Here is a 54,524-nt window from a genome sequence, read left to right on the forward strand (position 1 = left end):
TGGCGTCATCGACCTCGACCGGCCCGGCGCGCAGGTGCGTCGGCCGGCCCCGGGCTGCGACGCACGCCTCGTCGAGCATCGCCTCGGCGTTCGGCTTGCAGCTCGCGCACCACGGACAGGCGCACGCCAGGGCGGACCACGGTGGTGCTCACCCTCGCGTCCGCCGCCGTGCGCGCCAGCCGCGTCGGCCGGTGCCGTTGCCCAACCACACCCTGCTGGATGCCACGACGAACACCTTGGTCAGCTCCGGCCCTGGCCCGGACACAGTCATGCCCGGCGCAGCGCCGCCCGCAGCGGCGTGGCCGATCGCCGCCCGATCGCCGTCGCGCCGATCGCGGGCCGTCCCGTCACGCGACCGCCCGGCCACCGGTCCGGGGTGCGGCTGGTCATCCGGTTGGCCACTCGTTCAAGACGTGTAATCGGATCAGGGCCGCGTGGGAGAGCGGCTTCGTCAGGTCGGACACGTCGCCGTTGGTCGTGTAGTCGAGCAGGGTGACCGGGCCGGCGGTGGCCAGGGCACACAGCTGGGTCAGCTCGGTGCCGAGGTGATGGTCGAGGACGAAACGGTAGGCCGGCAGGTAGATGCGCCGGCGCGCGGTCTCGTAGTCGAGCAGGTCGGTGCCGTCGAGGCCGGCGCGATGGCCGTGGACCGGGCCGAAGCGGCGCACCGTGCGCTTCAGGCCGGTCATGCGCGTTGCGGTCAGCAGGTCGCGGTCGACGCCGGCGGTGTCGAACACCTTCAGGGCCTGCCAGATCGCCTCGAGGAGGCGCCGACCGCGCCTGGACTCAGCGGCACCGGGATGCCGCCGTGCGGATAGAACGGGCCGAAACGCACCCACGGGTGTGGGCCGCGGGAGGTCACGTCGACGACGGTGGCAGCGGAACCGGCCGTCCGGCTGCGGTGGTGCACGACCCGGATGTCCATGGCTGGCATCTTGCCCGGGGGGTACGACAGTTTTCGGTCCGCGCGTGGTGGGTACGCCGTGGACGCGACGAAGGAGGAAGATGTGCCGCAGCAGGAGATGCGCCTGCAGTTCTCGCTGGAGCTGCCGCGCGACGCCGCTTTGGTCCGCGATGCGCGGCGAACCCTCGACGGCGCCCTCGCGGGCGCCGGCGTGGCCCAGGACTGCCGTGACGACATCCGGCTCGCGCTCACCGAGGCCTGCGGCAACGTGGTCTCGCACGCGAGCCTCGCCAGCCGCTACCACATCGAGGTCACGGTCGACGACAGCGAGTGCGTGATCGAGGTCACCGACGAGGGCGGCGGCTTCGACCCGGCGCTGGCTGCGGCGGTGGCCGCCGAGGAGCCGGCCAACGAGCCGGCCCGGCTGCGCGAAAACGGTCGTGGCCTGCACGTGCTCGCCGCCGTGGTGGAGCGCCTGGACGTGGTTTCAGTGGAGGACACCGGCACACTCGTGCGATTCGGCAAGCATCTGACGTGGGACCCGTCCGGGTGAGAGTAATCAGCCGTTCGGACGTATGCTTACCCGGACGAACGTATGATGCCACGCACATGCACGCAGTGAACATCGAGAGAGAAGGCGGGACGCCGATGCAGGTCACCTCGACGGTCGACGGACCGCTCGCCGTGGTCACGGCGAGCGGGGAGCTGGACGTCGCGACCGCCCCGGAGCTGCGCGCATACCTGCACAAGCTGATCGACGACGGCGCATCGACGCTGGTGATCGACCTGAGCGACGTCGGCTTCCTCGACTCCACCACGCTGGGCGTGCTGATCAGCGCGCACAAACGCCTCGCGGAGTCCGGCGGCGTCGTCGAGCTGGTCATCCCCCACGCGCGGCTGCTGCGCATCTTCCAGATCACCGGCCTGGACCGGGTGTTCACCATCCACGAGTCACCGGCCGAGGCCGCCGTCCAGTGACGGGCGGCCGTAGGCGGCGTTGAGCACCTGCATCGCCGCGCCGGCCGCGATCACGTCGCCGCCCAGCGCCGACACGGACACGGTCACCGTGAGCCAGTCGGCGCGGGGCACCTGCACGCGCACCGCCGAGGCCACCTCCTCGACGTAGAGGTCATGGTGGCCCAGGAGGTCCGCGCCCGCCAACACCACGTGGCCGACGTCGGTGGTCTGCAACAGGTTGACCACCCCCACGCCGAGCAGCCGCGCGGCGAGCGGCACGTCCCCGCCCGCCACCGCCCGGTCGTGCAGCACCTCCAGGCAGCCATGCCGCCCGCACACGCACCGCGGGCCGTCGAACTGCAAGACCATGTGCCCGAACTCGCCGGCGTTGGTGTGCGCGCCGCGATAGGCCGCGCCGGCGAGCCAGAGGCCGGCGCCGATGCCGGACTCGACCATGATGAGGACGCCGTCGCGGAAGTCGCCGCCGCGGCGCCATGCCTCCGCCGTGACGCCCGCGGTCACGTCTTTGTCCAGGTGTACCGGCATCAGCAGGCGCTTCGCGGCGAGCTCCCGCAGCGGAACGTCATGCCAGTGCCGCAGCCGGTGCGCGTCGCGGACGATGCCGTTCGCGTGGTCGAGCGGCCCGACCATGCCGATGCCGAGGCCGAGGATCCGCGCCGGGTCGACGGGCCGGCGCCGCAGCAGCACCTCGCGCGCCGCGTCTACCCGCGACAGCAGCTGCTCGGGCGTGAAATCGTCCGGCAGCGCCACCACCTCGCCGGCCACCACCTCGCCGAGCAGGTCGGTGAGCACCAGCCGGACGCGGGCACGGGTGACGTGCACGCCGATGGCATACCGGCTCGAGGGCACGATCCGGTAGATCGTGGCCGGCTTGCCCACGCCCCGGCGGCGCACGCCGGCCGGCTCGATCAGCCCGTCGGCGACGAGCCGCGCGAGGACCTTCGACACCGCCTGCGGGGTGAGGCCGGTCGCGGCGGCGATCGACGAGCGGTCGAACTGCGGTGCGGTCCGGGCGAGGCCCACCACGAGCGCGTCGTTGTACTCGCGCAGATATCCGAGGCCGGCACCGGGCGTGTCCACGACCACATCCTATAACGCAACGCTGTTGCTAAAGTGAGCCGCATGGAGGACCTCACCGCGGTTCGCCGCTGGACCGCGCTGCTGGCCCTGTCCCTGGGCGGCTTCGGCATCGGGCTGACCGAGTTCGTGGCCATGGGGCTGTTGCCGGACATCTCCGAGGATCTACTGCCGCAGTTGTACGCCCAATCGTCCGCGAAGGCCGTCGCGCACGGTGGTTGGATGATCACCGCGTACGCGCTCGGGGTGGTCGTGGGCGCTCCCACGATCGCGGCGCTGACCGCGCGGCTGCCCCGCAAGACGCTGGTCGTGGGCCTGCTGGGGCTCTTCACCCTCGGTACCATCGCATCGGCTCTGGCTCCTGGCTTCTGGCTGGTCCTCGTCGCACGCTTCGTGGCCGCCCTGCCACACGGCGCCTACTTCGGCGCGGCCGGGCTCGTCGCGGCGTCGATCATCGGCCCCGGCAGCCAGGCCAAGGGCTTCGCCGCCGTGCTCGGCGGGCTGACCGCCGCGAACGTGTTCGGCGTGCCCCTCATCACGCGGCTGGGCCAGGCCGCGGGCTGGCGGGTCGCGTACCTCGCGATCGCCGTGATGTTCGCCGTCACGCTCGTATTCGTCGCGCTCACGGTGCCGAGGACCCCCGCCGACCCGGCCGGCTCACCGCGCGCCGAGCTGCGCGCCTTCCGCAGCCCGCAGGTGTGGCTGGTCGCGGCGACCGGCGCGATCGGCTTCGGCGGGTTCTTCGCCATCGACAGCTACATCGCGCCGGTCACCACGCACGTCGCGCACCTGTCCGAGGGCGCGGTGCCCTGGGTGCTCGTCGCGGTGGGCCTCGGCATGACCGTCGGTAACGCGCTCGGCGGCTGGGCCTCCGACCGCAACCTGCGCCGCAGCCTGCTGAGCGGGTTCATCATGTTCATCGCGAGCATGGCCGCGTTCGCCGTGCTCGCCCAGAACCGTTACACGCTGTTCGTGGGCGCCTTCCTCGTCGGCGCCGCGGGGCTGTTCCTCGGCCCGGCGATGCAGTCGCGCCTGATCGGCGTCGCGCCGGGCGCGCAGCTGATGGGCGCTGCGGTGAACCAGTCCGCGATGAACGTCGGCAACAGCCTCGGCGCCGCGCTGGGCGGCCTGGTCATCGCCGCAGGCTGGGGGTACATCGCGCCGACCTGGGTCGGGGTCGCGCTGGGCACCGCCGGACTCGCGCTGGCCGCGGCGAGCTTCGCCCTGGAGTCCCGCTCGTCGCGACGACCGGACCGCACAACGCCTGACGCGGACCTGGCCCCGGTCGGCTGACCCGCAATCACCTACCGCGGCCTCGCTGCTTCGAGGACGAACGCGTTCGGCCGGGCTCGTCATCTCGTTCGGTAACGGACGTGTCCGGTCGGGCGGAACGGGCCCAGGACGAGGCCGCGATTGGCGCCGCCGCGGATCGCGAACTGGGTCTGCACCCGCAGGGACACGCCGGCGATGCGGACCGGGCGGCGCACCTCGTACAGAGGCGAGAACGGCGGCTCGAAGTAGCAGGTGTCGCCGTAACGCGGCACGTGAAACCACAGGTGGCCGGTCCGCAGGCCGGTCTCGACCTGCGCCTGGATGGCCAGCGTCGCCGCCGGGTTCGGATCGGTGCGCCACATCTCGGTGACCGCCCGCCGCGCGTGCGGGTCCTGCCTGAAGCGCGCCAGCGTGGCCCGGTCGGTCATGCACCACACGTCGAAACGCGGACCGGCCAGCAACGAGGGCATCGCGGCCAGCTGCCCGACACGGAACCACAGCTCAAGGGCCCGCTTGAGGTTTCGCTCGATGAGCTCGTGCAGCCGCGCGTGGTGGCGCCCCACGGTGCGCAGCCCGGCGGCGTACTCCACGGCGGCCACCGCCGCCGCGGTGTCCTGGTGGAGCCGGTTGACCGCGGACTCGAACTGCGGCGGCACCCCGGTGCGTACCAGCGCGTGCAGGGCCACCTCGACGTGATCCCGGACCGGCGTGACCGCCGCCTGCAGCGCGCTCAGGTGCTCGGGCGGGCAGCTGACGACCTCCGCCCAGGGCGGCAACGGCGCGGGCAGCAGGGTGTACATGGCGATGTCGTACTCCGGGTTGGCCCGCGCCTGCCTGGCCCGCGACACCCACTCACCGACCGCCGCCAGCCACGCCGCCGCCTGGTCGAACGTCACTGGCGGCACGTATCCGGCGGTGCCCGGCCGCGCGGCGTAATCGGCGTCGAGGAAGGTCTCGCCGAGCGTCTGCAGCACGAACGCGTTCCACGCCGCCAGCAGCTGACTCGCCGCCGCGGTCGGCGCGTTCCACAGCGAGGGCAGCCGCTCGCGCAACTCGTCGGCCGCGAGGATCTCGTCATACGCGACGCGCCCGGCCGCGCGCAGCGCCTCCAGATAGGCGGCGTCCCGCTCTCCGGCCAGCCCTGCCCGCAGTCGAGTCAGTAAGCTCGGCTGCTGGGGTTCCACCACCACACGGTAGCGCCCCGGGTCCAGATCAACCGGCCCAGGCGGACCGCCCGCCGACCTCGCCAAGGTCGCCCATATCGACTCCGGCCTGCGCCAACAGCTCCGCGACCCGCCCGATCGTCAAGAAGTCGACCACGTTGTCACCGTGAATGAGCCTGTACCACCTGGACCCGCTCGGATGCCGCACGACCTCGACCCGCCACTGTCCGTCGGGCGTCTGCATGGCACCGATGACCTTCACCCAGCGAGGCTACTTCGCCCCCTGACCTGGGCAAAGGCTAGATCGGCAACTACACCCGTGTAGTTTCGGCGCCACCCGCGGCGCGCCCCAGGTTCACCTCTTCGATCACGCCGGGTGATACTGGCGGGCGTGAAACTCGCGGAGGCTCTCGCACTACGCGCCGACGCGGCGCGCCGGGTCGAACAACTCCGTGCTCGCGTCACCGCGAGCGCTCGCTACCAGGAGGGCGAGACGCCCGCCGAGGATGCGGTGGCACTGCTTGGCGAGGTCGCGGCGGTGCTGGAGGAGTTGGAGTCGCTGATCCGGCGCATCAACCGGACCAACGCGGCGACCGTGGTCGAGGGCGGCACGCTCACCGATGCCCTGGCCCGCCGCGATGTGCTGCGCCTGCGGCACGGCGTGGTGACCGCCGCCGCGAACGCCGCGGCCGGGGAGGGGCAGCGCGGACTGCGGCAGCTGCGGTCCGAGCTGAAGATGATCTCGGCACTGCCGGTGGCCGAGCTGCGCGGTGAGGCCGACGATCTGGCCCGGCAGTTGCGCGAGGTCGACACCCTCATCCAGCGCACGAACTGGGAGGCCGAGCTGCTCGACTGAGAGACGAGGGACGCGGAGCGGGTAGCCGACGTGGAGGCGTGCACGACCCGAGAGCCGGCGGGCAATCCGGCTCCCTCCTTTGGCGCGCCGCGGGCAGGCGCAGGGGTTCGACTCCTCGGCATACAACGCATGCCCAGCACGGCGCACAAGTGATGGTGCATTGAGTACGGCACACCACCGGGTGCAGATCCACGACGGCGAGGGCGGGCAAGGGGTACTCCGCGGCCCACGGGCCCACGACCATGAGCTGATCACCAGTGCGGCTGCCGTCCACCCGTGGCGGTTCGGTGGGCGCCCCGCGGCGTAGCGGGCCGTGGCCGTGTCTTTCGCGGACGGGACTGTGTGCGGAAACACCGACGTACCCTGTCAGGTTTTCCTGGCACGGTGACCCGCATGAACCCAGCACTCAACGGAATCCCCGGCGCCGCGCCCGGCTCGCTCGCCGGACGGGTCGCGCTCGTCGCCGGCGCCACGCGCGGCGCCGGACGGCAGATCGCCGTGCAGCTCGGCGCCGCCGGCGCGACCGTGTACGCCACCGGACGGACCACCCGCTCACGACGTTCGGAGATGGATCGGCCGGAGACCATCGAGGAGACCGCCGAGCTGGTCACGGCCGCGGGTGGCGTCGGCATCGCGATCGGCGCCGACCACCTCGACCCGGTGCAGGTGCGCGGCGTCGTGGAGCGCGTCGACGCCGAGCACGGGCGCCTCGACGTGCTCGTCAACGACATCTGGGGCGCCGAGGGGATGTTCAGCTGGGACAAGCCGCTGTGGGAGGACGACCTCGACGTCGGCCTGCACCTGCTGCGCCTGGCGATCGACACGCACATCATCACCAGCCACGCCGCGCTGCCGCTGCTGATTCGCAACCCCGGCGGCCTGGTGGTGGAGATGACCGACGGCACGGCGGAGTACAACGACAAGCGGTACCGCGTCTCGTTCTTCTACGACCTGGCCAAGGCGTCCGTGCTGCGCATGGCGTTCGCGTTGTCCGAGGAGCTCAAGTCGTTCGGCGGCACCGCGGTCGCGCTCACGCCCGGCTTCCTGCGCTCCGAGCTGATGCTGGAGCACTTCGGCGTCACCGAGGCGAACTGGCGCGACGGCGCGGCGAAGGACCCGCACTTCGCGATGTCGGAGACGCCGGTGTACGTCGGGCGAGCCGTCGCCGCGCTGGCCGCCGACCCGCGGGTGGCGCGCTGGAACGGCGCCTCGCTGTCCAGCGCGGGGCTGGCGAAGGAGTACGGCTTCACCGACGCCGACGGCAGCCGCCCCGACTGGTGGCGCTACGACGCCGAGGTGGTCGCGGCCGGCCGCTCCGGCGGCGCTGAGGGCTACCGTTAGTCCGGTGCGTGTCTCCCGGCTCATCTCGCTCGTGCTGCTGCTGCAGGCCGGCGGCACGCGCACGGCCGCCGAGCTGGCCGAGCGGCTGGAGGTCTCCGAGCGCACGATCTACCGCGACATCCTGGCCCTGTCCGCCGCGGGCGTGCCCGTCTACGCGGAGCAGGGCCGGGCCGGTGGGTACCGGCTGCTGGACGGCTACCGCACCCGGCTCAACGGGCTGAGCCGGGCCGAGGCCGAGGCGCTGTTCCTGTCGGGACTGCCCGGCCCGGCCCGGGACATGGGCCTCGGCGAGGCGCTCGCGGCGGCGCAGCTGAAGGTCACCGCCGCGCTGCCCGGCCCGCTGCGCGAGGCGTCGGCGCGGGCCGGGCAGCGCTTCCACTTCGACGCGCCGGGCTGGTTCCGCGACGCCGAGCCGCCACCGTGGCTGGCCGAGCTCGCCCGGGCTGTGTGGGAGGACCGCGTCGTCGCGCTGACCTACGCCGGGCGGGCCGGCGAGGTGACCCGCACCGTCGAGCCGCTCGGCCTGGTCCTCAAGAACGGGGTCTGGTATCTCGTGGGCCGCGTCGGCACCGAGGAGCGCACCTACCGCGTGGACCGGTTCCGCGCGGTGACGGCCACGGACGAGCGCTTCGGCCGCGACGGCGGCTTCGACCTGGCGTCGTTCTGGTCGCATCGGGCCGCCGAGTTCGAGCGCGCCCTGCTGGCCGAGACGGTCACGGTGCGGCTCAGCCCGGCCGGCCTGCGCCTGCTGCGCCACGCCGTCGAGGCGGTCGCCTACCGGGCCGCGGCGCAGGGCGCCGGCCCGCCGGACGCGGCCGGCTGGGTCACCGTCGAGCTGCCGGCGGAGTCGGTGCCCGTCGCCTACGCCCAGCTGCTCGCCCTGGGCCCGGAGGCGGAGATCGTGGCCCCGCCGCAGCTGCGGGACATGGTCGCCGCGGCGGCGGAGCGCACCGCCGCGCTGTACCGGCGCTGATACGACAGCGCGGCGACGGCGAGCGCCCACCCGTAGCCGCCCGCGGCGAGCGCGCCCGGGCTGACCGTGCCCCGCAGCATGAGGCTCGCGGTGCCGTACACCGTCAGTAGCCCCGCGGCCGCCCACACCCCGGGCATCGGCAGCCGTACCGCGGCGGGCCGGATCAGCGCCATCATCAGGGCCCACGCGGCGAGCGCCCCGCCGAGGACGATGGCGGTGCCGTACCACGGCAGCCCGAACCCGGACACGACGAACGGAACGATTGTCAGGCACCCCGCGTAGGCATACCAGCGCACGGTCCTCGATGCTCCCGCCACAGCCATGTGGCTCAGCCTGCCCCCGCCGGTTGTGACCAGCCTGAGGAAACCTGTGGATCACTCAGCGACGCCGGCCCGCGGGGCGGCGGTCTCAGCCGAACAGGCTGGCGGCGAGGTCGACGAGGGACGAGCCGGCCATGGCGCCGGCGACGCGCTCGCGCGGTTCGGCGTGGCGCCAGTCGATGACCGCCACCGTGGGGTCGGCGGGGTCGACGCGCACCGGGACGCGCACGCCGGGCCCCACGAAACGCACCAGCGGCAGCGGTACCACCTGTCGCACCCGGGCGTTCACCGTGCCGCCGCCGGGGACCGGGACGGCGAGGTCGATCCGGCTCGCGCCGCGCTCGTCGGGGTCGGTGGACAGGCCGGTGATCGCGGTGATGACGGCCGCGCACGGCACGCCCTCGCGTAGCACCCGCCGCAGCCGGGCCAGCCGGCGCGCGCCGACGATGAGCAGCGGCAGCCCGATGCCGGCGAGCACCGGCACGAACGCCGCGGTGACCGCGAGGGTGATCCAGTCGTCGGTGGCCGGCTCGGCGGGCAGGGACACCCACACCAGGGCGGCGGCTCCGGCCATGACGAGGGCGATCGGGGTGAGGATGGCCCCGGTGAGCCGGGCGATGCCGGCGCCGGACTGCAGCGCCGGCAGCCTGGACGGCGCGGCGTGGGGGAGGGGGTTCGCCATGCGTCGAGCATCGGCGAACCCCCGGGCCCGAGTCAGTCGTGCAGGTTCGATCCGGGCTGTGGTGCGGACACCACCAGCGTCGCGTCGCCGACGAGCCGGTCCAGGAAAGCCGACAGTTTCCGCTCCAGCCGAATGATCTGCTCCTCGACGCTGAGCGTCTCGTCGAGCCGGCCACCGGCGCCGGGGCGGCGCAGGCCCCGCACGTACAGCGGGCAGGCGAGGTCGGAGCAGAGGTACACGCCGACGGAGTCGCCGCCCCGGCCCGCCTTGCCGCCGCGGCGGCCGGTCATCAGCGACACGCCGCTGCCGGGGTGCGTGGTCAGGCACAGCGAGCACATCCCGCGGTGCTGGAAGCGGCGGCCGCGCTGCTCGGCGACGCGCAGCGAGACGGCCGCGAGCCCGCCGGCGTGCTCCGCGGCCAGGTAGGCCCGCTCCGGCGCGCCCGGGTCGCGCCAGCCCAGGAAGTCGAGGTCCACCCATGGGCGTTCGGCCAGGTCGCGCGGGACGTGGGCGCGCTGCGCCTCGCCGCGGGAGCAGTTGACGAAGGCGGCGCGGATGTCGGTTTCGCTCAGCGGTCGCATGTTCCGGACCGTACGGTTCCCTAAAGGCTTTAGGCAAGCAATTATCAATCTCCCAGATTTGGGATATCGTCTCGAATATGGGAGACGACCTGGACCCGATCGAGGCCCGGCTCGCCGGTCGCCTGGCCGAGCTGCGGCTGGAGCACGGCTGGTCGCTGGAGGAGCTCGCACGGCGCGCCGGGGTGAGCCGCTCGACGCTCTCGCGCCTGGAGCGCGGCGAGATCAGCCCGACCGCGGCGCTGCTGGGCAAGCTCTGCGCCGCCTACGGCCGGCCGATGTCGCGGCTGCTCGCCGAGGTCGAGCCGGAGCCGCCGCAGCTGGTGCTGGCCGAGCGGCAGCCGGTGTGGCGGGACCGGGAGACCGGGTTCACCCGTCGCTCGGTGTCGCCGCCGCACCCGGGCCTGCGCGGCGAGGTCGTCGAGGGCGTCCTCGAGCCGGGCGCCGACATCGCCTACGAGGAGCCGTCGGTCGCCGGACTGGAGCACCACCTGCTGGTCCTCGACGGCGCCGTCGAGATCACCGTCGGCGGCGCCGCGCACACCGTAGGGCCGGGGGACTGCCTGCGGTACCGGCTGTGGGGCCCGTCCCGGTTCGTCAACCACGGGCCGGGGCCCGTGCGCTACATCCTGCTCATCGTCCTGCCCTGAGGGAGCCACCGTTGCCCACGATCACCCGTCTGTCCCCCGGCTCGTACGCCGGGCAGGTCGACAACCTCGCCGCGGTGCTCGCCGACGCCGTCGCGCACGGTGCCTCCGTCGGCTTCCGCGCCCCCTTCGGCGCGTGCGCCGCGGCCGAGTGGTGGCGCACCCGCGAGCCGGCCGTGCGCGACGGCAGCCTCAGAGTCTGGATCGCCGAGGACGGCACGGGAGTGGTCGGCACCGTGAGCCTGGCCCTGGAGAGCAAGCCCAACGGCCGCCACCGCGGCGAGGTGCTCAAGCTCATGGTGCACAGCCTGGCCCGCGGCCGCGGCCTGGGCCGGGCCCTGCTGGACACCGCCGAGCGGGCCGCCGCCGAGGCCGGCGCGAACCTGCTGCTGCTCGACACGGCGACGGGCAGCCCGGCCGAGCGGCTGTACGAGACGTCGGGCTGGACGAGGTACGGCATCGTCCCGGACTATGCCGCCGACCCGGCCGGCACCCTGGCGGACTGCAGCTTCTTCTACAAGCGCCTCACATCGCCGGAGCATTCGGCGGCGATCGACGCGAGCAACTCGTCGCACCAGGCGGTGAACGGGGCGCGGTCGCCGCGCACCGGGTGGACGCGGTTGCCGAGCACCACCACGCCGTAGCCGCGGCCCGGCTCGAACCAGATCCGGTTGCCGACGAACCCGGACGCGCCGAAGCCGTCGGCGCCGGCGCGCGGTCCGCCGATCCCGCGGGTGGGATGCAGCCACCAGCCGGCCGCGAACCGCTCACCGGCGCCGTTGTCGGCCAGGCACGGCGGTGCGGCACCGAGCCACGGCCGGGCGGCCGCGGTGACCAGGGCCAGGGTGCCGAACGCGCCGGCGTGCCCGGCCGCGCCGCCCATCGCCGCCGCGTTCTCGTCGTGGACCTCGCCGACGATGAGCCGGCCCCGCCACGGGCAGCGCTCGGTCGCCACCGCCGGCGCGACCGGCCCGCCCATCCGCAGCCCGCTCCGGCGCGCGGCCAGGTCCGCGAGCGACCGCCCGGTCAGGTCCGCCACGAGGGCGCCCAGGATGATGTACCCCAGGTCGCTGTACACCGGCCCGGGCTCGGTGGGCGGCGTGCCCAGTGCCGCGTCCACGATCGCGGCGCCGCGCAGCTCCCGGTAGAGCGGCGCGTCGGCCGGCAGCCCCGAGCGGTGCGCGAGCAGGTCGTCGAGGGTCGCGCCGCCGGTCGGCCGCCCCGCCGCGCGCGGCCAGAACGCGCCGATCGGCCGGTCCCGCGGCACCGGCAGCGCCAGCACCTCGGGCAGCGTCACGAGCACCTTCGTCAGGCTGGCCAGGTCCCACCAGCAGTCCGCCGTGGCCGGCCGCCCGGTGGTCAGGTCCGCGACCCCGTGCACCGCCGTGGCGAGGACCCGCTCGCGGTCGAAGACGCTCACCGCCGCGGCCGGCATCGGCGCGCGCCGGGCCAGGGTGTCGACGACGGCGGCGAGCGCCATCTCAGCCCACCTCCCCGGACTTCCCGGACTCCCCGGTGCACGCCGCGTGCAGGGCGCGCGCGGCGCGGATCGCCGAGCGGATCTCCTGCAGGTAGCGGTCGGCGCCCTCGGCGCCGGGCGGCTGGGGCGTGCTCGCCAGCCGCGGATCGAACCCGACGGTGTCGATGCCGCAGCGGTACCGCAGCCCGAGCACCCGGATCGCGTCGCAGTGCTGGAACGGCACGTAGATCGGCGACGTCACCACCAGGATTCGCATTCCCGGCCGGGGCCGGGTCCGGGCCGCCCAGAACGCGTAGGTGTCGGCGGTGTTCGGCCGCGGCGCACCGCGCCTGTGCGGGGCGCTCAGCACGTCGACCGGCCGGTCGCCGAACGCCGCCCGCACGCCGGCCGCGAGCGCGTCGGCCTCCGTCTCGCAGCCGCCCAGGCCGGGCAGGGCGCGCTCCTCGGCGCCGAGCGGGCGCCGGCTGCCCAGCGCCGCGACCTCGCCGACGCGCAGCGCCGCGGCCAGCCGCGCGGCGTGCTCGGTGCGCTGCAGGCAGGCGCGGGCCAGCCCGCCCAGGACGAGCAGGTGCGCGTACTCGCGGTGCGGCGGCTCACCGGTGCCGGCCAGGCCCAGCTCCGGCGCGGCCACCAGCGCCGCGGCGGCCAGTCGCTCGGGCAGGTCGACCCGGACCCGGTCGCGCTCGGCGCCGCCGAGGCGGCCGCGGAAGTTCCAGTGATCGTCGGAGAACTCGTCGAGCCAGCCGAGCAGCGCGCCGGTGTCCGCCTCGGGCAGTTCACCGCCGAACGCGGCGACGAGCTCCCGCATCGGTGCCGACCCCGCCCACCGGTGCAGCTGGGCGGGGAGCCGGCCGGGATCGAGCCCCGGGGGACACTGCGGCAGGGGCGCCGCTACCGGGTTTCCCGGATGTCCGAGTAGATGTCGTAGCCGTGAATCCACGCCACATTGTCCGGCAGGGAGTCCAGTCGCGCGTTGCGTTCGTCGGCGGCGGGGCCGTCGGGCAGCTGGAAGCACGCCGCGTTGCCGCGCGAACCCATCTGGATCTTCCGGGTCCGGGCCTTGCGCAGGTGCTCGTATTGCCGCAGCGCGCCGGTGACGCTCATCCCGTCGGCGCCGAGACATTCGGCGAGCGCGCCCGCGTCCTCGACGGCCTGATTGCTGCCCTGCCCGGCGTGCGGCAGCATCGGGTGAGCGGCGTCGCCCAGCAGCGTCACCCGGTCGGTGCTCCACCGGCGCAGCGGCTCACGGTCGTAGAGGGCCCAGCGGCCGGTCTCCTCGACGTTGCCGAGCATCGTGGTCACCGTGTCGTTCCAGCCGGCGAACGCGGCGACCGCCTCGGCCGGCTCGCACCCGGCCGACCACGACTCGAGGGTCCACTCGGGGTCGGGCACGTAGGCGACGAAGTTGATGAGCTCGCCGCCGCGGACCGGATACGCCACCAGGTGCCGGCCGGGGCCGAGGAAGAACGTGAGGCCGAACTCGTCGCCGCCGGGCACCTTGTCGACCGGGACCACGCCGCGGAAGCAGCTCATCGCCGAGAAGACCGCCTCGTCGGGGCCGGTGACGTGGTGGCGCACCGCGGAGCGCAGCCCGTCAGCCCCCACGACGAGGTCGGCCCGCGCCAACGTGGCGTCGGCGAACTCGACCTCGACGCCGTCCGGGGACTCGTGCACGGCCACGCACCGGCGGCCCAGCCGCGGCTTCCCGTCGTATCCGGCGAGCAGCACCTGGTGGAAGTCGGCGCGGTGGATGCCGAGAAACGGGCCGCCGAAGCGCTGCTCGTACCACTCGCCCATCGGGTGCTCGAAGAAGACGTCGCCCGACTTCCAGTGGTGGAACTCGATGCGCTGGAGGTTGGACGCCGCGCCGCGAAGGGCCTGGCCGAGGCCGAGCCGGTCCAGCACCCGCATGCCGTTGCCGCCGAGGGACACCGCCGCGCCGATCTCCCGCAGCTCGCTCGCCTGGTCGTAGACGTCGACCTCGAAACCCTTGGCCTGCAGGGCGATCGCGGCGGTGAGGCCGCCGATGCCCGATCCGATCACAGCGATGCGCAACGGCGCGGACCTGGCCATCGAAGACTCCACCGGAGAACGAGGGGGGACAATATGAGTGGGACGAAAGGCAGCGGGCGACGGAAGCCTAGTCGCCAGGTACAGATTCTTTCAACGCAGTCGCGTCAGCCACCGCGATGCGTTTTGGTGACACAGCGTCGATCAATTTCCTGACGCCGCGCGGCGAACCGGGGCCCTAATGTCACTGGGCGTCAAGTGAAGACGAACGTCCGACCAGAGGGAGTACTGGTACCACATGGGCCTGTTCAAGCAGATGAAGGACCTCCGCAACATGGCCGCGCAGGCGCCCGGCATGGTCGCGCAGGCGCAGCAGACCGCCGCCGCCGCGCAGGCCTACGCCGCGCAGAGCCAGGCCGCGTACGGCATGAACGGATACAACACCGCCAATGCCTTCGGTGCGCCGGTCGCGACCGGCATGGCCTCCGATGACCCGCGCCTGGCCCCGATCGCCGGCGTCGACCTGGCGATGTACGCCCGCGTCTCCAAGGCCGCCGCGCAGGAGGGCCTCGCCGCCGAGGGTGTCGTGGCCAAGGCGCAGTCCTTCGGCATCGCCGCCGACGCGTGGCAGCAGGCCGCGACCGGCTGGCCGGCGCGCATGCGCGGCGACACCCAGCTCGCCGTGCAATACGGCAACCTGTACGGCCAGGTCTGAGCGGCATGGGCCTCTTCGGCGACCTGCGCCGCCTGCAGCGGCAGGCGAACGAGATGAGCGCGAACCACGACCCGGCCGCCCAGATGCGCGCCGGCATGGCCCAGATGCAGCAGACGATGCAGGCACAGACCGAGGACCTCGAACTGCTGCGCACCGGCGTGCCGGGCGAGGCGACGATCATCGGGCTCGCCGACACCGGCGCCCGGGTGAACCTGCAGCCGATGGTCCGCCTCAGCCTGCTCGTGGAGGCCGGTGGGCGCCCGCCGTATCCGGTCACCCGCGAGGTCCTGCTCCCGCTGAACGCCTCGGCCCAGGCCGGTGTCGGGCAGCGGGTCACGGTGCTCGTACACCCGCAGCAGCCCGAGCGGATCCTGGTGCGCTGGGGCGTGTGAACTCACGCGGTCCAGGTGACGGCGGGTCACGCGCCCGCTCGCCAAGGTTGGCGCGTAAACCCGGTCCGGAGGCCTGAGGTACCCGCAGGCACCGGACCGGACCGGACCGCCCAACCGAGGGAGATTTCCGTGACCAGTGCCACCGCCGAGCGCCAGGAAACCACCGAGCGCGAGATGGGCATCGAACACCCGCTTCTCCTCGCCGCGCTCATGTCGCGCCGCGAGGAGGGCGAGAGCATCTTCGAGAACCCGCTCCTCGTCGCCGCGCTCGCGAAGCGGCGCTCCGAGGAGGGTGAGAGCATCTTCGAGCACCCGCTGCTCATCGCCGCGCTGGCCAGGCGCCGTCGCGAGGAGGAGGGCGAGAGCATGATCGAGCACCCGCTGCTGCTCGCCATGCTCGCCCGGCGCAGTGGCCGCCGCCGCGGCGGCATTGAACACCCGCTGATGCTCGCCATGCTCATGCGCCGTCGCGAGGAGGAGGGCGAGAGCATGATCGAGCACCCGCTGATGCTCGCCATGCTCGCCCGGCGCCGGTCTGAGGAGGGCGAGGGCATCGAGCACCCGCTGCTCCTGGCCGCACTGGCCAAGCGCCGGTCCGAGGAAGGCGAAGGCATCGAGCACCCGCTGCTGCTCGCGGCGATGCTCGCCCGCCGCTGACGATCGACCGGCCGGCGGCCCGGTCCAGGGCCGCCGGCGGTCCCGACCCGGGCCCGCCCCACCGCCGACCGGCGGGGCGGGCCGCCGACCAGCGCGGAAAGGAGCACGCCATGCCGGCCGAAACACCACACGAACACGAGGGGTCGCAGCCGTTGGACGCCCTCATCGATGACCTGATTCACGACATCCTCAGCGACGCCGGCCGCGCGACCGGCATAACCGGACGCGGCCGTGCCGGTGCCGGAGGCCTCCTCGAATCCGTCATGGGACTCACGCCCCGCCTCGCGCCCGGCACGCCGCTGCTGGAGCGGGTGCTGCTCGTCGAGGCGCTCGCCGGAGCACTCTCCGACGCGCTCGCCCCGGCCCTGGCCTCCGCGCTCGCCCCGCGGATCCTGCAGATCATGGAGGGCGAGGGGAGCGAGGGGAGCGAGGGGCAGCCCAGGCCTCCCGCCACCGGCACGACCCGGCCCGCCTCCCGGAAGACCGACGCGGCGAAGTAGCCGCCCGGCCCCGGCCCCGGCCCCGCAATGCGGACGGGGCTGGGGCGGTCGCACCCGGCGACGGGACGGCCCCGGCGGGAAGGCGGCGCACGGCGTGCACCGGGCGGCATCGGCATGGTGTCCGCCGCCGGCCGCTCTGCTCGCCGGCCGCCGCCGCGACGCCTGCAGGCTCCCCGCCGGCGGCGCGCCGTCGGCGGCGTCGCGGCGAGCCCGCCGACAAGGGCGAGGCGATCGCGGCCGGCTCGATCGCCAAGCCGCGCCGGACGGTGACCGTGGTCGATTGCAGCCTCTCGACCCGGTTCAGGGCATCCAGGTCACGAGTAGTCGGGCGCCATCGCGGTGGCGTTGAGCGCCTCGACGATGGTCGCCTCCTCATAGCGGAAGTGCCCGTCGAGCTGCGCGGTGAGCCGGTCCAACTCGTCGCGCAGCAGCTGCGGGTCGCCGGTCGCGGGATCGTGGTCGCCGACCAGCCGCTGGATCTCGCCCTGCAGGCGGGCCACGACCTTGTGCTCCTCTGCGAGCTTCTCGAGCGCCGCCCGCAAGCTTGGAAACTGGCGTGCCAGCGTGGGAAAGACGGCCATGTCCTCACCGACGTGGTGCCGGTTGAGCGCGCCGCAGAAGGTCAGGCAACGCGCCCGCATCTGCTCACCCAGCTCGAGCGCGGGCAGCCGGGGCGTGACGCCGTCGCCGGCCGAGAGGGCCTCGTCAACCTGGCGGCGCAGCTCGGCGAGCTCGTTGCGGAGCCAGTCGTGCACCTCCACCAACCAGTCGCCCATGCCCTTGACCCGCTCGGCGCCCGGCTCGGGGTCGAGCCGGTGCAGCACCACGATCGGGATCCGGCGGGTCGTCCGGGCCTGGTAGTCACCGTAGCCGGGTGCCTGCTCCACCACCTTGGCCCACAGCTTCTCGTACTCGTCGCCGTCCGGGATGGCTGCCATCGCGCGGTACTTGTCCGTGCCGACCTCGACGGTCACCGCCGGGTGGTGCCGGATGTTGTGGTACCAGGCCGGATGGTTCGGGGCGCCCATGGCCGAGGCCACGACGACCGATTTCCCGTCGACCTCCAGATGGCCGAGCGGCACCGTGCGCTCCTCGCCGGTCCGTGCGCCGGTGGTGGTCAACAACGCCAGCGTGGCGTCCTGGAACATCCCGCCGACTTTGCCGCCGTTTTCGCGGAACTCCTCGATGATTCGACGCTGAAATTCGTTGACGTCGAAGTTCGCGTACGTCTCCGTCATGCAATCCCCATCCTTTGCGTAAAGATGGAGGACGATTTACCAGCCGAGGACAGGCACGATGGCACCTCGCAAGCCGTACGCAGGGCAGACGCGGACTTCACCTGCGATCAGGCGGATGTCAGAGTCTGCGATCAGGTACCGGCAAATGCCGGTCCTACTAGGGCTGGAAAGCCGCTACCTCCATGCGTAGGCCCATACGGGGCTCGACCGAAAATAACACTCCCCCGCGAGCAGTCGCAACGTGCGAAGAGCATCTGGGGCAAGATCCGCCGGGTCGAGCCGCGCGCCCGGGAGCGCGGCAGGCACCCCGACCCCCACCCCGACCCCACGGCCCGCCCCGACGGCGAGTTCTGGGATTGCTTACCCGCGCGGCGAGGGCGGGCCGCCGGTAGGCGCCGCCGTCATCCGCCGGCCTGGCGAAGGCATATGATCCGATCCGGACGGGGAACCCAGGCGGAAACAAACGTGCGGAGAGCGGACATGTCAGGCGCCGAGTGGATGAAGGCCAAGCCGGACGCGACCCACGCGCCCATCGACCTGCAGACCGACCGGCCCCATCCGGCCCGGGTCTACGACTACCTGCTCGGCGGCAAGGACAACTTCCCCGTCGACCGCGCCGCCGGTGAGGCGGGGCTGAAGGCCAACCCGAGCAGCCGTATCCCGCCCCGGGAGAACCGCAACTTCCTGCGCCGCGTGGTCGACCACCTCGCCGCGGAGTGCGGCGTGCGGCAGTTCCTCGACATCGGCACCGGCATCCCGACGTCGCCCAACGTGCACGAGGTCGCGCAGGCGGTCGCGCCGGACTCGCGGATCGTCTACGTCGACAACGACCCGATCGTGCTGGCCCACGCCCGCGCGCTGCTGACCAGCAAGCCGGAGGGGCGCACCGAATACGTCGACGCCGACCTGCGCGACGTCGATCGCATCCTCTGCGCGCCGCAGCTGCGCGAGGCCATCGACCTGGACCAGCCCGTGGCGTTGCTGCTCATCGCGATCATGCACTTCGTCGGCGACGCCGACCGGCCGTACGAGATCGTCCAGCGGCTCGTCGACGCCCTGCCCTCCGGCAGCTACCTCGCGCTGTCGCACCTCACCGGCGACTTCGACGCGACGGCGTGGGAGCGCGTCGCGGCGATCTACGCCAAGCAGGGCGTCACGATGCAGGTCCGCTCGCACGAGGAGATCTCCCGCTTCTTCACCGGCTTGGAGCTGGTCGAGCCGGGCCTGCCGATCGTGACCAAGTGGCGCCCGGACGCCGACGTCAACGCGTCGGCCACCGACACCCAGGTCGCGGTGTACGGCGGCCTGGCGCGCAAGCCTTAGCGATCGGCCGGAGCTCGGCTACGGGGCCTGCTGGAGGTCGGCCCGGATGAGGCTGTAGACGGCCATGTCGGCCCGGGTCCCCGCCCGGGTCGGCGCCAGGCTGCGCAGCACGCCCTCGAAGCGGAACCCGGCCGCCTCGGCGACCCGCCGCGAAGCGGCGTTGAGGGTGTCGGCCTGCAGGTGGATGCGCTCGAAGCGGATCTCGGTCAGCGCCCAGCGGGCCACCTCGGCGGCGCTCTCGGCGGCGTAGCCGAGGCCGCGCGCCCACGGCGCCGTCCAGTAGTGCATCTCCGCCGAACGCGCCGTCCAGTCGGCGTTGAACAGCGACACGTGCCCGACGAGCCGCCCGCCCGCGCGCGGCTGCAGCGCGAACCCGACGCCCGCGCCGTCCAGGCGCCGCTGCTCGATGCCGCTGGTACACCAGGACACCGCCGTCGGCAGGTCCGCCGCCGCGTACGGGTATCCGACCGGCGCGTTGCGCACGAACGCCTCGTCCTGCCACGCCTCGTGCACGTCGGGGGCATCGGCGGCGGTGAACGAGCGCAGCACCAGCCGCTCGCTGGTGAGTACCGCGGACGGGAAGCGTTCGACAGCCTGAACCATCCCCGAAACATAGCCCGTGGCTCCGGCTCAGGCCCCGGGTTCGCTTGCGTCGCAACAATGACATTTACGAGCGTCTCATTGTGTCACTGCGCAGAATCGCTGGCTATGAAACTCACACGGGTCCTCGTCGTCGCGGCCACGGTCGCGGCGGCGGTGGCGATCGCACCCCAGCCCGCCCTCGCCAGTCCGTCCGGCACCGGATGGTCCGGCTCCTGGAAGTACACCGGCGGCACCAGCATCCAGGTCACTCTGGACGTGCCGGGCGCGAAGCTGGTGGCGAACGGTTGGGACGCGCTCGGTGCGCGTGCCTTCGTCCTGAACGTCAGCGACACCGTGGCCGACGGCAAGTGCGCCTACGTCAAGTGGACCGCGGCCGCCACCACCGAGCACTGGGCCTGCGGCAACGGCACCACGGTGCAGGTCACCGGCCTGCCGACCTCGACCAACGCCATCACCGCCGTCCTGTGCCGCGACTCCACCGCCCACAACAACAAGACCAACTGCAACGTCATCGACGTGCCCTCGTCCTACACCGACGAGTTCATCCGCACCGAGGGCAACGGTGCGCGCTGGCATTACTACGACGCCAGCGAGCACTACGACGGCGGCGAGGACTGGGGTGCCTGGATCACCGTCGGCAACGTCGGCCTCGACTATTTCGGTTGGGACGACAAGGCGTCGGTCGGACAGCGCTCGATCCAGTCCTGGCTGACGTTCTCCGGCCCCACCTGCGGCTCCGGCACGATCCTCAACGCCACCCCGACGTCGACCTTCAGCAACTGCTCCCAGTACACCCCCATCGACAGCCTGCCGGCCACGAGGGTCACCGGTACGGCGTGGGGCACCGCCTGCGCGTGGGCCATCGGCGCCCCGAACCCGCCCAAGCACTGCGTCCGGCTCCGAGTCCCGCAACCCAGCTGACCCTGTCCGCCGCCTGCCACGTGGCCGGCTGACGGCGACCGCCCCACCCGGGCCGATGAGCCCGGGTGGGGCGGCGTGTCGCACCGGCGGGTGCCGGTCACACCGCCGGAACGGTGACCGCCAGGACGCTCCAGTTCGAGGCGGCGACGCCGGCGAAGGCGCGGCCCGGGACGCTGAGCACGGTCGGGGTGTTCACGTTCGTGCCGGTCGTACCGATCCCGGCCATGCCGAACTGGTTCTGCCCCCACACCAGCATCGAGCCGTCGGCCCGCACCGCGTACGTCGTCGGCGAGTTGTCGTTCTCGACGTCGACGATCTTCGGTTCGCCGGCCGGCCGGACCAGTTCCGTCGGCACCATCACGTTGCCCGGCACGCCCAGCGGGGTGAGCTGGTTCTGCACGTTGTCGCCCCACAGGTACACCCGGCCGTCCCCGGTCAGCGCGGTCGCCGCCGCGCTGATCGAGATGTCGACCACGTCGCTGCCCGGGCCGAGGTCGGTGACCTGGACCGGTACGTACGCAGAGGTCGGCGAGTTCAGCCTGCCGAACGGCCGGCCGAGCGTGGGCCCCTCGCCGCCGCAGGAGAGCACCGCGCCGTCGGCGCGCCGGAACAGGGCCACCCCACCGGCGACCGCGATCTGCCGGATGTCGGTGAGCCCGGCCACGGCCGTCGCGTACTGCGTGGTGCCCGCCAGTGCGCCGTCGCACTTCACCGCGCCCCAGGCGGTGACGGTGCCGTCCGCCATCAGCGCGTAGCTCGCCTCGACCCCGGACTCGACGTCCACCGCGCCGGTCAGCGGGGTGTCCGGGGCGGTCAGCACCCGCTCGGGGAAGGCCCGGACGCTGGCCGTGGAGCCGTCGCCGAGCTGCCGGTTGACGTTCGAGCCCCAGGCGACCACCGTCCCGTCGGCCAGCACCGCCGCGATCGCGCTCTCCATGTGTACCGAGACGTCGACGACACCGGTGAGGGTGCCCGTGCCGCCGATGCCCAGGACCGGCGCCGGGGTGGAGCGCGTGCTCGCCATCGTCGAGCCGTTGCCGAGGGCGGCGTTGAGGTTGTATCCCCAGGACAGCAGCCGCCCGTCGGCGAGCCGGGCGTAGCCGGCCCGGCCGCCGCTCTGCAGCTGCGCGACGCCGTCGGGCAGGACTGTCCGCTGTGGAGTGTTGTACTGGTACACAGTCGTACCGGCACCGGCCTGGCCGAAGTTGTTGATGCCCCAGCCGTATGCGATGCCGGGCCGCGCAGCGCCGTCCGCGTAGCCCGGTGCCGCGCCGAACGCCAGCGACGCACCGACCGCGGCAACGGTACCGGCGACACCGAGCGGCGTCCTGGACCTGATCATGTTCTACTCCCTGTCTGGAGACTGGATTCGCCCGGCGGGGTGTGCCGGGCCGGACAGGAAGGAGCTTGCGGGCCTGGACTTGGCGCGAACTTGGACCCGGCATAAGGTTGACCTGTGACGATGTGTCAGCTCGGCAACAGGCCGCTGACCGTGCTGACGTCCCTGGTCAGCCGGTTGCGGCTATGAGCCCGGCGACCTGGGCCACCCGTTGCGCGAGCGGGGCCGGCGGCACCTCGATCAGCTCGTAGCCGAGGTCGCCGTACACCTCGGCGTGGATGCGCTCGAAGCGCTGCGACTCGGCGAGGCTGATCCGGCGGGCCGCGGTCGGCGTCACGAACCCCATCAGACGCACGAACAGCACCCGCCGCTCGTAGGTGCGCTCGCGCTCGATCCGCGCGGCCTCCCTGGCCAGCGCCCCGGCCGGTGCAAGTCCACTGTAGACGGCCAGGGCCAGGGTGCAGACCGGCGAGCGGTCGAACACCTGCACCGCACCGCGCGCCGCGAGCTGCCGCGCCTTCTGTACCGTGACGATCCGCTCCAGGAACGCGGGCCCGTCCGCCTCCAGCTCGGGCGTCTCGGCGATGACGTCGGTGGCCGCCTCGTCGACGACGAGGTGCCCGAGCCCGCGCAGCGCGTGCGCGATGGTGGTCTTGCCGGCGCCGGGCGCGCCGGTGAGCACGAACCTGCGGACCATTGGTCTCTCCTGAGGGGTTGAGATCGGGGATACGTTGGCCCGGGCGGCGTCGGCGGGCTTCTCGGCGGGGGTGCTGACCCACGCCGGCCATGATGTGGTCTCCGTGGCCTGTCCCGAGGTGGCCGCGCTGCTGAACGAGACGCCGCGCGCCCGCTTCCCGTCGGCGCGAGTCGGCGCGGGCGCCATCCGGGTCGGGTCCACCCACGTCGCACCGACGCGGCCCGCAGTGGTTTGTACCACGCGGGGGCGCGGTTCGTGTGGAGGCCGGCTTGCGCCGGCGCCCGCAGATCCCAGGGCCGTGCCCCCGGCGTCGCGGCGCTCAACTGACCGCGGCCCCGGCCCGCGCGGCGGCGTTCGCCCGGGGCGGCGTTCGCCGGCGCGGCGTGAGCGGAGCCCGGCGCCCGCGGACCGCCGAGCCGTGCTTTCTGCTGGTCGCACCAGGCGACGCGGCACTCAGCTGGCCGCGACGCTGGCCTGAGCCGCGGCACGCGCGCCCGGGCCCGCGTCCGAGTCCCGGTCTGAGGCCGGGCGCCGCAGCCGGGGCGCCAGCAGCACGGAAACCAGGATCGAGGCCGCCGCCATGACCGCCATCGCGGTCGCCGGGGACACCAGTTGCGCCATCGCGCCGGCGAGGGTCGCGCCGACCGCCTGCATCGTGAACATGCCCGCACTGTGCAGGCCCAGGCTGTGGCCGCGCAGATCGGGCGGGGTCAGCTCGACGAGGCGGTCCTGCAGCAGGAGACTGCCACAGTACCCGGCGGAGGCCACCGCCACGAGGACGAGCGCGGCGGGCAGCGGCGGGCGCGCGAGGAACGCCAGATAGGGCACCGCGAGCAGCAACTGTGCCGGCGTGGTGAACGGGCGGCGCCAGCGCGCCGGGAGGGCGCGGCCGGCCAGGGCGTCGCCCGCCAGCATGCCGGCCGCGGCGGCCACGAAGAGGGCGCCGGCGGCCGTGGGGGAGTACGGCACGAACAGCGCCTCGCAGCCTACGATCAGGCCGTTGGGCACCCACAGTCCAATGTAGACGGCACGGCGGGCCGGTGAGGACAGCAGGACGCGGTTGCCCAGCCAGGTGGCGCGGATCGACGCCCGGCCGGTGGCGCGCGGCGGGCGGGCGGTCAGGCCCAGGCGCGCCACGAGCGCGGCGAGCAGGCTCAGGGCGGCGCCGGCCAGCAGTACCGCCGCGGGGGAGAAGGCCGCGAGCAGCGCACCGCCGGCGGCGAAGCCCGCGATCTGCACGGCGCCGATGGACATGTTCAACAGGGAACGGCCCAGCAGGTACGCGTCGGCCGGCAGGATCTCGGCCAGCAGCCCGAAGCGGACGCCGCCGCCGATCGACGCGGCCAGGCCCTGGGCCAGCACGATCGCGAGGACCGCGGCGACCGGCAGGCCGGGCAGCGCCAGGCAGGCGGTGGCGAGGCCGGTGAAGGCGGCGAGGCCGGCCAGGGCGGCGCGCGGCGGGACACGGTCGGCCGCGGACAGCAGCGTCGCGGCCCCGACGACCTGGGCGAACGACGAGCCGAACAGGCTCAGCGCGGACAGCAGCGGCGACCCGGTCGCGCCGTAGACGAGGGTCGCCAGCGCGATGCCGCTCACCGTGCCGGCCGCGACCTGGGCGGAGACGGTGGCGAACAGGGCCGGGAACTCGGGCGTGGCGAACAGCTCGCGGTACGTGCGCATGACCGGCAGTCTGCGGCTCACCGCCCGCCGCGCCGTAAGCTTTCGCGTGGAGGCGAAACATGGGTGTCTGGCGGATCGACGCCGACGTGCTGGCCGGCGGGCGGTTCGTCGTGTCGCCGATGGCCGAGACGATCGGCTGCCTCGTCGCGCTCAACGGGCTGCACCGCGTGTCGCCGAGCCAGCGGGACTGGCTGGCCGAGCACCGGGCGGCGTTTCGGGCGCGGTGGGCGGGCGACCCGTTCGCGCTGCCGTTCCTGCGCGACGCGATCCGGCCGGGCTGGATCGCCGACTTCCTGGTCAAACCGCCGCGGGGCGACGCGCCACGGTTCACCGACGAGCTCGCCCGGGTCGCCGGCACCACCGACGAGCAGGCCCGCCGCGACATCCTCGAGACGCTGGAGCGCCCGCTGGCGCCGGTCCTGCGCGCCGACGGGCTCGTCGAGCGGGCCGTCGAGCTGCTGGACTGGGTGTGGCGGCACACGATCCGCCCGGGCTGGCCGCGCCGCCGCCGGGTGTTCGAGGCCGACATCGTGGCCCGCACCGAGCGGCTGGGCAGTGGCGGCTGGGCGGCCGTGCTCGAGCGGATGCGCCCCGGCATGCGCTGGCTCGGCGACGGGCGGCTGCAGATCAGCGCGAATGACCATCCGCCCCGCGACGTGACCGGCAGCCGGCTGCTGTTCGTCCCCGTCACCGCCTACCGTGGCTGGGTCGCCTGGGAGGAGCCGGGGGACGTGCACGCGATCGTCTATCCGTGCACGGGCTGGCTCGCTCAGGACCCGGATGTCGCGGCCCCGGAAGCCCTCGCCCGCCTCATCGGCCCGGCGCGTGCCCGGATCCTGACGCTGCTCGCCGCGCCGAAGAACACCACGCAGCTGGTGGCGCTGACCGGCCAGACCCTCGGCTCGGCCGGCGGCCACCTGCGGGTCCTGCGCGACGCGGGCCTGGCCGGCCGCCGCCGCGCCGGCCGCTCGGTGCTGTACTACCGCACGGAGCTCGGCGACGCGCTCTGCCGCGGCGAGGACGGCCATGGGACGCCGCGACCGTGACATCGCCGAGGCTCACCCCGTGAACGTCGCCGCATAGCCCGATCCCGTGACGCTGACCGCGGGAAGATGGTGCGTCAACCGGCGACACGCGACGCCTCGGGATCGTCCCGCGTCACTGCACGAGCAGCACGTGCTCCACCCGGGCCAGCCGCAGCGTCCGGGCCACGCGCGGGCCGGGGGAGCGCAGCGTGAGCCGGCCGCCCGCGGACCACACCCGGCGGTGCACGTCGAGCAGCAAGCCGATCGCCGAGGCGTCGATGAACGGGCACCGAGCCAGGTCGACGACCAGATGCTCCGGGTGCTTGTCGGCCGCCTCGTTGAGCAGCACGGAGAACCGCGGTACCGAGGCGGCGTCGAGCTCCTCCGTGATCACGACCTCCACCGTGCCGGAGGCCGGGTCCGCCGTGCCGCTGTACATGTCACGTCTCCCGTCGTTGCGGCAACGTGTCCAGCGTTCGGATGCGATGTGGAGAACCTTTCCCAGAACTGTGACACTTGTGTGACTTTGCCGTCGGCGGGTCCACCCGGTGGTAGCCGGCCCCGCTCGGACGGCATGATGCGTCCTATGGCAGGCGTGCTGGTGATCGAGGACGACGACCGGATTCGGCTCTCGCTCTCGCTCGCGCTGGAGGACGAGGGATACGTCGTCCGGGGCGTGGCGAGCGCGGAGGAGGGCCTTGTGGCACAGCGCGACGATCCCGCCGACACGGTGCTCGTCGACCTGATGCTGCCGGGCGTCGACGGGTTTGAGTGCATCCGGCAGCTGCGCCGCAGCGACGACGTGCCGATCGTGGTGATCAGCGCCCGCGACGACACCCACGACATCGTCGCCGCGCTCGAGGCCGGCGCCGATGACTACCTGGTCAAGCCGGTCGCGGTGAAGGAGCTCTCGGCCCGCCTGCGCGCCCTGCGCCGCCGCGGCCGCACCGTGCAGGCGATGTCCACCATGGTCTTCGGCGACATGGAGATCCTCCCTGAGGCCGGCGAGGTGCGCATCGAGGGCACGCCCGTGGCCGTGACCCGCACCGAGTTCCGGCTGCTGTGCGAGCTGGGCGAGCACCCCGGGCAGGTGCTCAGCCGCCAGCAGCTGCTGCAGCGGGTGTGGGAGTACGAGATCGGCGACGAGCGGCTGGTGGACGTCCACGTCGGGCGGCTGCGGCAGAAGATCGAACAGGACTCCAAGCAGCCGCGGTACCTCGTGACCGTGCGCGGCATGGGGTACAAGCTGCAGAAATGACGCGGTGGCGGGCGGGGCTGCGGACCCGGGTCGTGGCCGGCTTCGCGGCCGGCGCGCTCACGCTGTCGGTGTCGATGGCGCTGGTCTCCTACGAGATCACGCGCAGTGCGCTGATCAACGGCCGGGAGCGTTCGGCCGTGCGTTCGGCGACCTTCGACTCGCGGGTCGTCTCCGCCGGGCTCAACGCCGAGCGGCCCGACATCGCCGCGATGCTGCGCACGCTGGACACCGGGGGCAACCGGCGGGTGCTCGTGCAGCACCTCGGCCACTGGTATGCGCGCAACGCCGACAGCGGGACGGCCACCGCCGTGCCGCAGAGCCTGCAGCGCCTCGTGAGCAACAGCGGCCAGGGCATCCAGCGGGTGCACATCGACGGGGTGCCGGCGGTGGTCGTGGGCATCCTGCTGACGCCCGCGACGGCGCTGTACGAGATCGACTACCTGCGCGAGCTCGACCAGACGCTGCGGACCCTCGGCTGGGTGCTGACCCTGGTCGCCGCCGCGGTGGCCGCGGCCGGGGCGGGCCTGGGCTGGTATGCCACCCGCCACGTGCTGCGCCCGCTGCGCTCGGTCGCCGACGCCGCGCAGGGCATCACCGCCGGCGACCTCAGCGCCCGGCTCGACCCGGCCACCGACCCCGACCTGGAGCGGCTCTCGACGTCGTTCAACGAGATGGTCGACCAGCTGTCCCGGCGCATCGAGCGGGACCGGCGCTTCGCCGCCGACGTCAGCCATGAGCTGCGCTCGCCGCTGCAGACCCTCGCCGCGTCCGCCAGCGTGCTGCAGCGGCGCCGGGACCAGCTCGACGAGCGCACCGCGACCGCGGCCGGGCTGGTCGTGGCGGAGCTGGGCCGCTTCCAGTCGCTCGTCGACGACCTGCTGGAGCTCTCCCGGGGCGACCTGCCGGCCCAGCTCGCGCCCGTCGACATGGGCGAGCTCGCCCGCCGCGCGGTGCAGCGCCGCGGCCTGTCGCCCGACATCGTCCGCAGTGGATGGGCCGGCGCCGACGGCGAGTGGCTGCGCTGGACCGTGGATCGCCGCCGGATCGAGCAGGTTCTGGTCAACCTCCTGGACAACGCGGTCACGCACGGCGGCGGTCCGATCGCGGTGCGCGTCGAGGCGCACGGCCCGGACGGCGTGATCGAGGTCGACGACGAGGGCCCCGGCGTCAACCCGGCCGAGCGCGAGGTCATCTTCGACCGGTTCGTCCGCGGCCGCTCGTCGGGCGCGCGGGGCAACGACGCCGGCACGGGCCTGGGCCTGTCCCTCGTGGCGCAGCACGTGGCCGCGCACGGCGGGCGGGTGCGGGTGCTGGACCGGCCCGGTGGCGGCGCGCGGTTCCGTATCGAGCTTCCGGGCGTACGGTGAGGGCCCGCCTGCTGTGCGCGGCCTTCCTCGCCGTCTGCCTCCCGCTCGGCGGGTGCGGGGTCCCCACCGACAGGGAACCGCGGCCGATCCAGCCGTCCGTGGTCGTCGGCTCGTATGAAGGCCCGATCGCCGGCCCGCCGCCCTCGGCCGGCGCCGCCGTCGAGCGGCTGTTCCTGGTGCGCGACAACCAGCTCGTCGCCGTCGACCGCCGCGTCGTCGCCGCGCCGTCGCCGCAGCGGCAGCTCGAGGACCTGATGGCCGGCCCGACGCCGCAGGAGCGCGACGAGGGCCTGGACAGCGCCCTGGTGGGCACCAGCATCATCAGCGGGGTGCAGCTGCACAACGGCACGGCGATCGTCGGGCTGGCCCGGGACAACCCGATCCGCAACGACGAGATCCTGGCGTACGGCCAGATCGTGTGCACCCTCGCGGCCCGCGCCGACGTGGTGGGGGTGCGGTTCGTGCAGGACGGGCGCCCGCTGGAGGTGCCGCGGGCCGACAGCGCCCTCACGCTGGAGATGCTGACCGAGGACGACTACGGCAGCCTGATCCACCACCGGTGACGCCGCCGGGCGGTCAATCCGGCGGCCAGGAGTGCGCGCCCTACGCTGGGGCCGGGCGGTAGCGGGCGATCGCGTACAGCGTGGCCAGCTGCGCGATGAGCGTCACGAGCAGCGCCAGGCCGAAGGCGCCGTACGTGCCGAGCCGCTCCACCAGCAGCGCGACCATCAGGCAGAACACGGCGAAGCCGACCAGGCCGCCCGGCACGCCCCGCAGCATTCGCACGGCGCCGGCCGAGCCGTCCCGGGCCAGCGCGAACGCCGCGACGACGCTGGTCGCGATCGGGAACGGCGCGAGCACCCCGGTCGCCGCCGGGCCGATCGCCGCCGAGGCCCAGGTCACGACGAGTACGAGCACTGCCGTGGCGACGGCCCGCGCCGGCAGGTCCCACCACGGGTTCGCCCGCGCGGGGGCCGGGGGTAGGGCCGCCGCGGCCGTCCGGACCGTCCCGGCGTCGTGCCGGGGCGTCGGGGTCTCGTCCCGGGGCAGGGCGCGCGCCGCCAGCCAAGCCGCCGCCAGGACCAGTGCCGCACCGGCGAGCGGCGGCACCGCGAGCCGGGCCAGGGCGGCGTCGGCGGCCAGGCACGCCGCCCACGACACGACCAGCGCGGCCGGCCACCGCAGCCGCCGCCCCGCGTGCCCGAACACGACCACGAACAGCAGTAGGGAGACCAGGCCGAGCAGCGCGGAGGCGGCCGCCCGTGCGCCGAAGGCGGGGCCGTGGTCCAGGCAGGTGATCAGCAGGATCGGGCCGGCGACGATGGGGAGTGCGACCAGCACGCCGGAGACCTGCGGACCCCAGCGGCGGCCCGCGGCGGAGGAGGCCACGACCAGCATCGGCGCGAGCAACAGCTTCAGCACGAGCGTCACTTGCCGGGAGCATACGGGGGACCCGGCGGCAGCGGAAAGGGCCGGGGCCGCGCAGACCAGGAGCCGGCCGGCCGCGCCCGCGTCCGCGTCGCTCAGCGCGGCGAGCGGATCAGCAGGTTGGCGACGACCTCGTCGGGGCCGACCGTGGCGTACACGTGCGGCACATCGGCCCGCCACACGACGTGCTCCCCGGCCCGCGCGACCAGCGGCGCCTCGCCGGGGCCGGCGCGCAGCACGCCCTGGTGCACGGTGACATGCTCGGTCACTCCCGCCGCGTGCGCGGGCGAGTGCTGCACGACGCCGGGGCGTACGCGCAGCCAGAACAGCTCGAACGTGGCGCCCGGCTCCTCGAAGACCTCCAGCAGGGTCGCGGTCACCGCCGCCCCGCGGACGTCCGCGGCCGCGCCCGGCGGCTCGCCGGGGGCAAGGACAAGAGCCGTCAGCGGTACCTCCAGGGCCCCCGCGACCGCGTAGAGCGTCTCCAGCGTGGGGTTGCGGGTGCCGTGCTCCAGCCCCGACAGCGTCGCCTTGCCTATGCCGGCGGAGCGGGCCAGGGCCGACAGCGACATCCCGCGCGCCGCGCGCAGCCGCCGCAGCCGCTCGCCCACCGCCGGATCGATCCGGCTTGTCCCGCCTGCGTCCATCCGGCTATTGTGGCGTTCCGTTTACGGAACGATCGTCGAGAGGCGCTGATGCGGTACCGCGGGATCCTGCCCCCGATCCTGGCCGGCCTGGTCAGCGCCGTCGTCGGCTACGCGAGCTCGTTCACCGTCGTGCTGGCCGGCCTGCGCGCGGTGGGCGCCACCCCCGCCCAGGCCGCCTCCGGGCTGCTCGCCCTGTGCCTCGGGATCGCGGTGACGGCGATCGGCCTCGCCCTGCGATACCGGATGCCGATCTCGATCGCCTGGTCGACCCCTGGCGCGGCCCTGCTGGTCGCGACCGGCCACGTGCCCGGGGGCTTCCCCGCCGCGGTGGGCGCGTTCCTGGTCAGCGCCGCGCTCATGGTGTTCGCCGGCCTGTCGCCCTGGCTCGCCCGGGCCATCGCCGCCATCCCGCGCCCGATCGCCGGCGCGATGCTCGCCGGCGTCATCCTCAGCCTCTGCACCGCCCCGGTGCGCGCGGTGGTGGACCTGCCGCTGCTGGCGACGCCGGTGATCCTGGCCTGGGCCGTCCTGTTCCGCTACGCCAGGCAGTGGGCCGTCCCGGGCGCCCTGCTCGCCGCCGTGATCGCGATCGCCGTGCACGGCCCGGTCGGCGGCCTGTCCGGTGCCGAGCTGCGCCCGGCGGCGGTGCTGACCCTTCCGACGCTGAACCTCTCCGTGGTGGTGAGCATCGCGGTGCCGCTGTTCCTGGTCACCATGGCGGCGCAGAACGTGCCCGGGATGGCGGTCATGGCGACGTACGGATACACGCCCCCGCTGCGCCCCGTGCTCGTGGCGACCGGTCTCGCCAGCGCGGTCGCGGCCCCGTTCGGCGGCCACGCCGTCAACCTGGCCGCGATCACCGCCGCCCTGACCGCCGGCCCCGACACCCACCCCGACCCGCGCCGCCGTTGGATCGCCACGGTCGCCCTCGGCGGCGGCCAGCTGGCCCTGGGCCTGGGCGCGTCCCTGGCGATGGCCCTGGTCCTGCTGTCCCCGCCGCTGCTGGTGATCGCGGTGGCCGGCCTGGCCCTGCTGCCGGCCCTGGGCTCGTCCCTGGCGACGGCGGTGACCGAGCCGCAGGGCCGCGAGGCCGCGGTGGTCACGTTCGTCGTGACCGCGTCGGGCATGACGATCCTGGGCATCGGCTCGGCCTTCTGGGGCCTGCTGGCGGGCGGCCTGACCGCACTGCTGCTGCACCGCCGCCGCCCGCCGATCTCGGCCCCGTCAGCTTCCTCCGTGCACCCGTCTGCCGCAGCCCCGACTTCCCCGGCCCCGGCCGCCGAGGCGGCCCGCCCGTAAACCACTCGCGCTGCGGCCGCGGCCCCGCGCCGGGCCCGGAAAGAGGGCGCCGTGCGAGCCGGCCGGGTGGCGGCTCGCACGGCGCCCCGTGCGTTCGGATCAGGCGACTCAGGCCACGTCGAACCGGTCGGCGTCCACGACCTTGGTCCAGGCGGCGACGAAGTCACGCACGAACTTCTCCTTCGCGTCGTCGCTGGCGTAGACCTCGGCCAGGGCGCGCAGCACGGAGTTGGAGCCGAACACGAGGTCGGCGCGGGTGGCCGTCCACTTCAGCTCGCCCGTGGCGTCGCGGCCCTCGAACGTCTCCTCGTCGTCGGAGGTCGGCGTCCACGTGGTGCCGAGCTCGAGCAGGTTGACGAAGAAGTCGTTGCTCAGCACGCCCGGCTGGGCGGTGAACACGCCGTGCTGCGACTGCCCGGTGTTCGCGCCGAGCACCCGCAGGCCGCCCACCAGCACCGTCGCCTCGGGGGCGCTCAGGCTCAGCAGCTGGGCCCGGGCGATGAGCAGCTGCTCCGTCGGGCGGCGGTGACCCTTGCCGAGGTAGTTGCGGAACCCGTCGTGCGTGGGCTCCAGCACGGCGAAGGACTCCACGTCGGTCTGCTCCTGCGACGCGTCGGTGCGACCCGGCGTGAAGGGGACCTCGACCTCGACGCCGGCGGCCTGCGCGGCCTGCTCGACGGCCGCGGAACCGGCCAGGACGATCAGGTCGGCGAGCGACACCTGCTTGCCGCCGGCGTTGAACTCCTGCTGGATCCGCTCCAGGGTGCCCAGCACCCGCGCCAGCTGCGCCGGGTCGTTGGCCTCCCACTCCCGCTGCGGCGCGAGGCGGATGCGCGCCCCGTTCGCCCCGCCGCGCTTGTCCGTGCCGCGGAACGTCGACGCCGACGCCCAGGCGGTCGCGACGAGCTCGGAGACCGACAGGCCGGACGCGAGGATCGTGGCCTTGAGCGCGGCGACGTCCTCGGCCCCGATCAGCTCGTGCTTGACCGGCGGGACCGGGTCCTGCCACAGCTGCGGCTCGGCCGGGACCTCCGGGCCGAGATACCGCGTGGCCGGCCCCAGGTCGCGGTGCGTGAGCTTGAACCACGCCTTGGCGAACGCGTCGGCGAACTCCTGCGGGTTCTCGTAGAAGCGGCGCGAGATCTGCTCGTAGATCGGGTCCACGCGCAGCGCGAGGTCCGTGGTGAGCATCATCGGCGCGTGGCGCTTCGCCGGGTCGTGCGCGTCGGGCACCAGGTCGGCCGCGGCCGCGTCCGTCGGGGCCCACTGCGTCGCGCCGGCCGGGCTGGTCGTCTGCTCCCACTCGAAGCTGAACAGCGTCTCGAAGAAGGTGTTGTCCCAGGCGGTCGGGGTGGGCGTCCACGCGCCCTCGAGGCCGCTGGTGATGGTGTCGCCGCCCTTGCCGGAGCCGTGGGCGTTCTTCCAGCCCAGGCCCTGCTCCTGCAGCGGGGCGCCCTCGGGCTCGGGGCCGACGTTGGTGTCGGGGGCGGCGCCGTGGGCCTTGCCGAACGTGTGCCCGCCGGCGATGAGCGCGACGGTCTCCTCGTCGTTCATCGCCATGCGGCGGAAGGTCTCCCGGATGTCCCGGGCGGCGGCCAGCGCGTCCGGGTTGCCGTTGGGCCCCTGCGGGTTGACGTAGATGAGGCCCATCTGCACGGCGGCGAGCGGCTTGGCCAGCTCGCGGTCGCCGCTGTAGCGCTCGTCACCGAGCCAGGTGTCCTCGTTGCCCCAGTTGACCTGCTCGGGCTCCCAGACGTCCGCGCGCCCGCCGGCGAAGCCGAACGTCTTGAAGCCCATCGACTCCAGGGCGACGTTGCCGGACAGGACCAGCAGGTCGGCCCAGGAGAGCTTCTGACCGTACTTCTTCTTGACCGGCCACAGCAGCCGCCGCGCCTTGTCCAGGCTCGCGTTGTCCGGCCAGCTGTTCAGGGGCGCGAAGCGCTGGTCGCCGGAGCCCGCGCCGCCGCGGCCGTCAGTGATGCGGTAGGTGCCCGCGGCGTGCCAGGCCAGCCGGACGAACAGCGGGCCGTAGTGGCCGTAGTCGGCGGGCCACCAGTCCTGCGACGTCGTCAGCAACGTGTTGATGTCGGCCTTGACGGCGGCGAGGTCGAGGGACTTGAACTCCTCGGCGTAGTCGAAGTCCGCGCCCAGGGGGTCGCCCGCGGGCGGGTTCTGGTGCAGCACGCTGACGTCCAGCTGGTTCGGCCACCAGTCCCGGTTGGACCGGGCCCGCGCCGAGCTGGCGGGAGCTTCGCCCGAGATGACGCCGTTGTTCTCACTTGCCACGTTGCTCTCCTATGGCTCGCAGTCGGATGCAGCGATCGGCCGGCCAACGGCCGGGGACGGGGCACAAGCCCCGGTGACGATGTGGGCGCACCTCACCTCGGCCTGACGGCACGGAGGGTAGTGCGCACGGGTGAGAGTCTCGCCCACTTTTCTGGAGTGAGTCAAGAATATCGCGTGTTCGTCACTCGTGTCGGCGGGAGGGCCGTTGCCATCGTCACCCCTGCCCGTCACAGCGGCAGCGTGGACGCGGGCCGCTCACGGGCGGGCGGCCAGGTGGTCGAAAAACTCCAGCCCGCGCTGCAGGGTCCGGCGGCGCGCGGCAGGTCGAAGCCGACCGGCCGGCGACCGGGGTCGGCGCCGGCCGGTCGTAGGGAGTGCATCACCGCGGGGCTCGCAAGCCCGAGGCGCCTCAGGCGATGAACTGTACCTCCGGGAAGGCCGCAGCCGGGCCTTCGAGCAGGCGCTGCCGCTGGTGGCGCAGGTGCAGGTCGAAGAACGCGAGCGGGTACGCCTGCTGGATTCGCACCGCCCGGGCCGGGTTGAGCGTGCCGATCCAGTCGACGAGTTCCTCGTCGCTCATCCCGATGATTCTCGCCAGTTGCGGGATCAGCCACTGGTGGTCGCAGTACGAAGTGTGGATCGCGCCGTCGGCCCGCACGTTGAGCCGCCATCCGTGCAGGCGCGACCAGAACTGCTCGACGCTCGGCTCGGCGGCCCGGGTGAACCGCGCGGTCATCAGCATGAAGGGCCGGTCGAGATCGGCGACCGGTGGCAACGACTGCATCGGGCCGTCGAAGCTGAGCCCGGCGCGGACGCGCCGGTCCTGGTTCATCACGAGCGCGGTCGCGGTCGCGCCCTTCGACCAGCCGAACATGCCGATGCGACGAGGGTCGAGCGCGGCGCCCAGGCCGGCCGGCAGCGGACGGTGCTCGACGTCGGGGTTGCGGCCGGCGGCGAGGTCCTCGATGCGGTCGAGGACGAATTGGATGTCGTGGGCGTGGTCCCATGGTGTGAACCGCACACCGTCGACGGGGACGGCGAGCCGGCCGTCGGGGAATTCGCTGAACCCGCCGTACGTATGATCCACCGTGACCACGACGTAGCCGTGGCTGGCGAGTTCCTGGACCACGATCGTGGCCTCGGAACGGTGACCTGCGTTGCCGTGGGAGAAGACGATCACGGGCAGCCGGCCGGGCGCCCGCAGTGCCGCGGCTCCCTCATGGCCGGCCGTGAGGGGCGCCGCCACGGCGTCGGCGTCGAACCCAGCGGACGCGAGCAGCGCGCGCATCGGGGCTGCGGCCATCCACGGCGCCACCGGGTGACGCCGGGCGTCCCGGGTGGCGGGATACCAGACGCTGACCATCAGTTCGCGCCTGCGCACCGGTCCCGCGACCGGATCCGGGCGGGATCCGTCGACGAGGTGCAGCGACACGGTGCCGACACGGTGCGGCCCGGTGGGCTGGGGCAGCGTGAGCCGTGCCGGGCCGGGTGCGGCCGGGGCCGCCCACCCGCGTCCGGCGCCGAGCGGCACGGCGACCCCGGTGGCGAGCGCGGCTGCGAGCAGGTGTCGGCGGGTCAGTGCGTTGGTCATCGGTCCTCCATGGTGTCGGTGGTCTCGACGCGGGCGATGCGCAGCTTCAGCCGCGCTGTTTTCTTCGGCGAGCGCGGTGCTGCCGGTGAGGGTGATTCAGGTCCGGCCGCGCCGGCCGGCGCACCTGTGGGTACCGAATCAATGGTCATGCCAATAGGTTTCCATAAACCTATTGGCGCCAATACCAGATTTGCCGCGGAGAAGCCGGCGGATCGCACAGCGGCTGCGCGCGGGCGACGCGGTGAAGTTCGTGAGCGTTGAGTGCTCACCGTCCGGCCCGACGGTGGAAGCATTGTAGTTCTTCGATTATTCGATACGTCGCCGTCGTGGCGTGCACGGCCGGGGCGGATGGCGTGGGCGTCGTGGAGTCCGTGCGGGTCACCGGGTTCTGACGTCACAGCGGCAGCGCGGCGAGGTCGCCGCGGGCCGTGACGCCGAGCTTCGGGTACGCCTTGTACAGGTGGTAGGCGACCGTCTTCGGGCTGAGGAACAACTGCGCCGCGATGTCCTTGTTGGACAACCCCCGCGCCGCCAGGCGCGCGATCTGCAGCTCCTGCGGCGTCAGCCGGGCCGCGGCCGGCTCGGGACGCCGCGGTGCGGGCAGGCCGGTCGCCTCCAGCTCGGCGTGGGCGCGGGCCGACCACGGGCGCGCGCCCAGGCGGTCGAAGGACTCCAGCGCGCGCCGCAGGGCCCGGCGGGCGTCGGCCTTGCGGCGGGCGCGGCGCAGCCACTCGCCGTAGAGCAGCTCCGTGCGCGCCTGCTCGAACGGGCGGGCCGGCAGCTTGAGCGCCATGCGGTACTCGTGCTCGTCACCGGTGAGCAGCGCGCGGCAGCGGTGCACGAGCGCCTGCGCCCACGGCCGGCCGGAGCGTTGCGCGAACGACTCCAGGCGCCGCACCGCGCCGGCGACCCCGGCCCCCGCCCCGGTCTCGGCGCGCACGGCGGCCTCGACGAGGTCCGGGATGCCGCGGTGCGCGACCACATGATGCGCGAAGGGGTTCTCCTGCAGCGGCAGCAGCCGCGGTAGCGCCGCCTCAGGCCGGCCCTGGCCCAGGTCGAGCAGCGAGAGCGCCCACTGCGCCCAGGTGTGCCCGGCCGGCTGGCATCCGGGCGAAGCGCCGGCGAGGGCGTCGGCGAGGGCGTCGGCGACGCCGGACCGGCACAGCTCCTCGTCGCCCTCGATGGCGGCGTGGCGCTCGTCGGCATCGTCTTCTACCGCGCCGCGAGCATCACGACCGGCTTCCAAGCGAGCCTGGTCGCGCTCATCGTCCTGGAGCTGCTGCTGGCCCTGCTGATCCAGCTACTGCCACGGCGCTGAGGGCGCATCGGCGCCCGGTGGCCGCGCCCGGGGGGTGCCGGGCGCGGTATGGGACCTCGGTCAGTCTTTGGTGGTGTCGCCTCCGCCGATGTGCTCCTTGGCCACGTCGACACCCTTCTGGATCTGCTCGGTGTATTTGTGGCCGGTGCGGTCGTCGGCGACCTCGCCGGCTTTGTCCAGTGCCTGGTCGATCTTGTCGTCGTGCTCGTTGGCGAGGTTCTTGACCTTGTCGAAGAAGCTGTTCATCGTCCAACCGTACCCGCAAGATCGGCCGCGACGGCGAAGAAGTCGCCCCCCTTGCGGCGCGTGTCGTCCGTGCCCCACGCGCGCTCCTCGTCGGTCACCCTCCGCAGCCGGGGGATGTGCTTGGCGCAGTGGATGTAGGCCTCCTCAACGAACACGTTGACCCAGCGTTCCGGGCGGCGGCCCGGCACCGTGTCGAGCGGCAGGTGCGGGAACTCCCGGCGCATGTCGGCGTCGGAGGCGATCGTCGCGTGGCCGTTGACGTGCAGGCCGATCACGTCCCGGAAGAAGTCGATGAAGATCAGGCCGACGTTGGGGTTCTCGACGATGTTGCCGACGCTGGCCAGCACGCCGTTGCCGCGGTACTCCGGCCACGCCACCCGCCCGGGCGTCAGCACGGCGACGAAGCCCGGCGGGCCCGCCCGGAACGTGTTGTCACAGTGGCCGAGCGCGTCGGCGGTGGCCACGAACATCATCTCCTGCCGCCCGACGAACTCGATCATGCGCTCGTTCAGCGACGGCAGGACCTGCTGGCGGTAGAAGCGCTCCGCCCGTTCCACCGTGCCCGCCCGCTGCTGCATGAGCCGCTCCCCGGCCGATCCTGGTGCGAATTGCCCTCCCATCGGGGCAGAGTCGCACGGCAGCGGGGGGATCGCGTCGCACACCGTGTGCGAGGAATGGACACAGCGCAACACCTCAGCCGCCGCCGCTAGGCCTGGCGTTGGTTCCTCCGAGACGCCTGCTTCGGCAGGGCGGGATCCACCGCACGGCCGAGCCGTGTCCGCCGCGCGGCGAGGGCGCCCAGCAGGTGGGTGATCTCGGCCTCCGGCACCCCGGCGCGGATGCAGGCTCGCCGCAGCGGCTTGTCCAGCGCGCCGGGACCGGGCACGACGCCCATCACGGCCGGCCCGACACCGAGCACCGCGGCGAGCACGCTCTCCCGGCGTAGCGGCACGGGCACACCGCCACCATCACCGCCGCTGGCGGACACCCTCGCACCGACGGAAACGGCGGTGGTGGACACGTCCGTGCCGACACTAACCGTGGTCCCGGCGGAAGCGGTGGCGCCGGTGGATGCGGCCGCGCCGGTGGACATGGCCGTGACGGCGGCCACGGCGGCTTGCCACTGGCGCAGCCGCCGCACGAGCAGGACGCCCGCGACCGCGAGGCCGGCGAGGATCGCGAGCGCGGCGGCCGGCGGCCCGATGTGCCCGCCGGCCAGGCGCGCGCACGCGAGCACCGCCAGTGTCGTGGCCACGGCCCCGGTCGCGGCGCGTGGCAGCGCCGCGACGGCGATCGGTGCCGCCGACGCCGGTGGTCGCACCTGGGCGAGGGAGAGCAGCAGCGGCGCGGCATGCGGCGGCCAGCCCCACGGGCGGGCGAGGACGTCGTCGAGCAGCCGGCCGTACGCCGTCCCCCGCGTCATGGCGAACCTCCGCCACCGGCCCGCGGCGATCGGCCCGGCGTCGCGGTCGCGCTCGGCCAGCAGGGTGGTGGCCACCGCGCGGTCGAGCTGGGCCCGGTACACCAGCGCTGGCTCCCACCCGGGCACCTCCGCGCAGCGGCCCAGCACGGCGCGGGCCACGGCCGGCTCGTCGGCGGCGCTGGCCACCGCGTCGAGGGCGAGTGGATCCCCGGACTCCTCGGCGGCCGCGATCGCCGCCGCCGGATCGCGCCGGGCGAGGAGGGTCAGCGGCGTCGAACCGGGCCGCCCGGCCGCCGCCATCCGCAGCAGCACCGACCGGGCGGCGGGCAACTCGTGCGCCGAGGACGCCCCGTCCCAGCCGCGTTTCCCGTCCCAGCCGTGGGCGGCGGGCGATCCGATCCCGCCGTGCGCGGCGGGCCGCTCGTCCGCCGAGACTGTTCCGGGCGTCCCGTCCCTGCCGTGCGCGCCGGGCGTCCCGTCCTGGCCGTGTCCTGGTGCGAATTCCCCTCCCATCGGGTCAGAGTCACACGGCAGAGGGGGGATCACGTCGCACACCGTGTGCGAGAAATGGACACAGCGCGACGCCGAGGGCGCCCCGGGCGCCCCGTCCCCGCCGTGCGCGGCGTCATCGGCGGGCGCGGGACCGTTGGCGTCCAGGACCGGCAGCAGGGCCAGCAGGCGGGACAGCCAGCGCGCGTCGCGGGCGGCGGGTGCGCCGCCGGCGAGGGATTCGATCTCGGTGCGGGCGGCGCGGCGCACGCCGTCGTCGTCGCACACCCCGGCGGCGACGGCGGCGCGGAACAGTAGCCGGCGGTCGGCGAGCGCGGTGAGGTCGTCGATGATCCGCCGGCGCAGTGGCCGCGTCGCGGCGGCGCAGGCGGCCACGGCGTCGGCGACCAGCCCAGCGGGCCAGGGCTGGTCGTCGCGCAGGCGGCCGGCGAGCCCCTCCCAGATCCCGTCGTCGACGGGGGCGTCGCGGCGGGGCGGGGCATCCGGGAGTACCACCGCGGGAATGTGAAAACCGGGCACCGGCTCGGCGTGCGAGAGCGTGACGATCGTCGAGGCCGGCGCGGTGCGGGCGAGCGCGGCGGGCAGCCCGGCCACGGCCGCCCGGACCGTGCCGCCGGCGTCGTCGAGGCCGGCGAGCAGGACCAGGTACCCGTGCTCGGTGGCCGTCCCGGTGACGGCCCGCAGCACCGCCCCGGCGGTCACCGGCCCGTCGGCCGCGAGGCTGGCCAGGTCGACGAGGACCGGTCGCTGCGCGACGGCCGGGTCGGCGGCGGCCCGCGCCCATGCGGCCCGCAGCAGCCACCGCAGCGGCCTCGGCCCGCCGGCGCCGGGCGCGGTGAGCAGCCACAGCCGCTCGCCGCGGCGGTCGAGCAGCGCGGCCGGGTCGACGCGCTCGCCGCCGGAGCCGAGCAGCGCCGGCGGCTCGGCCGGATGGCCGCGGTCGCCGTGCTCATCGTGCTCATCGTGCTCATCGGGATCCGTATCGAGATGTTCGCGCGCGTACCGGCGCAGCGTGCGCTCCGCCGTGCGTCGCATCCGGCTCGGCATCGTCCTCTGCCTCCGAACGGTGAGGGACGAGGGCACCGTCATAGTGCCGCCTGCCGTCACTACGCGTAGCGGATTCGGTGTGCGATCCATCGATCGGGCGACCCGGCACGTCGCCCGTGGCGGGGGACGGGAGCGCAGCTCAGCGCCCCTCGCCCTCCAGGACGGCGATGCGGCCGGCCGCCACGTGTACCGGCGAGCCCGCGAACGAACAGCCACCGCGGCGCCCGTCCCGGTGCCGACAGGAGCGACCGGCTGCAACCGCGCCGGAACCTTCGTTCCCCGCGCGCCGACTACCCTGGTCGTCGCCGTCTCCGGGAGGATCCGTTCCGTGCTGATTCGCCGTTTTCTGGGCGCGCTGTCGGGCGCCCTCGCCGTGACCGCGACCGTCGTGCTGTGCACCGCCGGCCCCGCCTCCGCCCACGTCGGGGTCAAGGCCGACAAGGCACAGGCGGGCGCGACCGACGTGACGATCACGTTCGACGCGGAGAACGAGTCCTCGAAGGCCTCGATCGTGTCGGTTCGCGTCGCCCTGCCGGCCGGCATCGCCCCGGCCGACGTCGCATACGTCTCGGGCCCGGCGGGCTGGGCGCTGACCCCGGCCGCGGACGGGTACACGGTCGCCGGCCCGGCGCTGGCGGCGAAGCAGAGCGCGCAGTATGCGGTGAAGGTCGCCAAGCTGCCGGCCGACGCCACGACGCTGTCGTTCAAGACGCTGGTGACGTACAGCGACGGCCGTGTCGACCGGTGGATCGGCATCCCGAACAACGGCGCGCAGCCGGACAACCCGGCGCCGACGCTGACCCTCGCCCCGGCCGCCGCGGCCCCGTCCTCGGCCGCCGCGTCGTCTCCGGAGCCGGTGGCGACGGCATCGGACTCGCCGGCCCCGGCCGCCCCGGCGACCGCGGCCGGCGGGACGAGCGGCGACGGCGGCTCCGCCGCGCCATGGATCATCGGCGTGGTCGTGGTCGTGCTGCTCGCGGGTGGCGCGCTCGCCTGGCGGCTGCGCGGGCGCCGCGGCCCCGCAGAATGACCGGTGCGGGGCGTTGCGCGAGTGACGGCTTGACACCCGGCACGGCATGACATCTGTCATGGGGGCGCCGGTGACGTGATGCAGCCCGGGCGGGATCGATGGGCCACCATGCTGTTCGCATGACGAACGAAGCAGTCCAGCTGACCGGGCTCGCGAAGCAGTTCGGTTCGGTGAGCGCCGTGGACGGCCTGGACCTCACGATCCGGCGGGGTGAGGTCGTCGCGCTGCTCGGCCCGAACGGGGCGGGCAAGTCGACCACCATCGACATGCTGCTCGGCCTGCAGCGACCCGACGCCGGCGAGGTGCGCCTCTACGGCGAAGCCCCGGCGAAGGCCATCGCCCGCGGCGCGGTCGGCGCCCTCATGCAGTCCGGCGGGTTGCTGCCCGACCTGACCGCCGAGGAGACGGTACGCCTGGCCGCCGGCCTGCAGCGCAACCCGCGCCCGGTCGGCGAGGTGCTCGAGCGGGCCGGCGTCGCCGAGTTCGCCAAGCAGCGCGTGGCCGGGCTCTCCGGCGGCCAGCAGCAGCGGATCCGCTTCGCCATGGCCCTCGTGGCCGACCCGGACCTGCTGGTCCTCGACGAGCCCACGACCGGCATGGACGTGGAGACCCGGCGCGCCTTCTGGGCGTCGATGCGCGAGGAGACCGCCCGCGGGCGCACGGTCCTCTTCGCCACGCACTACCTGGAGGAGGCCGACGACTACGCCGACCGCATCGTGCTGCTGCGCTCCGGCCGGGTCATCGCCGACGGTACCTCCGCCCAGATCAAGGCCGCCGTGTCCGGCCGCACCATCCGCGCCACGATTCCCGGCGCCGACCTGGCCGGCCTCGCGGCGCTGGCCGGCGTGGAGCGGGTCGAGTCCCGCGGCGACATGGTGCTGCTGCACTGCGACGACTCCGACGCGGCCCTGCGGGCGCTGCTGGCCGCCACGCCCGCCCATGACATCGAGGTCACCAGCCGCAACCTCGAAGACGCCTTCATCGCCCTCACCGTTGCCGGGAGCATCCAGTGAACCCCACGTACATGCGGCTGGAAGCCGTCCGCCTGTTGCGCAACAAGCGCGTCGTGATCTTCTCGACGCTGATGCCAGCCCTGCTCGTGCTCATCATCGGCGGCGTGTCCGTCGGCGGCGACGCCGACGCGAAGCAGTACGTGATGGTCAGCATGGCGCTGTTCGGCGCGATGACGGCCGCGATCTCCAGCGGCGGCACCATCGCCGTCGAGCGCGGCCTCGGCTGGAACCGCACCCTGCGGCTCACGCCCCTGTCCCCGGCCGCGTACGTGCTGAACAAGGTGCTGCTGGCCCTGCTCGCCGGCGTGCTGCCGGTGGCCGTCACCTTCGCCGTCGGCGCCGCCGGCCTGCACGTGCGGCTCACCGCCGCCGAGTGGGTGCTGTGCTTCGCCGGGGCGTGGCTGTCGTCGCTGCCGTTCGCGGCGCTGGGCGTGGTCATCGGGTACCTCGCCAAGCCCGACAGCGTCCAGCAGGTCTCCGCGCTGATCAACCTGACCCTCGCCGCGTTCGGCGGGCTGTGGGTCCCGGTCAACCTGATGCCCGCCACGCTGCGGTTCATCGCGAAGCTGACCCCGTCCTACTGGACCGGCCAGGTGGCGCGCAGCCCGCTCGACCACGGCCACGTCGACGGCCAGGCGATCGCGGTGCTGGCCGGCTGGACCCTGGTGCTCGCGCTCATCGCGCTGCGCCGGTTCCGCGTCGACACCGCCCGTGCCTGAGCCTCGGTACCGTGTTCGACATGTCGCAGGGCCTGCCCGAGCGCCGCCCCCGGTTCTTCTGGAGCTGGTCGGCGGTCTGGCTGTTCTACATGGCGGGTCCGATCGCCGATGCCTGGCACCGGCCCGACCCGCTGCAGCGCGCCGCCGGTCTCGCCGCCGCGCTCGCCTTCTGCGCGGTCTACCTGCTCGGCTTCCTCTCGGTCCGCCGGCACTTCCGCCACACCGCCCAGTCGCCGGCGCGGACGCGGGCCGTGCTGCGCCTCGCCGCGATGGTCGCGCTGGCCGCGGTGCTGACGGTGATCGTCGGCGAGTCCGGCCTCACGGCGCTGGTGTACCTGTCGGTCATGGCGGTGTTCAGCCTGCCTGCCCGGGGCGCGTGGAGCTTCGTGCTGGCCTGTGCGGTGTGCGCGTTCGTGCTGCCGCGGGCGGTGCCCGGCTGGGACGGCGACATGGGCCTCACGTTCGCGGTCATGGTCGCCGCGCTGGCGGTGTGGGGCGTGACCCGCTTGGTGCAGCGCAACGCACAGCTCGCCGAGGCCCGCGAGGAGATCACCCGGCTGGCCGTCGCCGCGGAGCGCAACCGGTTCGCCCGCGACCTGCACGACCTGCTCGGCCACTCCCTCACCGTGGTGTCGGTGAAGAGCGAGCTGGCGGGCCGGCTGGTGCAGCTCGCCCCGCAGCGCGCCGAGGCCGAGCTCGCCGACATCCAGCGGCTGGTCCGCGAGGCGCTCGCCGACGTGCGCGCGGCCGTGGCCGGCTATCGCGAGATGTCCCTCGCGACCGAGCTCGCCGCCGCGCGCAGCGCGCTCGACGCGGCCGGCATCGAGGCCGACGTGCCGGTCACCGGCGAGGAGGTCGACCCGCAGCGGCAGGAGCTGTTCGCCTGGGTGGTCCGCGAGGGCGTCACCAACGTCGTGCGGCACAGCGACGCCAAGCACTGCTGGATTCGCCTCGGCCGCACCACCGTGGAGATCAGCGACGACGGGCGCGGCCCGGCCGGCGACGGCTCCACCGGCGTTCGCGCGGGTGCCGGTCATGGCCTCGACGGCCTGCGTGAGCGTCTCGACGCCGCGGGCTGCGCGCTGAGCGTCGGCCGGCGCGACGGCGGCGGGTTTCTGCTACGCGCCACCGCCACCCCCTCGGCCTCGGCGTCGTGAGTCCGCGCCCAGGCCGCCGGCCTGGCCTGATCAGCCGACCGAGCCGACCGAGCCGGACGACGAACGGCGCCTGAGCCTGCCTGGTCCGCCGATCGCCTTCCGGGTTCGTACCGGTGCAAGATCCGGCGGTGACCATCCGCCACCTCTCGATCACCGTCCTCGCCCTGTTCGCCCTCACCGGCTGCGGCTCCGGCGCCAATCCGGCGCAGGGCGCACCACGGCAGGTCGTGGCTCAATCGCCGTCCCCGTCTGCCGCGGACTCGCCCAGTCCGTCACCGTCACCGTCACCATCGCCGGAATCGACCTCGGAATCGGCCTCGGAATCGGCGTCGGCGCCGGCATCGCCACCGTCGCCGACCGCCACCGGGGCTGTTCCGACGCTCGCTCCGCCCGCCGTGCCGACGCCCAAGGCGACCACGAAGCAGGCCACCCCAGCGGCCACCAGGACCACGACGAAACCGCCCGCGCCGAAAACCACCCCGCCTGCCGGCGGCGGCGGAGGGCCGATCGTGCATCCGGGCGCGTTCTGTAAGCCGGAAGGCGCGATCGGCTTCACATCCGCGGGGACCAGGATGCGGTGCACGCTGAAGCCGGGCGAGAAGCAGCCGCGGTGGCGGGCGGCATGACCCACATCTGATATGTCCGGCGCGTCAGCGCCGGACATATCGGAAGTCCCGCGAGCGGTGCGGAGGGTCAGCAGCAGCGCGGGTTGCGGCACAGGCGCATCGAGACGACCGTCAGCCAGTTCGGACGGCGCTGGCCACGCCTGCGATCCGCGTCGACCAGCCATCATGTTCGCCGTGATCACGGAGTGAACATGCACCAGAAGCAGCACGTTCACTCCGTGATCACGGCGAACGCGTAGCGCACGAACGTCCTTGTCGCGGCGGCGTTCCCCCGCAGGGGGCTCGACGCTCCAGGTCGGCCCGGGGACCGTGCAGCCCGCTGTGCGCGGGCCGGCCGGCGGGCGGGAGGTCCCCCAGTGCCGCCGCGTGCTGTTGACGACGCCGCATGCGGGCACCTATCGGCTCAGCCGGTGCACTCCTCGGTTCGACGAGCACGAGCCAGTCGTCGATGTGATCGCGCGCTCGGCGCAGGTGGGACAGCAGTTCGACCGGCACGGCCACGCTCCACAATGTAGTCTCGCCGGAGCGTGACCGTTGCGCATACCGGACGTTGCCGACCTCGTGGCGGGGTGCGTCGCCCCGCCGAGTCCGTTAGCGTGGCCCGCTGACGTCGTACGCCGAGGATGTCGTACGCCGAGGATGGGGGAGCTGGTAGGTGCTCGGCAAGAGGTCCGGATACGCCAGGGTGGCCGCGATCGGCGCGATCCTGTTCGGGATCGTGTCCTGCGCGGGAGGCGAACCGCGCTCGTTCTCGCGGCCCGGGACCGGGGCCGCACATCAGGCGAACGCCGTGCCGTCGGCCGAGCCGTCGCCGTCACTGCCGGTGTCGCCGAGCCCGAGCGCCTCGCCGACCCCCGCCGTCTCGCCGTCGGTGACGCCCACCGCGCCGACGAGCACCTCGCAGACACCCGGGGACGGGTTCAACGTCCGCCCGCCGGGCGAGGGCCGCGGCCCAGCCGACACGATCATCCGCACCGCGGGCACCGGCGTCGCGCTGACCTTCGACGACGGCCCCGACCCGATCAACACTCCGGCGATCCTGCAGGTGCTGCGCGAGAACGGGGTCAAGGCCACGTTCTGCATGGTCGGCTTCCGGGTCCGCGACCGGCCCGACCTGGTGCGCCAGATCTACGCCGACGGGCACACGCTGTGCAACCACTCGTGGCAGCACCTGACGGACCTCGCCAAGCGTGACCCGGCGTACATCGACTGGGACCTGCGGCACACCAACGACATGATCCACGCCGCGGTCGGCGCCGACGCCCCGATCAAGTACTTCCGCGCGCCGGGCGGGAACTTCACCCCGTCGCTGGTGGCCAAGGCGGCCGAGCTCGGCATGGCCTCCATCTACTGGGACGTCGACCCGAGGGACTGGGACCACAAGCCGGACAACGGGCGCCAGGTCCACATCAACCGGGTCATCGCCCACGTGAAGTCCCAGACCCGGCAGGGCTCGATCGTCCTGTCACACGACAACGGCCAGCCCGACACGATCGTCGCGTATCGGCAGCTGATCCCCTGGATGCAGCGGTACTTCACGCTGGAGGGCCTGCCGACCTGACCCGGCAGCGCCGCGGCGGCTCAGGCCAGCCGGGCGTCGAGGGCGGCGCGGTCGGGCAGGAACCAGGCGTCGCGGCCGCGGTTGGACTCGCGGATCAGGTCGCGCAGCGCGTCGCTCGCCGCCACGTGATCGGAGACGTCGCCGATCACGGCCAGGCGCAGGCGGTAGTTGACCAGCTTCTGCAGGATCTCGCCGGCCACCCCGGTGCGCAGGACGAAGAAGTCGTCGGCGAGTCGGCCGGCCGGCACGACGAGCAGTTCCACACCGTGGGAGAGCGCCGCGCCGACGAGGTCGCCGGCGCCGAGCTGCGCGCCGTAGCGCGGGCCCTCGTCGTCCAGCACGAGCGCGTCGACCCCGTTGATCTTCTCGACCCGATCCATGGGACGCCACGCTACCGCGTCAACGCGCGCGGGAGCACGTCGTTCATCCCCTCACGCGCTCGGCGCAGCCAGGCGGTAGAGTGCTGATCATGCGGTGGTTGCGCGGCTGGCCGGTGTATCGGCAGCTGACCGGGCCGGACTCGACCGGTCGCGGTGCGGCGGTGCGCTCGCCGCGCACGGACGCGATCACCGCCCGCACCACGCAGGCCGACTCGGTCGCCGGGTCGGTGTGCCCATACTGTGCCGTCGGCTGCGCCCAGCGGGTCTTCGTCAAGGACGGCAAGGTCACCCAGATCGAGGGCGACCCCGACAGCCCGATCTCCCGCGGCCGGCTGTGCCCGAAGGGCTCGGCCAGCAAGAGCCTGGTCACCAGCCCGCTGCGGGCCACCCGGGTGAAGTACCGGCGGCCCTACGCGACCGACTGGGAGGAGCTCGACCTCGCCACGGCGATGGAGATGATCGCCGACCGCGTCGTCGCCGCCCGGGAGCAGACCTGGCAGGACACCGACGAGCAGGGCCGGCCGGTCAACCGGACGCTGGGCATCGCCAGCCTCGGCGGGGCCGCGCTGGACAACGAGGAAAACTACCTCATCAAGAAGCTGTTCACGGCGATCGGCGCGCTGCAGATCGAGAACCAGGCGCGCATTTGACACTCCGCCACCCTCCCCGGTCTGGGGAGCAGCTTCGGTCGCGGCGGCGCCACGGGCTTCCAGCAGGACCTGGCCAACGCTGACTGCATCGTGATCCAGGGCTCGAACATGGCCGAGGCCCACCCGGTCGGCTTCCAGTGGGTGCTGGAGGCCAAGGCCCACGGGGCGACGGTCATCCACGTCGACCCCAGGTTCACGCGCACCAGCGCGCTCGCGGACACGTTCGTGCCGATCCGGGCCGGGTCGGACATCGCGTTCCTCGGCGGTGTGGTCAACCACATCCTGAGCAACGAGCTGGACTTCCGGGAGTACGTCGTCGCGTACACCAACGCGGCCACGATCGTGCACGAGGACTTCCGCGACACCGAGGACCTCGATGGGCTGTTCTCCGGCTTCGACCCGCAGACCCAGGCGTACGACCCGTCGTCGTGGCGCTACCAGGGACATGCCCGGGAGGAGCACGCGCGGGAGTACGGCCCCGCCGACCGCGAGACCGCCGCGGGGATGCAGCACGAGTCGCACGGGCCGCCGATCCCGTCCGCCGTCGAGCGGGACGAGACGCTGCGGCACCCGCGGTGCGTGTACCAGATCCTGAAGCGGCACTTCTCGCGATACACCCCGGAGATGGTGGAGCAGGTGTGCGGCGTGCCGCCGGAGCAGTTCGCCCGGGTCTGCGAGGCCTGGACGCGCAACTCCGGCCGGGAGCGCACCACCGCGCTGGTCTACTCCGTGGGCTGGACGCAGCACTCGGTCGGGGTGCAGTACATCCGCACCGGCGCCATCATCCAGCTCCTGCTGGGCAACATGGGCCGCCCCGGCGGCGGGATCATGGCGATGCGCGGGCACGCCAGCATCCAGGGCTCCACCGACATCCCGACGCTGTTCAACCTGCTGCCCGGGTATCTGCCGATGCCGAGCGCAGGCCGGCACGACACGCTCGACGCGTGGGTCGACGCGATCCGCCACCCCGGGCAGAAGGGCTTCTGGGGCCACGCCCGCGCGTTCGCGGTCAGCCTGCTCAAGGCGTACTTCGGCGACGCCGCCACCGCGGAGAACGACTACTGCTACGGGCACCTGCCCCGGCTCACCGGCGACCACGGCACCTACCAGACCGTGCTGAACATGCTCGACGGTAGGGTGAAGGGATACTTCCTGCTCGGCCAGAACCCGGCCGTCGGCTCCGCGCACGGGCGCGCCCAGCGGCTGGGCATGGCGCAGCTGGACTGGCTCGTGGTGCGCGACCTCTACGAGATCGAGAGCGCCACCTTCTGGCGCGACGGCCCCGAGGTCGAGACCGGCGAGATCGTGCCGCAGGAGTGCAAGACCGAGGTGTTCCTGCTGCCCGCCGCCTCCCACGTGGAGAAGGAGGGCACGTTCACCCAGACCCAGCGGCTGCTGCAGTGGCGGCAGAAGGCCGTCGAACCGCCCGGCGACTGCCGCTCGGAGCTGTGGTTCTTCTACCACCTCGGCCGCCTCATCAAGGCCCGGCTGGCCGGCTCCACGCTGCGGCGCGACCGGCCGGTGCACGACCTGGCCTGGGAATACCCCACGCACGGCCCGTACGACGAGCCCTCGGCGGAGGCGGTCCTGCGGGAGATCAACGGCTTCGACGTGGCCACCGGGGCGCCGTTGCCGGGCTTCAACGAGCTGCGCGACGACGGCTCGACGGCCTGCGGCTGCTGGATCTACTCCGGGGTGTACGCCGGCGGGGTCAACCAGGCGGCCCGGCGCACGCCCGCGTCCGAGGCCGACCCGATCGGGCTGGAGTGGGGCTGGGCGTGGCCGATGAACCGGCGCATGCTGTACAACCGTGCCTCGGCCGACCCGGATGGCCGACCGTGGAGCGAGCGCAAGGCCTACGTCTTCTGGGACTCCGACCGGGGCGAGTGGACCGGGCCGGACGTGCCCGACTTCGAGCGGACCAAGCCGCCCACGTACCGGCCGGAGCCGGGCACGACCGGGTCGGCGGGCATCGCCGGGGACGATCCGTTCGTCATGCAGGCCGACGGCAAGGGCTGGCTGTTCGCGCCCAGCGGGCTCGTCGACGGGCCGCTGCCGGCGCACTACGAGCCGGTCGAGTCGCCGGTGACGAACCCGCTGTACCCGCAGCAGGCCAACCCGACCCGCAAACGTTTCCAGCGCTCGGAGAACCCGATCAACCCCGCGCACAGTGCGGTGTTCCCGTTCGTGTTCACCATCAGCCGGCTGACCGAGCACCACACCGCCGGCGGGATGAGCCGGACGCTGGAGTACCTCTCGGAGCTGCAGCCGGAGATGTTCGTCGAGGTCTCGCCGGCGCTGGCGGCCGAGCGCGGGCTGGAGCACCTGGGCTGGGCGCACGTGGTCACGAGCCGGTCGGCGATCGAGGCGCGGGTCATGGTCACCCCGCGGATGCGGCCGCTGCGCATCGACGGGCGGCCGGTGCACCAGATCTGGCTGCCGTACCACTGGGGCAGCTCCGGCCTGACCACCGGCGACTCGGCGAACGACCTCGTCGGCATCGTGCTGGACCCCAACGTGCTGATCCAGGAGAGCAAGGTGGGCACCTGCGACGTGCGGGCCGGCCGGCGCCCGCGGGGCGCGGCGCTGCGCGCCCTCGTCGAGGACTACAACCGGAGGGCGGGGCTGTGACCCTAGAACAGTCGCCGCGGCGGATGGGCTTCTTCACCGACACGAGCGTGTGCATCGGCTGCAAAGCGTGCGAGGTCGCGTGTAAGGAGTGGAACGCCGTGCCCGCCGACGGGCTCGACCTGCTCGGCATGTCCTTCGACAACACCGGCCAGCTCGACGCCAACTCCTGGCGGCACGTCGCCTTCATCGAGCAGACGCTCCCGTCGAGCGCGGACCCGCACGATCCGCACGCTCCCGGCGACATGCGGTGGCTGATGATGTCGGACGTGTGCAAGCACTGCACGCACGCCGCCTGCCTCGACGTGTGCCCGACAGGTTCGCTCATGCGCACCGAGTTCGACACCGTGATCGTCCAGGCCGACATCTGCAACGGCTGTGGCTACTGCGTGTCCGCCTGCCCGTACGGCGTGATCGCCCGGCGGGAGGGCGACGGGCGCGTCTGGAAGTGCACGCTGTGCTACGACCGCATCGGCGACGGGCTGCAGCCGGCCTGCGCCACGGCGTGCCCGACCGAGTCGATCCAGTACGGCCCCCTCGACGAGCTGCGTGAGCGGGCGCAGGCCCGGCTGGAGCAGTTGGACCGGCCCGAGGCGCGGCTCTACGGCCACGACCCGGACGACGGGGTCGGCGGGCAAGGCGCGTTCTTCCTGCTACTCGACGAGCCCGAGGTGTACGGACTGCCGCCCGCCCCGATCGCCAGCACCCGTAACCTGCCGCAGATGTGGAAGCGCGCCGGCCTGGCGGCTCTGACGATGGCCGCGGCCGTCGCGGTGTCGTTCCTCGGAAGGAGACCATGAACCGCCCCGCACGCGAGCACGGTGGTGAGGACGTCCAGGTGCCCCGCGCCGAGTTCCGCTCGTACTACGGCCGGCCCATCCTCAAGGCGCCGGTGTGGAAGCACGACGTCCCGGCGTACCTCTTCACCGGCGGACTGGCCGCGGGCAGCGCCCTGCTCGCCGCCGGCGCCGACCTGACCGGCCGGCCGAAGACCCGGCGGGCGGCTCGGCTGGCCGCCCTCGGCGCGCTCGGCGCGAGCACCTACTTCCTCATCAACGACCTCGGCCGGCCGGAGCGCTTCCACCACATGCTGCGGGTCGCCAAGCCGACCTCGCCGATGTCGGTGGGCACCTGGCTGCTGAGCGCGTTCGGCGGGGCCGCGAGCCTGGCCGCCACCACCGAGGCGCGGCCACGGGGCTGGACGGCGCGCGCCGGGCGGGCCGCCGGCCTCGGCGCGGCGGCGCTGGCGCCCGGGCTCGCCACCTACACGGCGGTGCTGGTCGCCGACACGGCGGCACCGTCGTGGCACGCGGCCCGGGCCGACCTGCCGTTCGCGTTCGCGGGCAGCGCCCTGGCCAGCGGGGCGGCCGTCGGGCTCATCGCGGCGCCCGTGCGCGAGGGCGGACCGGCCCGCACGCTCGCGGTCGCCGGGGTGGCGCTCGAGGTCGCCGCGACCCACCGGATCGAGACCGGGCTGGGGCTGCTGGGGGAGCCGTACCGCACGGGGAAGGCGGGCCGGCTGCTCCGCGCGGCGCGGGCGCTGAACCTGGCCGGGGCGGCGGGCGCGGTGCTGGGACGGCGCAGCCGGGTGCTGTCGGCGCTGTCCGGGGCGGCGCTGCTGGCGGGGTCGCTCGCCACCCGGTTCGGGGTGTTCGAGGCCGGCGTCGCCTCGACGAAGGATCCGAAGTACGTGGTGGAGCCGCAGCGGGGCTGACGCCCCGCCGCGGCGGGCCGTCATCAGCCCTTGGTGACCACCGAACCGACGATCTTGTCGGCGATCGTCTGCCGCTTCTGGTCCCACAGCGGGAACAGCCAGCCGACGTAGCAGATGACGCTGTCGACGATGTGGCCGAGGTCGCGCAGGAAGGCGCCGCCGAAGCCGAGCGGCTGGCCGGTCTGCTCCTTGAACAGCCGCAGGCCGAGCGCCTTCTTGCCGAGGCTGGCGCCCTGGCCGCCGAGGATCCAGCGGTTGTAGACGAGCCACGCGAACGCCAGCAGGAGGAAGACGAAGTACAGCGGGCCCGGACCGCTCGCCATGCCGTCGGAAGCGACCGACGGGCCGGCGATCACGTTGCCGAGGAGGCTGAGAATCACCGCGGGAGCGGCGTCGATCAGGTACGCGCCGACGCGCTGGATCCAGTTTGCATAGTTCATCGGGGGTATTGCTCCTCAGGGGGTTGGGGATACAAACGGCTCAGATGAATCCGAACCGGTGGAGCTGGAAGCACCAGCTCGCCGTGGCGGCGACGAGCGCGGCCACCTCGACCCTGCGGCGGGTCCGGGCCGGCCAGGGCGCCGGCAAGGCGACCAGGCCGAGATGCCGCAGGACGACCATCGGGACCGTCACGGCCGTCAGGATCGCCAGACCCAGGGCCGCCGGGTTGTCGCCGAGCGAGGCCAGGATGCGGCCGTGCGTCAGGTCCACCGCCGCGGTGGTGAGCCCGCATCCGGGGCACGGGATGCCGGTCGCCCAGCGCAGCGGGCACGGCAGGCCGAGGCCTGTTCCGGTGCTGACCGCCGGCCAGAGCGCCGCCGCGCTCGCGACGGCGACACCGAACCCGCCCAGGCGCTCCGGTATCGAGTACTGCCTGCGCACCTGAGACCCCGTAGCTCGACGTAGTAAGTGATGATCTTAGTTGGTGATCGACGTCACTTTGGATCGGCCGAATGCATGATCCTCGGGATCGTCCTCCCAGCTAGCGAACCCGCAATGTCGAGCCGGTGAACGGGACGAGCTCGCCGATGACCGGATAGCCGGGCAGTTCGCCCGCCACGAGCAGGCCGCCGGAGGTCTGCGCGTCGGCGAGCAGCAGCAGCTCATCCTCCGGCGTGGTGCCGGCGTCGAGGTGCGGGCGGACCCAGTCGAGGTTGCGCCGGGTACCGCCGCTGACGAAGCCGTCGGCGAGAGCGCGGCGGGCGCCGTCGAGGTAGGGCACGGCGGCCGCCTCGAGCACCGCGGTGACCCCGCTGGCCCGCGCGAGCTTGTGCAGGTGTCCGAGCAGCCCGAAGCCGGTCACGTCGGTGGCGCACTCGGCGTCGGCCGCCAGCGCCGCCTCCGAGGCCGCCCGGTTGAGCGTGGTCATCGCCTCGACCGCGTGTGGGAACGACTCGCCGGTGGCCTTGTGCCGGCTGTTGAGCACGCCGATGCCGAGCGGCTTGGTCAGCGTCAGCGGCAGGCCGGGGCGGCCGCGGTCGTTGCGCAGCAGGCGATCCGGGTCGGCGATGCCGGTGACCGCCATGCCGTACTTCGGCTCCGGATCGTCGACGGAGTGCCCGCCCGCCACGTGACAGCCGGCCTCGCGGGCGATGTCCAGGCCGCCCCGCAGTACCGCCGCGGCCAGCGTCATCGGCAGCACCTCGCGCGGCCAGGCGAGCAGGTTCACGGCGACCACCGGACGGCCGCCCATCGCGTAGACGTCGGACAGCGCGTTGGCCGCCGCGATGCGCCCCCAGTCGTAGGCGTCGTCGACGACCGGCGTGAAGAAGTCGGCGGTGGCGACCACCGCGGTGCCGCCGGACAGCGACACGACCGCCGCGTCGTCGCCGTCGTCGAGCCCGACGATCAGCTCACCCGGCCCCTGCGGCGCGCCGCCGCCCAGCAGGCCGGCGACCACCGCCTCCAGCTCGCCGGGCGGGATCTTGCAGGCACAGCCGCCGCCGTGCGCGTAGCCGGTGAGCCGGATCGTCTGGGTCATATGATCCACTGTAAGGCAGCCGTACTGCATAACTCGATGTCGTTGGCCGGTTGCCCGCCAGTAGGCTGCTGCCCGTGATGGGGGCCGCTGCGCAGAACCAGTTCCAGACGCACGGGTTCGTCGATGTGGACGGCCAGGACCGTCCGGACGACTGGGTCAGGGTTCTTGACGTCCTGGACGCCGAGCCGTTCTACGCCTCGTACAAGGCACGGTTGCGGGAACTTCTGGCGCCGGCCGCGCCCGGCCGCTGTCTGGATGTGGGCGCGGGCACCGGCGCCAACGCGGCTCGGCTGGCCGATGAGCACGGGATCGAGATGGTGGTCGTCGACCACGCCCATACGATGGCGCGTGCCGCCCAGTCCCGAGGCCTGACCCGGGTGGCCGTCGCCGATGCGGCTCGGCTGCCGTTCGCCGCCGCGACGTTCGCCGGCGCCATGGCCGATCGGGTCCTGCAACATCTCGCTGACCCGCGGGCGGCCGTTGCCGAGATGGTCCGTGTCACCGTGCCCGGCGGGCGCATCGTGCTCGCCGATCCCGACTATGACACGCAGGTCCTCGATATCGAGGATCAGGACGTCGCCCGTGCCGTGCTGCGGTTCCGGGCCGACCATGCGCTGCGCAACGGTACCCTCGCCCACCGTCATGCCGGCATACTCGCGACGCTCGGGATGACCGACGTCGTCGTCGAGACCCGCACGCTGGTGGTGCGCGACCCCAATGCCGTCGACCATGTGATGGGCCTGCGGACGTGGGCGGCCACCGCTGCGAAACGGGGCCTGCTCGAACCCGCACGGGCGGCGGTGTTCGAGGTGGAGGTCGACCGGGCCATCCGTGCCGGCCGCTTCCTCTATGCCGTCACGTTCTTCCTCACCAGCGCGGTGAAGCCGAGCTAGCTCTTCCCGGCCGTGGCGGCGGCGACCTCCGGCGTCCCGCGATCGGCCGGGCGGCGGCCCGTGGCGAACAGCAGCGCGAGGCCGGCGAGGCACAGCAGGGTGCCCGCCGCGTAGGCGTAGCGGTAGCCGAAGTTCGCGGCCAGGCCCAGCAGCGGCCCGGCCAGGATCGCCGCGATCGGGAACGCGTTGCTGGCCAGCGTCGCCGCGCGGCCGGGCTCGCCGGGCAGCAGCTCCTGGACGTAGGAGATGCCCAGGCCCTGCACGGCGGCGATGAAGCCCGCGTTCAGCAGTTGCAGCGCCGCCACCTGCCAGCTGTGCGTGGCGAGCGTGACGAGGGCGTAGTAGAGCACGCCGATCGCGGCGCCGAGGATGATCAGGCGA

At 73.5% G+C, this 54,524-nt stretch carries 59 protein-coding genes and 1 pseudogene (1 of these 60 cut by a window edge); 28 read left to right on the forward strand and 32 right to left on the reverse strand.

The window, feature by feature from the left end; genetic code table 11:
* Positions 1-267: 267 nt before the first annotated feature.
* Positions 268-390: a hypothetical protein gene (locus tag AB0367_RS15645; protein WP_366226973.1), complete on the reverse strand. Its 123-nt coding sequence runs from the start codon at positions 388-390 to the stop codon at positions 268-270.
* A complete protein-coding gene (locus AB0367_RS15650) occupies positions 387-737 on the reverse strand; it encodes a hypothetical protein (RefSeq protein ID WP_366226975.1) in 351 nt (116 codons plus the stop codon). Before AB0367_RS15650 ends, AB0367_RS15645 begins: the two co-directional genes overlap by 4 nt.
* A gap of 246 nt (positions 738-983) precedes the next feature.
* On the opposite strand from AB0367_RS15650, the gene AB0367_RS15655 reads away from it, so the two are divergent.
* Together AB0367_RS15655 and AB0367_RS15660 are read left to right on the forward strand one after the other, a co-directional pair.
* Complete coding sequence (locus AB0367_RS15655; protein WP_366226976.1) at positions 984-1,457, forward strand: ATP-binding protein; 474 nt, start codon at positions 984-986, stop codon at positions 1,455-1,457.
* Positions 1,458-1,552: 95 nt separating this feature from the next.
* Positions 1,553-1,882, forward strand: a complete 330-nt coding sequence (locus AB0367_RS15660) for an STAS domain-containing protein (RefSeq protein WP_366227124.1) — start codon at positions 1,553-1,555, stop codon at positions 1,880-1,882.
* On the opposite strand, the gene AB0367_RS15665 is transcribed toward AB0367_RS15660, so the two are convergent.
* Complete coding sequence (locus tag AB0367_RS15665; RefSeq protein WP_366226977.1) at positions 1,856-2,962, reverse strand: ROK family transcriptional regulator; 1,107 nt, start codon at positions 2,960-2,962, stop codon at positions 1,856-1,858. The two genes, AB0367_RS15660 and AB0367_RS15665, sit on opposite strands and share 27 nt — an antisense overlap.
* Before the next feature lie 42 nt (positions 2,963-3,004).
* On the opposite strand from AB0367_RS15665, the gene AB0367_RS15670 reads away from it, so the two are divergent.
* Positions 3,005-4,252 (forward strand): MFS transporter, encoded by a 1,248-nt coding sequence (locus AB0367_RS15670; protein WP_366226978.1) that lies wholly within the window; start codon positions 3,005-3,007, stop codon positions 4,250-4,252.
* Between the two features lie 59 nt (positions 4,253-4,311).
* Here AB0367_RS15670 and AB0367_RS15675 read toward each other — a convergent pair whose 3' ends face one another.
* Together AB0367_RS15675 and AB0367_RS15680 are read right to left on the reverse strand one after the other, a co-directional pair.
* Positions 4,312-5,415, reverse strand: coding sequence for a hypothetical protein (locus AB0367_RS15675; protein ID WP_366226979.1), 1,104 nt, complete (start codon positions 5,413-5,415; stop codon positions 4,312-4,314).
* Between the two features lie 28 nt (positions 5,416-5,443).
* Positions 5,444-5,656: a hypothetical protein gene (locus AB0367_RS15680; RefSeq protein WP_366226980.1), complete on the reverse strand. Its 213-nt coding sequence runs from the start codon at positions 5,654-5,656 to the stop codon at positions 5,444-5,446.
* Between the two features lie 129 nt (positions 5,657-5,785).
* Here AB0367_RS15680 and AB0367_RS15685 point away from each other — a divergent pair, with 129 nt between their 5' ends.
* From AB0367_RS15685 to AB0367_RS15695, 3 genes are all read left to right on the forward strand, one after another.
* Positions 5,786-6,250: a DIP1984 family protein gene (locus AB0367_RS15685; RefSeq protein WP_366226981.1), complete on the forward strand. Its 465-nt coding sequence runs from the start codon at positions 5,786-5,788 to the stop codon at positions 6,248-6,250.
* A 393-nt stretch (positions 6,251-6,643) separates the two neighbouring features.
* Complete coding sequence (locus tag AB0367_RS15690; RefSeq protein ID WP_366226982.1) at positions 6,644-7,591, forward strand: SDR family oxidoreductase; 948 nt, start codon at positions 6,644-6,646, stop codon at positions 7,589-7,591.
* A gap of 4 nt (positions 7,592-7,595) precedes the next feature.
* The gene (locus AB0367_RS15695) at positions 7,596-8,564 is read left to right on the forward strand and encodes a YafY family protein (protein WP_366226983.1); all 969 of its coding nucleotides are present in this window, start codon (positions 7,596-7,598) and stop codon (positions 8,562-8,564) included.
* Here the strand turns inward: AB0367_RS15695 and AB0367_RS15700 are convergent.
* From AB0367_RS15700 to AB0367_RS15710, 3 genes are all read right to left on the reverse strand, one after another.
* On the reverse strand, positions 8,453-8,887 hold the full coding sequence (locus AB0367_RS15700) for a hypothetical protein (RefSeq protein ID WP_366226984.1): 435 nt from the start codon (positions 8,885-8,887) through the stop codon (positions 8,453-8,455). The two genes, AB0367_RS15695 and AB0367_RS15700, sit on opposite strands and share 112 nt — an antisense overlap.
* A gap of 85 nt (positions 8,888-8,972) precedes the next feature.
* Entirely contained in the window at positions 8,973-9,566 is a 594-nt protein-coding gene (locus AB0367_RS15705) for a DUF3592 domain-containing protein (protein WP_366226985.1), read from the reverse strand.
* Positions 9,567-9,598: 32 nt separating this feature from the next.
* The gene (locus AB0367_RS15710; RefSeq protein ID WP_366226986.1) at positions 9,599-10,147 is read right to left on the reverse strand and encodes an FBP domain-containing protein; all 549 of its coding nucleotides are present in this window, start codon (positions 10,145-10,147) and stop codon (positions 9,599-9,601) included.
* Positions 10,148-10,224: 77 nt separating this feature from the next.
* Between AB0367_RS15710 and AB0367_RS15715 the strand changes: the two genes are divergently transcribed.
* Together AB0367_RS15715 and AB0367_RS15720 are read left to right on the forward strand one after the other, a co-directional pair.
* The gene (locus tag AB0367_RS15715) at positions 10,225-10,794 is read left to right on the forward strand and encodes a helix-turn-helix domain-containing protein (RefSeq protein ID WP_366226987.1); all 570 of its coding nucleotides are present in this window, start codon (positions 10,225-10,227) and stop codon (positions 10,792-10,794) included.
* 74 nt (positions 10,795-10,868) lie between these two features.
* Positions 10,869-11,231, forward strand: a pseudogene (locus AB0367_RS15720) (GNAT family N-acetyltransferase); the annotation flags it as partial.
* A gap of 74 nt (positions 11,232-11,305) precedes the next feature.
* On the opposite strand, the gene AB0367_RS15725 reads toward AB0367_RS15720, so the two are convergent.
* The 3 genes from AB0367_RS15725 to AB0367_RS15735 form a co-directional block, all read right to left on the reverse strand.
* Positions 11,306-12,271 carry a serine hydrolase domain-containing protein gene (locus AB0367_RS15725; protein ID WP_366226988.1) on the reverse strand — a complete coding sequence of 322 codons (966 nt, stop codon included), beginning with the start codon at positions 12,269-12,271 and terminating at the stop codon, positions 11,306-11,308.
* 1 nt (position 12,272) lies between these two features.
* Positions 12,273-13,079: a hypothetical protein gene (locus AB0367_RS15730; protein WP_366226989.1), complete on the reverse strand. Its 807-nt coding sequence runs from the start codon at positions 13,077-13,079 to the stop codon at positions 12,273-12,275.
* A gap of 83 nt (positions 13,080-13,162) precedes the next feature.
* The gene (locus AB0367_RS15735) at positions 13,163-14,344 is read right to left on the reverse strand and encodes an FAD-dependent monooxygenase (RefSeq protein ID WP_366226990.1); all 1,182 of its coding nucleotides are present in this window, start codon (positions 14,342-14,344) and stop codon (positions 13,163-13,165) included.
* A gap of 235 nt (positions 14,345-14,579) precedes the next feature.
* On the opposite strand from AB0367_RS15735, the gene AB0367_RS15740 reads away from it, so the two are divergent.
* From AB0367_RS15740 to AB0367_RS15755, 4 genes are all read left to right on the forward strand, one after another.
* A complete protein-coding gene (locus AB0367_RS15740; protein ID WP_366226991.1) occupies positions 14,580-14,996 on the forward strand; it encodes a hypothetical protein in 417 nt (138 codons plus the stop codon).
* A gap of 5 nt (positions 14,997-15,001) precedes the next feature.
* Complete coding sequence (locus AB0367_RS15745; RefSeq protein WP_366226992.1) at positions 15,002-15,388, forward strand: hypothetical protein; 387 nt, start codon at positions 15,002-15,004, stop codon at positions 15,386-15,388.
* Between the two features lie 129 nt (positions 15,389-15,517).
* On the forward strand, positions 15,518-16,045 hold the full coding sequence (locus AB0367_RS15750; protein WP_366226993.1) for a hypothetical protein: 528 nt from the start codon (positions 15,518-15,520) through the stop codon (positions 16,043-16,045).
* Between the two features lie 110 nt (positions 16,046-16,155).
* Positions 16,156-16,545, forward strand: a complete 390-nt coding sequence (locus AB0367_RS15755; protein ID WP_366226994.1) for a hypothetical protein — start codon at positions 16,156-16,158, stop codon at positions 16,543-16,545.
* 314 nt (positions 16,546-16,859) lie between these two features.
* Here the strand turns inward: AB0367_RS15755 and AB0367_RS15760 are convergent, their stop codons facing one another.
* On the reverse strand, positions 16,860-17,783 hold the full coding sequence (locus AB0367_RS15760) for a nitroreductase/quinone reductase family protein (RefSeq protein WP_366226995.1): 924 nt from the start codon (positions 17,781-17,783) through the stop codon (positions 16,860-16,862).
* Positions 17,784-18,263: 480 nt separating this feature from the next.
* On the opposite strand from AB0367_RS15760, the gene AB0367_RS15765 reads away from it, so the two are divergent.
* Positions 18,264-19,106, forward strand: a complete 843-nt coding sequence (locus AB0367_RS15765; protein WP_366226996.1) for an SAM-dependent methyltransferase — start codon at positions 18,264-18,266, stop codon at positions 19,104-19,106.
* 18 nt (positions 19,107-19,124) lie between these two features.
* Here the strand turns inward: AB0367_RS15765 and AB0367_RS15770 are convergent, their stop codons facing one another.
* Positions 19,125-19,709 (reverse strand): GNAT family N-acetyltransferase, encoded by a 585-nt coding sequence (locus tag AB0367_RS15770; RefSeq protein ID WP_366226997.1) that lies wholly within the window; start codon positions 19,707-19,709, stop codon positions 19,125-19,127.
* A 105-nt stretch (positions 19,710-19,814) separates the two neighbouring features.
* On the opposite strand from AB0367_RS15770, the gene AB0367_RS15775 reads away from it, so the two are divergent.
* Positions 19,815-20,630 carry a hypothetical protein gene (locus tag AB0367_RS15775; protein WP_366226998.1) on the forward strand — a complete coding sequence of 272 codons (816 nt, stop codon included), beginning with the start codon at positions 19,815-19,817 and terminating at the stop codon, positions 20,628-20,630.
* 97 nt (positions 20,631-20,727) lie between these two features.
* Here AB0367_RS15775 and AB0367_RS15780 read toward each other — a convergent pair whose 3' ends face one another.
* The 3 genes from AB0367_RS15780 to AB0367_RS15790 all read right to left on the reverse strand — a co-directional run bounded on the left by AB0367_RS15780 (position 20,728) and on the right by AB0367_RS15790 (position 24,346).
* Positions 20,728-21,972, reverse strand: a complete 1,245-nt coding sequence (locus AB0367_RS15780) for a hypothetical protein (protein WP_366226999.1) — start codon at positions 21,970-21,972, stop codon at positions 20,728-20,730.
* A gap of 166 nt (positions 21,973-22,138) precedes the next feature.
* Entirely contained in the window at positions 22,139-22,666 is a 528-nt protein-coding gene (locus AB0367_RS15785; protein ID WP_366227000.1) for an AAA family ATPase, read from the reverse strand.
* Positions 22,667-23,119: 453 nt separating this feature from the next.
* Positions 23,120-24,346, reverse strand: coding sequence for an MFS transporter (locus AB0367_RS15790; protein ID WP_366227001.1), 1,227 nt, complete (start codon positions 24,344-24,346; stop codon positions 23,120-23,122).
* A 59-nt stretch (positions 24,347-24,405) separates the two neighbouring features.
* Here AB0367_RS15790 and AB0367_RS15795 point away from each other — a divergent pair, with 59 nt between their 5' ends.
* On the forward strand, positions 24,406-25,392 hold the full coding sequence (locus AB0367_RS15795) for a winged helix-turn-helix domain-containing protein (protein WP_366227002.1): 987 nt from the start codon (positions 24,406-24,408) through the stop codon (positions 25,390-25,392).
* A gap of 112 nt (positions 25,393-25,504) precedes the next feature.
* Here the strand turns inward: AB0367_RS15795 and AB0367_RS15800 are convergent, their stop codons facing one another.
* Positions 25,505-25,810: an STAS domain-containing protein gene (locus AB0367_RS15800; RefSeq protein WP_366227003.1), complete on the reverse strand. Its 306-nt coding sequence runs from the start codon at positions 25,808-25,810 to the stop codon at positions 25,505-25,507.
* Positions 25,811-25,957: 147 nt separating this feature from the next.
* Here AB0367_RS15800 and AB0367_RS15805 point away from each other — a divergent pair, with 147 nt between their 5' ends.
* The 3 genes from AB0367_RS15805 to AB0367_RS15815 are packed head-to-tail and all read left to right on the forward strand — an operon-like array spanning position 25,958 to position 28,559.
* Positions 25,958-26,629: a response regulator transcription factor gene (locus tag AB0367_RS15805; RefSeq protein ID WP_350558091.1), complete on the forward strand. Its 672-nt coding sequence runs from the start codon at positions 25,958-25,960 to the stop codon at positions 26,627-26,629.
* Complete coding sequence (locus AB0367_RS15810; RefSeq protein WP_366227004.1) at positions 26,626-27,996, forward strand: HAMP domain-containing sensor histidine kinase; 1,371 nt, start codon at positions 26,626-26,628, stop codon at positions 27,994-27,996. The genes AB0367_RS15805 and AB0367_RS15810 overlap by 4 nt, the downstream gene beginning before the upstream one ends.
* Entirely contained in the window at positions 27,993-28,559 is a 567-nt protein-coding gene (locus AB0367_RS15815; RefSeq protein ID WP_366227005.1) for a GerMN domain-containing protein, read from the forward strand. The genes AB0367_RS15810 and AB0367_RS15815 overlap by 4 nt, the downstream gene beginning before the upstream one ends.
* Positions 28,560-28,599: 40 nt before the next feature.
* Here AB0367_RS15815 and AB0367_RS15820 read toward each other — a convergent pair whose 3' ends face one another.
* Positions 28,600-29,427 (reverse strand): hypothetical protein, encoded by an 828-nt coding sequence (locus tag AB0367_RS15820; RefSeq protein ID WP_366227006.1) that lies wholly within the window; start codon positions 29,425-29,427, stop codon positions 28,600-28,602.
* 92 nt (positions 29,428-29,519) lie between these two features.
* On the reverse strand, positions 29,520-30,071 hold the full coding sequence (locus AB0367_RS15825) for an XRE family transcriptional regulator (protein WP_366227007.1): 552 nt from the start codon (positions 30,069-30,071) through the stop codon (positions 29,520-29,522).
* Between the two features lie 48 nt (positions 30,072-30,119).
* Here AB0367_RS15825 and AB0367_RS15830 point away from each other — a divergent pair, with 48 nt between their 5' ends.
* On the forward strand, positions 30,120-31,370 hold the full coding sequence (locus tag AB0367_RS15830) for a benzoate/H(+) symporter BenE family transporter (RefSeq protein ID WP_366227008.1): 1,251 nt from the start codon (positions 30,120-30,122) through the stop codon (positions 31,368-31,370).
* 108 nt (positions 31,371-31,478) lie between these two features.
* Here AB0367_RS15830 and katG read toward each other — a convergent pair whose 3' ends face one another.
* The 7 genes from katG to AB0367_RS15865 all read right to left on the reverse strand — a co-directional run bounded on the left by katG (position 31,479) and on the right by AB0367_RS15865 (position 39,779).
* Positions 31,479-33,656 (reverse strand): catalase/peroxidase HPI, encoded by a 2,178-nt coding sequence (katG, locus tag AB0367_RS15835; protein WP_366227009.1) that lies wholly within the window; start codon positions 33,654-33,656, stop codon positions 31,479-31,481.
* A 409-nt stretch (positions 33,657-34,065) separates the two neighbouring features.
* Positions 34,066-35,247 (reverse strand): acetylhydrolase, encoded by a 1,182-nt coding sequence (locus AB0367_RS15840; protein WP_366227010.1) that lies wholly within the window; start codon positions 35,245-35,247, stop codon positions 34,066-34,068.
* Positions 35,244-35,396, reverse strand: a complete 153-nt coding sequence (locus tag AB0367_RS15845) for a hypothetical protein (protein ID WP_366227011.1) — start codon at positions 35,394-35,396, stop codon at positions 35,244-35,246. Before AB0367_RS15845 ends, AB0367_RS15840 begins: the two co-directional genes overlap by 4 nt.
* Before the next feature lie 245 nt (positions 35,397-35,641).
* Positions 35,642-36,493, reverse strand: coding sequence for a helix-turn-helix transcriptional regulator (locus tag AB0367_RS15850; protein ID WP_366227012.1), 852 nt, complete (start codon positions 36,491-36,493; stop codon positions 35,642-35,644).
* Between the two features lie 132 nt (positions 36,494-36,625).
* Positions 36,626-36,811 carry an antitoxin gene (locus tag AB0367_RS15855; protein ID WP_366227013.1) on the reverse strand — a complete coding sequence of 62 codons (186 nt, stop codon included), beginning with the start codon at positions 36,809-36,811 and terminating at the stop codon, positions 36,626-36,628.
* A complete protein-coding gene (locus AB0367_RS15860) occupies positions 36,808-37,389 on the reverse strand; it encodes a pyridoxamine 5'-phosphate oxidase family protein (protein WP_366227014.1) in 582 nt (193 codons plus the stop codon). Before AB0367_RS15860 ends, AB0367_RS15855 begins: the two co-directional genes overlap by 4 nt.
* 128 nt (positions 37,390-37,517) lie before the next feature.
* Entirely contained in the window at positions 37,518-39,779 is a 2,262-nt protein-coding gene (locus AB0367_RS15865) for a hypothetical protein (protein WP_366227015.1), read from the reverse strand.
* Positions 39,780-40,119: 340 nt separating this feature from the next.
* Between AB0367_RS15865 and AB0367_RS15870 the strand changes: the two genes are divergently transcribed.
* From AB0367_RS15870 to AB0367_RS15885, 4 genes are all read left to right on the forward strand, one after another.
* A complete protein-coding gene (locus tag AB0367_RS15870) occupies positions 40,120-40,821 on the forward strand; it encodes a DUF1775 domain-containing protein (protein ID WP_366227016.1) in 702 nt (233 codons plus the stop codon).
* A gap of 119 nt (positions 40,822-40,940) precedes the next feature.
* Positions 40,941-41,834 carry an ABC transporter ATP-binding protein gene (locus AB0367_RS15875; protein WP_366227017.1) on the forward strand — a complete coding sequence of 298 codons (894 nt, stop codon included), beginning with the start codon at positions 40,941-40,943 and terminating at the stop codon, positions 41,832-41,834.
* Positions 41,831-42,553 carry an ABC transporter permease gene (locus AB0367_RS15880; protein ID WP_366227018.1) on the forward strand — a complete coding sequence of 241 codons (723 nt, stop codon included), beginning with the start codon at positions 41,831-41,833 and terminating at the stop codon, positions 42,551-42,553. The genes AB0367_RS15875 and AB0367_RS15880 overlap by 4 nt, the downstream gene beginning before the upstream one ends.
* Before the next feature lie 20 nt (positions 42,554-42,573).
* On the forward strand, positions 42,574-43,710 hold the full coding sequence (locus tag AB0367_RS15885) for a sensor histidine kinase (protein WP_366227019.1): 1,137 nt from the start codon (positions 42,574-42,576) through the stop codon (positions 43,708-43,710).
* Positions 43,711-43,942: 232 nt separating this feature from the next.
* Here AB0367_RS15885 and AB0367_RS15890 read toward each other — a convergent pair whose 3' ends face one another.
* Entirely contained in the window at positions 43,943-44,545 is a 603-nt protein-coding gene (locus AB0367_RS15890; RefSeq protein WP_366227021.1) for a hypothetical protein, read from the reverse strand.
* Between the two features lie 446 nt (positions 44,546-44,991).
* Between AB0367_RS15890 and AB0367_RS15895 the strand changes: the two genes are divergently transcribed.
* Positions 44,992-45,897 carry a polysaccharide deacetylase family protein gene (locus AB0367_RS15895; protein WP_366227022.1) on the forward strand — a complete coding sequence of 302 codons (906 nt, stop codon included), beginning with the start codon at positions 44,992-44,994 and terminating at the stop codon, positions 45,895-45,897.
* A gap of 20 nt (positions 45,898-45,917) precedes the next feature.
* Here the strand turns inward: AB0367_RS15895 and AB0367_RS15900 are convergent, their stop codons facing one another.
* Positions 45,918-46,277, reverse strand: a complete 360-nt coding sequence (locus tag AB0367_RS15900; protein ID WP_366227023.1) for a DUF4180 domain-containing protein — start codon at positions 46,275-46,277, stop codon at positions 45,918-45,920.
* A gap of 89 nt (positions 46,278-46,366) precedes the next feature.
* Here AB0367_RS15900 and fdh point away from each other — a divergent pair, with 89 nt between their 5' ends.
* The 3 genes from fdh to nrfD are packed head-to-tail and all read left to right on the forward strand — an operon-like array spanning position 46,367 to position 51,269.
* Complete coding sequence (gene fdh, locus AB0367_RS15905; RefSeq protein ID WP_366227024.1) at positions 46,367-49,558, forward strand: formate dehydrogenase; 3,192 nt, start codon at positions 46,367-46,369, stop codon at positions 49,556-49,558.
* 23 nt (positions 49,559-49,581) lie between these two features.
* Complete coding sequence (locus tag AB0367_RS15910; RefSeq protein ID WP_366227125.1) at positions 49,582-50,355, forward strand: 4Fe-4S dicluster domain-containing protein; 774 nt, start codon at positions 49,582-49,584, stop codon at positions 50,353-50,355.
* A complete protein-coding gene (gene nrfD, locus AB0367_RS15915) occupies positions 50,352-51,269 on the forward strand; it encodes an NrfD/PsrC family molybdoenzyme membrane anchor subunit (protein WP_366227025.1) in 918 nt (305 codons plus the stop codon). Before AB0367_RS15910 ends, nrfD begins: the two co-directional genes overlap by 4 nt.
* A 23-nt stretch (positions 51,270-51,292) precedes the next feature.
* On the opposite strand, the gene AB0367_RS15920 is transcribed toward nrfD, so the two are convergent.
* From AB0367_RS15920 to selD, 3 genes are all read right to left on the reverse strand, one after another.
* Entirely contained in the window at positions 51,293-51,709 is a 417-nt protein-coding gene (locus AB0367_RS15920; protein ID WP_366227026.1) for an RDD family protein, read from the reverse strand.
* Positions 51,710-51,749: 40 nt separating this feature from the next.
* The gene (locus tag AB0367_RS15925; RefSeq protein ID WP_366227027.1) at positions 51,750-52,151 is read right to left on the reverse strand and encodes a DUF2752 domain-containing protein; all 402 of its coding nucleotides are present in this window, start codon (positions 52,149-52,151) and stop codon (positions 51,750-51,752) included.
* Positions 52,152-52,251: 100 nt separating this feature from the next.
* The gene (selD, locus tag AB0367_RS15930) at positions 52,252-53,250 is read right to left on the reverse strand and encodes a selenide, water dikinase SelD (protein WP_366227028.1); all 999 of its coding nucleotides are present in this window, start codon (positions 53,248-53,250) and stop codon (positions 52,252-52,254) included.
* A 125-nt stretch (positions 53,251-53,375) separates the two neighbouring features.
* Between selD and AB0367_RS15935 the strand changes: the two genes are divergently transcribed.
* The gene (locus AB0367_RS15935; protein WP_366227029.1) at positions 53,376-54,143 is read left to right on the forward strand and encodes a methyltransferase domain-containing protein; all 768 of its coding nucleotides are present in this window, start codon (positions 53,376-53,378) and stop codon (positions 54,141-54,143) included.
* Here the strand turns inward: AB0367_RS15935 and AB0367_RS15940 are convergent.
* Positions 54,140-54,524, reverse strand: partial view of a sugar efflux transporter gene (locus tag AB0367_RS15940; RefSeq protein WP_366227030.1) — the final stretch only. 851 nt of this gene lie beyond the right edge of the window; the window shows 385 of its 1,236 coding nt (coding positions 852-1,236); the start codon falls outside the window, past its right edge; the stop codon is at positions 54,140-54,142. The two genes, AB0367_RS15935 and AB0367_RS15940, sit on opposite strands and share 4 nt — an antisense overlap.

The sequence above is a fragment of the Dactylosporangium sp. NPDC051484 genome (genome assembly GCF_040689395.1).
Lineage (GTDB): Bacteria > Actinomycetota > Actinomycetes > Mycobacteriales > Micromonosporaceae > Dactylosporangium.

What these genes read in the sequence shown, in the direction of transcription:
- AB0367_RS15645 (WP_366226973.1), bottom strand. Translation starts at nt 390, where the DNA reads ATGACCAGCCGCACCCCGGACCGGTGGCCGGGCGGTCGCGTGACGGGA.
- AB0367_RS15660 (WP_366227124.1), top strand. Translation starts at nt 1,553, where the DNA reads ATGCAGGTCACCTCGACGGTCGACGGACCGCTCGCCGTGGTCACGGCG.
- AB0367_RS15670 (WP_366226978.1), top strand. Translation starts at nt 3,005, where the DNA reads ATGGAGGACCTCACCGCGGTTCGCCGCTGGACCGCGCTGCTGGCCCTG.
- AB0367_RS15690 (WP_366226982.1), top strand. Translation starts at nt 6,644, where the DNA reads ATGAACCCAGCACTCAACGGAATCCCCGGCGCCGCGCCCGGCTCGCTC.
- AB0367_RS15700 (WP_366226984.1), bottom strand. Translation starts at nt 8,887, where the DNA reads ATGGCTGTGGCGGGAGCATCGAGGACCGTGCGCTGGTATGCCTACGCG.
- AB0367_RS15705 (WP_366226985.1), bottom strand. Translation starts at nt 9,566, where the DNA reads ATGGCGAACCCCCTCCCCCACGCCGCGCCGTCCAGGCTGCCGGCGCTG.
- AB0367_RS15710 (WP_366226986.1), bottom strand. Translation starts at nt 10,147, where the DNA reads ATGCGACCGCTGAGCGAAACCGACATCCGCGCCGCCTTCGTCAACTGC.
- AB0367_RS15715 (WP_366226987.1), top strand. Translation starts at nt 10,225, where the DNA reads ATGGGAGACGACCTGGACCCGATCGAGGCCCGGCTCGCCGGTCGCCTG.
- AB0367_RS15725 (WP_366226988.1), bottom strand. Translation starts at nt 12,271, where the DNA reads ATGGCGCTCGCCGCCGTCGTCGACACCCTGGCCCGGCGCGCGCCGATG.
- AB0367_RS15730 (WP_366226989.1), bottom strand. Translation starts at nt 13,079, where the DNA reads ATGCGGGAGCTCGTCGCCGCGTTCGGCGGTGAACTGCCCGAGGCGGAC.
- AB0367_RS15735 (WP_366226990.1), bottom strand. Translation starts at nt 14,344, where the DNA reads ATGGCCAGGTCCGCGCCGTTGCGCATCGCTGTGATCGGATCGGGCATC.
- AB0367_RS15740 (WP_366226991.1), top strand. Translation starts at nt 14,580, where the DNA reads ATGGGCCTGTTCAAGCAGATGAAGGACCTCCGCAACATGGCCGCGCAG.
- AB0367_RS15745 (WP_366226992.1), top strand. Translation starts at nt 15,002, where the DNA reads ATGGGCCTCTTCGGCGACCTGCGCCGCCTGCAGCGGCAGGCGAACGAG.
- AB0367_RS15755 (WP_366226994.1), top strand. Translation starts at nt 16,156, where the DNA reads ATGCCGGCCGAAACACCACACGAACACGAGGGGTCGCAGCCGTTGGAC.
- AB0367_RS15760 (WP_366226995.1), bottom strand. Translation starts at nt 17,783, where the DNA reads ATGACGGAGACGTACGCGAACTTCGACGTCAACGAATTTCAGCGTCGA.
- AB0367_RS15765 (WP_366226996.1), top strand. Translation starts at nt 18,264, where the DNA reads ATGTCAGGCGCCGAGTGGATGAAGGCCAAGCCGGACGCGACCCACGCG.
- AB0367_RS15770 (WP_366226997.1), bottom strand. Translation starts at nt 19,709, where the DNA reads ATGGTTCAGGCTGTCGAACGCTTCCCGTCCGCGGTACTCACCAGCGAG.
- AB0367_RS15775 (WP_366226998.1), top strand. Translation starts at nt 19,815, where the DNA reads ATGAAACTCACACGGGTCCTCGTCGTCGCGGCCACGGTCGCGGCGGCG.
- AB0367_RS15780 (WP_366226999.1), bottom strand. Translation starts at nt 21,972, where the DNA reads ATGATCAGGTCCAGGACGCCGCTCGGTGTCGCCGGTACCGTTGCCGCG.
- AB0367_RS15785 (WP_366227000.1), bottom strand. Translation starts at nt 22,666, where the DNA reads ATGGTCCGCAGGTTCGTGCTCACCGGCGCGCCCGGCGCCGGCAAGACC.
- AB0367_RS15790 (WP_366227001.1), bottom strand. Translation starts at nt 24,346, where the DNA reads ATGCGCACGTACCGCGAGCTGTTCGCCACGCCCGAGTTCCCGGCCCTG.
- AB0367_RS15795 (WP_366227002.1), top strand. Translation starts at nt 24,406, where the DNA reads ATGGGTGTCTGGCGGATCGACGCCGACGTGCTGGCCGGCGGGCGGTTC.
- AB0367_RS15800 (WP_366227003.1), bottom strand. Translation starts at nt 25,810, where the DNA reads ATGTACAGCGGCACGGCGGACCCGGCCTCCGGCACGGTGGAGGTCGTG.
- AB0367_RS15805 (WP_350558091.1), top strand. Translation starts at nt 25,958, where the DNA reads ATGGCAGGCGTGCTGGTGATCGAGGACGACGACCGGATTCGGCTCTCG.
- AB0367_RS15810 (WP_366227004.1), top strand. Translation starts at nt 26,626, where the DNA reads ATGACGCGGTGGCGGGCGGGGCTGCGGACCCGGGTCGTGGCCGGCTTC.
- AB0367_RS15825 (WP_366227007.1), bottom strand. Translation starts at nt 30,071, where the DNA reads ATGGACGCAGGCGGGACAAGCCGGATCGATCCGGCGGTGGGCGAGCGG.
- AB0367_RS15830 (WP_366227008.1), top strand. Translation starts at nt 30,120, where the DNA reads ATGCGGTACCGCGGGATCCTGCCCCCGATCCTGGCCGGCCTGGTCAGC.
- AB0367_RS15840 (WP_366227010.1), bottom strand. Translation starts at nt 35,247, where the DNA reads ATGACCAACGCACTGACCCGCCGACACCTGCTCGCAGCCGCGCTCGCC.
- AB0367_RS15845 (WP_366227011.1), bottom strand. Translation starts at nt 35,396, where the DNA reads ATGACCATTGATTCGGTACCCACAGGTGCGCCGGCCGGCGCGGCCGGA.
- AB0367_RS15855 (WP_366227013.1), bottom strand. Translation starts at nt 36,811, where the DNA reads ATGAACAGCTTCTTCGACAAGGTCAAGAACCTCGCCAACGAGCACGAC.
- AB0367_RS15860 (WP_366227014.1), bottom strand. Translation starts at nt 37,389, where the DNA reads ATGCAGCAGCGGGCGGGCACGGTGGAACGGGCGGAGCGCTTCTACCGC.
- AB0367_RS15865 (WP_366227015.1), bottom strand. Translation starts at nt 39,779, where the DNA reads ATGCGACGCACGGCGGAGCGCACGCTGCGCCGGTACGCGCGCGAACAT.
- AB0367_RS15875 (WP_366227017.1), top strand. Translation starts at nt 40,941, where the DNA reads ATGACGAACGAAGCAGTCCAGCTGACCGGGCTCGCGAAGCAGTTCGGT.
- AB0367_RS15885 (WP_366227019.1), top strand. Translation starts at nt 42,574, where the DNA reads ATGTCGCAGGGCCTGCCCGAGCGCCGCCCCCGGTTCTTCTGGAGCTGG.
- AB0367_RS15900 (WP_366227023.1), bottom strand. Translation starts at nt 46,277, where the DNA reads ATGGATCGGGTCGAGAAGATCAACGGGGTCGACGCGCTCGTGCTGGAC.
- AB0367_RS15910 (WP_366227125.1), top strand. Translation starts at nt 49,582, where the DNA reads ATGGGCTTCTTCACCGACACGAGCGTGTGCATCGGCTGCAAAGCGTGC.
- nrfD (WP_366227025.1), top strand. Translation starts at nt 50,352, where the DNA reads ATGAACCGCCCCGCACGCGAGCACGGTGGTGAGGACGTCCAGGTGCCC.
- AB0367_RS15920 (WP_366227026.1), bottom strand. Translation starts at nt 51,709, where the DNA reads ATGAACTATGCAAACTGGATCCAGCGCGTCGGCGCGTACCTGATCGAC.
- selD (WP_366227028.1), bottom strand. Translation starts at nt 53,250, where the DNA reads ATGACCCAGACGATCCGGCTCACCGGCTACGCGCACGGCGGCGGCTGT.